The following is a 57,671-nucleotide window of genomic DNA, read 5'->3' on the forward strand; positions in this document are numbered from 1 at the left end:
TGGCAGCCATCTAGCTGCGTCGTCGTTCTTAATAACGCAGGCTGCGCATTTCCGGGCCGCGCAAACTTGCGTATCCTGCCGCGCAGATGAGGGCGGTCAGAGCGAGGCTGGTGTAGGCCACCGTCCAGCCGTAGCCGGTCACCAGGTGGGGGATAAGGAAATTCGCGAGGGTTTCACCGGCCAGGTAGCCCGCCGCCCCCACCACCCCGGTGGCTGCGCCCGCCACATTATCGGGAACCAGGGAGAGGGTGAGCATATTAATACTCACCTGGGGCCCGTAGATGAGGGCGCCGAGCAACAGTGCCCCAGCCACCGAAGAACTGCTAAAAGCCAGGTGGGGCCAGGCTGCGAGCGCCACGGCCAGGGCCAGCATTGATTTCATAGCGGCGGAGGAAGCCCGGTTAGGGTGGCGTGCCGCATAAGCCCCGAAAGCGAAAGAGGCCGGGATTGCGGCCAGCTCCGCGCCCGCGAGCGCGATTTCCCCGGTGCGGCCGGCGGTGTGGGCGGCGGCGAAAATAACCACCCAGTTGATCACGCCGAAGCGGATGCAGTAGAGCAGGGTATTAATGCCCACGAGCGTGAGGATCCAGCGGTTGGTGAGCACTGCCCGCACCACCGTGGGCCAGTAGCCATCCGCGCGGGTGCTCAGTTGCGGGGTGCCGGCCGGGCCGAAAAGCATGGTGAGGGTGGGCAGGCCCTGGCGCCAGGGGCGGTCGGCGCCGGTGCGGTAGGCCCAGATACCCACCGCGATAGTGAGCAGGCCCGGGATAAGGAAAATATGGAAACGGGCCAGGCTCCAGCCGGTGAAGGCCCCGGCGAGCAGCGGGAGGAGAGCGGCCCCGAGGTTCTGGGAAGTATTCCAGATCGCCACTCGCGAACCGCGCGAAGAATTGGGGTACCAGGCACCCAGGAGCACCAGGGCGGCCGGGGCGAGGGCTGATTGCACCAGCCCGTTCGCGAAAGTCAGGGTTGCGATAGCGCGGGCTGAGCTGGGAATACCTGTGAGGATGCACAGGATTCCGGAAATAATAAGCGCACCGCCAAAAAGGCGGCGCAGGGAGACGCGGTCCGCCACCATTCCGAAAATGATTTTCCCGGCACCGTAAGCGAGGGTGAAAGCGCTGAGCACAAAGCCGACCTGGTAGAGGGACCAGCCTTCTTCCTCCACGAAGCGAGCGGAGACCACTTTGAGGTTATTTCGGGTGGTATAGGCAAATACATAGCCGATATAGACAACGAGGAAGACATGGGCGCGCCAGCGGTAGTAATCCGGGGCCGGGGGTGGACCCGGCGGGAACCGCGTGGCGGCCATGATTCCTCCTTCTGGTGCCTCAGCTGGAGGCGAGTTACCCGCGCGGGCGACCTTGCCCACCCGCCGTCACCTTGCTCACGCGATGGCGTAAAATCACAGTGGAAACTGACAGTCAGTTTACCTAGGATAAGGCGAGAGCGGGTACTCACCCGCTCGTGATCCCGCGATGGAAAGGAGCGCTTATGGCTCGTCGGCTTGCCGATGATTTGGCCGACCACCTGCGCGAACGCATCCTTTCCGGAAATATCGCGCCGGGGGAGCGCCTGGCCGAAGCCGCGATTGCGGAGGAGTATTCGGTGGCGCGTTCCACCGCACGCATCGCGGTGGAATCGCTTATCGCGGATGGATTAGTGGAGCGTGAAGCACGCAAGCACCCGCGGGTCGTTACCGTGAGCAGCTCCGAGATTCCGGAGATCGTGGCGCTCCTCGATATTAGTGAGTCCCTCGCGCTGGCGCGGATTATGACCGGTCATCCGGACCTGCGCCCGCTGCGCGCGGTCCGCGGGGAACAGCCCAGCCGGGTGCTCCACACCCTGGTGGAAGTTTGCGGTTCCAAACGCCTGGAATTACTCCACCGCCCACTCACTTTCCACACCATGTTATACGCGGCCAGCTGCGCTGCTGCTAGCCGTGTTGAATCTGAAGGGGGCCGCGCTCAGAGCAGCGGCGCTGCTGCCCATCGCGCAGATGTTAACCACGCGGCGGATACCGCCGTGGCCCAGGCTCAAGATCAGCTGATTGACGCGGTTTTGCTCGGGCAGGAAAGCGCCTGGGAAGCACTGCGTGCTGTGCAACGGGCGCGCCAGGCTCGGCTCCGGGTGGAGGAAGGCGCGGTGCTTTCGCGTACCGGCGGGGTTATCCAGCAAAAGCTAAGGTAGGCTGGCCGGCTACCGGCCCGTCCATCCACCACAGCGCCCCGGCGCCCCGCGAATCATCATTTTCGCGGGAGACGGTCACGAAAACATCCTTGCCGTCCTCCCCGCCCAGGGTTACCGCGGTGGTCCCGGTGACCGGGAGCTGATACTCCTGCACGACCTGGCCGCTCAGATCGAGCACCCGGATGATTCCGGCCCGGTTGAGGGCCACCCACACATTCCCTTCGCTGTCCACGGTCAGCCCGTCCGGACTCGCGCCTTCCACGTGGTGGAAGTCGCTGCGGTGGTGGAGGCCGCCTGCGTCGTCGACCTCAAAAACAGAAATCGCGCGCGTGGACGTGTCGATGTAATAGGCGCGGGTGCAGTCAGGCGAAAAACCGATGCCGTTCGAGGTGGTGACCGTATCCAAAACTATGCTGACCTCGAGAGTGGGTGAAATACGGTAGAGGCGCGCGGTGCCGCGGGTGGTGGCATCGCGGATGTAGGGCATGGAACCGGCGTAGAGGTAGCCCCACGGGTCCGCGGTGCCTTCGTTCATGCGGTAGGCCGGGCTGTTCCACAGCGTTGCGGCCGGGCGCGGGGTGGCCGAGGCGGTATCGGCCAGAGCCAGGCCGCGTTCGGTGGCGACGACGTAACCTCCGCCCGCGCGCGGGCGTACAAATGCCGCGATTTTTGAGCCGGTGGCCAGGCGATCCACCCCGCCATCGCTACGCAGGGTAAGCAGATCGCCGGCGAGCATATCCACGAAACGCAACCCGCCCCAGCTCTCCGACCACACCGGACCTTCGGCGTGGAAAGCAACCACGTCGGTAATTTGTTCAAAAGCCATGCTCTCCAGCGTAGGCCAGCGCACCCAAGCTGGCTAGCCGCAGCGCTCGCGCGTCCGCATTACGCGGTGATGAAGCCCAGCACCCCGCTTGCCGCCAGCACAACGACGAGGGTAAGCACGGCGAGCAAGCCGAGGGAATAGGTAGCGCCGCGGCGCAGCAGCTCCGGTTCGCTGCCCGGGGCACGTACCGCGGTGGCCGCAATCGCGAGGTTTTGCGGGCTAACGATTTTCCCGAGCCCGCCCCCGAGCTGGTTGGCGGCCAGGAGGAGATTCGGGTCAATACCGGCCCCGGCCGCCGCGGTGGCTTGCAGGTTCCCGAAGAGCGCGGCCGAGGACGTGGCCGAGCCGGTCACCGCGGTGCCGATCCAGCCGAGGAACGCGGAGAGCGCCGCGAAAGCGGTGCCGGCCAGGGCAATGAACGCGCCGATGGCCTGGGTTTGACCGGAGAAATTCATGACGTAGGCGAGGGCCATAATGGTGGCAATCGTTCCCACGGTCACGGCCAGGTTCGCCACGGTGGCACCCAGGGTGGCCAGGCCGGTGCGGAAAGAATAGGGGTAACGCCCGCCGGAGGAACACCGTGCGTACACCGCGGTGACCACCATTCCGGTGAGAAAAAGCATCGTCCCCGGGGAGGAGAGCCAGTTGAACGTAAAGGTGGTGGTAGAAAGGGCGTTACCGGCCTGGTCCACCAGGTGCCCGTGCAGGCCGGGCCAACCGAAGCTGATATCGGTTTGGGCCAGGAATTCGATACGGCGCGGGGCGCCGGTGCTGCCGGCACCGCTCGGGCCGGCGGGGTTTGCCGTTCCCGGTACGGTGACCCGCCATAATTTCGTGACCGCGAGGACCACCACAACCAGCAGGTAGGGGAACAGGCCCAGGAAAACCCGGCTGGCGGAGATTTTCTCGCGCGCCGGGGCGCTGGCGAATTTGGCCGGGGTGCGGGCCGGGCGCCAGCGGGTGAGGAGCACGGCGGTAAGTGCGAAGGAGAGGAGGGAGGCGATCACGGCAATGAGTTCGTGAGAAATGAAATTCGAGGCGATTACGTGCCCGGCTACCATGCCGATTCCGGCGGTGAGGGCCACCGGCCAGGTGTCTTTTACGCCGCGTTTGCCGTCCACGATAAAAACGAGGAGGAGGGGAACTCCCACGGCCACCACGGGGATAATACGCCCGGCTACCGCGGCTACGTCCATGGGATCGGCAACCCCTCCCATGCGGGCCACGGTGGTGAGAGGGATGCCCATGGCGCCCAGGGCCACGTTGATGCCGTTGCCTACCATGGTGGCCAACGCGGCCTTGACCGGGGGCAAGCCGATGGCAAGTAGCATGGCGCAGCTAATGGCTACCGGCGCGCCAAAACCGGCCAGCCCTTCAATGAGGCCGCAGAAAATAAAACCGATGAGGATGGTTTGCACTCGCATATCCCCGCGCCCCAGCGCCGCGAAAACCGCTTGGACGTCTTTGCTGCGCCCCGAGCTTTCGGTGAGGTTATACAGCCAGACAGCCATAATGACGATGTAGCAAATGGGGAAGAGCCCGAATGCCGCTCCTTGGAGTGCGGAGAGCCCTGCCAGATCAACTGGCATCCCGAAACCGGTGACGGCAATGATCAATGCCAGGCCGAGGGAAATAAGGGAGCACCAGTGGGTGGAGATGGAGAATACTCCCAGGAGCACGAAGAACACCAGGAGTGGGAGCGCCGCCAGGAGGGCGGAAAGCCACAGCTGCCCGCCGACCGCATCGGGCACGGGCGTGAAGGTGGTGCTGGTGAGGAGCGTGGAATCGGTGAGAACGGCGGAAAGCGGGCTCGGCACGGCGAGCAGCGCGGGGATACAGGGCATTCCTTTATCGTACCGGGGTGGGAGCTGCCTTTATGATGACCTTATGGCTAGCTCGGACGTGAGATTATCCGCCGCGATGCGTGCGGCTCTGGCGCAAGATGCGCGGCTGGCTCTCCCGCATTGCGGGCACGGGGAACCCGCCGCGATGCAGGCGCGCTACGAAGCCGAGCACCGCTGGTGGAATGAGGGCGGCCCGGACATTGCGTGGCGCGCGGCTACGCTCCCAACCCGGCACGGCGCTGTTCCGGTGCGGGTCTATTCGCCCGGTCAGGCTACCTGGCCTGCGGAATGCGGTGCGCTTTCGCCCGTAAAAATAGGTACGACGGCGCAGTTCGCGGCGGGCGCCACCCGGCCCATTATCGTGTATCTACACGGCGGGAGCTATTGCGTGGGCAGCCCGGCCACCCATGACCGCCTCACCCGCGAACTTGCCGCTACCACCGGTTACGCTGTCATGAGCGTGGACTACACTCTGGCGCCCGGAGCGCGTTACCCGCGCATATCTGAGGAATGTGAGGATGCGGTCATAGAGCTGGCGCGGCGATATCCCGAGTGTCCTATCGTGCTGGCGGGGGATTCTTGCGGGGCAACCTTGAGCCTGGGAACCTGGTGGCGGGTAGCGCGGCGGGCGGGCGAGGACGGAGCCGGCGAAAGAACGGATCGCGCGGATACAGTGGGCACGAATACGTCCCGGACCGCGGCCCGGAGGCTGGCGGCTGAGCGAATAGCCGCGCTCGTTTTGTACTACGGTGAATATGGCATGCCCGCGGCCGTCGTGGACACCGCCTCGCCGGATAGCACAAGCACCGCCGATGGGATGAGTCCCGCGGATCGTGCCTACTATGACTCCCTCTACTTTTCTTCGCCCACCGAGCGGGCCACGGCCCCGGATACCGCGCTGCTGCGCACCGAGTTGCACGGGTGCCCGCCCGTTTTTCTTGCGGTGGGGGACTGTGATCCACTGGTGGCCGATACCCAGGCCCTCGCCGCACATCTCAGAACAAGCGGGGTGCCAACGCATCTGGAGGTCGTCCCCGGGGTGATGCACGCTTTTCTCCAGCGGGTGCGGCTCCTTCCCGAAGCTGACCGCGTCATCGCGGATACCGCAGTATTTTTAGCTGAGGTTCTGGATCGCTCCGGTGGCACCTCCGACCCCAGCCACTCCGGTGGCCGCGCTCTCAGCGATAGGTAGGCGGTAGCGGCCTTCGCTTTCCTGGGCGAGGCCGTCCTCGAGGAGGGAGGCGAGGGCGGGAGCGAATCGCTCTTCGCTCAGGTGGCTAGCCCGCAGTAAGTCCGGGCGGGAGCACCCTTCGCGCCGTGCGCGTAAAACCGCCATGATTTTTCCGCGTGCTTCCCGCTGGGTCCCGGTGAATTTCTGGGTGGTGCGCGGGGCGGCATTTTGTGGTTTCCCGGCGGCTACCCAGCGGCATTCCGCGCGCAGCGGGCACCCCGAACAGGCCGGTTCACGCGCCGTACACACCAGCGCACCCAGCTCCATCAGAGCGGCGTTCCAGCGTGCCGCGCTCGGACCATCCGCGGGAACAAGTGCATCGGCTCGGGTACGTTCCCGGATTGTTTGATGGGCGGGTGGCAGAGCAACGCCGTCGTACACTCTCGCGAGCACCCGGCGAATATTCGTATCGAGCACAACTGAGCGCTGCTGGAATGCGAAGGCGAGGAGGGCGTCCGCTGTGTAGGGGCCGATGCCGGGCAGGGCGAGGAGTTCCTCGCGGGTGCGCGGGACCTGGCCGCCGTGCCCTTCCACCAGGGCGATGGCGCATTCACGCAGGCGTAGGGCTCGGCGCGGGTAACCGAGCCGCCCCCACATGATAAGAACATCAGCGGGTGCGGCTGTGGCCAGGTCGGCGGGGGCGGGCCAGCGTTCTAGCCAGGCTCGCCAGGCGGGTTCCACCCGGGAGACGGGGGTTTGTTGGCTCATCACTTCGCATACGAGAATCGCCCACGGGGAGGTGCCGGGCGCGCGCCACGGTAGTGGCCGCGCTGCGCCGTCGTACCACGATAAAAGATTCTTGAGCATTATCTGTAGTGTGCCGGAAACGCGGGGATTATGCACGTTTTGGTACCGTGGATCCGTGAAAGAAACGGGCGGAGAGCGCCGCGCGCAGAAGCGGCCTACGGGTGGTGCGCCGCGGCGTGGCCGCGAGCGGCGCGAGGATCAGGTTGGGCGAGCCGCGCGCATGAAGCGCGGGGAAAGCCAGCTTGAACGCCCGGTTCGCGGAAAAGAGCGCGGTTCGGAGCGGCGCGCAGCACCTTCGGCAGCTTCGGAACGTGGGCAGCGCAGCAACCGGGCGGATCGTCCGCCAGTTCGGCAGCGCGCCGGTGAATCACGTACCGCCCAGGTGCGCGGCGGTCACCAAGGACCAGCGCAGCAGCGTGCCAGCCGAAAGCAACGAAACCCACGGGAGCACGTAAGCCGGGAGCGGGAAATTCGGGAGCGTAGCTCGCGGGAACGTACTCCCCGGGAGCGCACGACCCGGGAACGCGCCGGGCAGAGGCGCGCTGGCCAGCGCACCAGCCGGGAACGTCCGGCACCTACCCGGCGGCGCCGCGCGGCGGTGCCGGCCAGCCCGCGTAAGCAGAGGCAGGCCCGGGAAAAGACGACAATTCTCGTCCGTTTGGAACCGAAGCATTGGCTGTGGATTTTTGCCGCGCTCGCGATAGTGATTGGCGCGGTGGTGACCTTTAAGTTTGCGGCCTCGCGCTCCCAGGAACACGCGGAAGCCCAGGCTGCGGTCCCGACGGCTTTTTATGAGCCGGTGGCCTGCACTCCGGATATGCTGCGGATGCGGGTGACGAATAATGAACGTGGTGCGGGAGCGCCGGTGTCTTTCTCCGTGGAGCTGACGAATAAGTCGACTACGAATCCGTGTTATGTGGATGCTGGGTGGGGCAATCTCAATGTGTCGATTACTTCCGGTGGGCATCAGGTGGCGAATACCGCGGCCTGCCAGGCAGGGCAGGAACACCGGCGCTTGCTGCTGGATCGTGGGATGGATGCCGTGACCACGGTGACGTGGCCGGGCGGGAACGAGGGAGTCGGGTGCGGCAGTTCGGGTTCGCTATCCACGCCGGGAACGTACAAAGCGGAAGCTATTTTTGCCGACGGCGCAGCTTCTCCCGCTACCGCGGTTTTTGAGCTGATTACAGGAGGCGGTGCGCAACCCGCCCGCCCCAATGATGAGGCCGGTGCCGAAGCGAGCCCCGATGCCAGCCCGGCTTCCGGCCCGGATGCTAGTCCCGCTGCGAACGGCGCGGAAGGTGAGAACCAAGAAGCAGTTCCCGCCCCGGAATCTGGCGGTGGAGAAGGAGCGGAGACTCCTGCACCGGAGGGGGAATCTGAAGCGGCGAATTAGCCGGATTCCGCCGCGTATAGACCACCTTCTTCCTGCGCTTACGCCATCTACGCACAGCCTTGTAGGCCTAACCGGTGGGTAGCACCGCCTCCAGAGCCCCTCGAATATCCGCGCAGCGCTGCACCCGAATCCCCTCGGGTAGTTTCGAGCTATCGGTACGTTCGGGAACAATGGCGAGGGTGAAGCCGAGCCGGGCGGCTTCGTTGAGGCGCTGGGGGAGCCCGGTGACCGGGCGAAGCTCCCCGGTGAGGGCAACTTCCCCGATGGCGATCACCCCGGGAGCGAGCGGCAGATCCACGTAGGCCGAGGCCAGCGCTAAAGCAATTGCGGCATCCGCGGCCGGTTCACCGGCCTGAGCCCCACCCACCGTGGATACAAAAATATCTTTTTGATCCAAACTCAAACCCAGGCGTGATTGCAGCACCGCGACCATCATGGCAACCCGGGCAGAAAGCACTCCGGAATTGGTGCGCTGCGGCCGCCCGGAAGAAGGAACCACCAAGCCCTGGACTTCCACCGGCATGGGCCGCCGCCCTTCGAGAGTCATGGATACGCAGGTGCCTGGAACCGTGTGATCCCGGGCGGAGAGGAACAACCCGGACGGATCGGGAAGCCCCACAATCCCGCTTTCGGTGAGCTCAAAACACCCCACCTCATCGGTAGCCCCGTACCGATTCTTCACCGCGCGCACCAAACGCAGCCGCGAGTGTTTATCCCCCTCAAATTGGCAGACCACATCAACCAGGTGTTCCAGAACGCGCGGCCCGGCAATGGAACCATCTTTCGTGACGTGCCCGACCAACACCACAGGCAGGCCGTGCGTTTTGGCCACGCTCACGAGCGCCGCGGTAACGGCCCGCACCTGCGCCGGCCCGCCGGCTGTTCCAGCTACCTCAGCATCGGCTAAGGTCTGCACCGAATCCACAATCAGGAGGGAGGGCCGGGCATTTTCAATATGCCCGAGAGCCCGCCCGATATCGCTTTCCGAGGCGAGGAGCAGATGCTCATCCATCGCACCGATGCGTTCCCCGCGTAAGCGCACTTGGGAGGCCGATTCCTCCCCGGAAATATAGAGAACCGGCGCCCGCCCCGAACGTGCCGCGGCCCGCGCGGCCTTCGCCGCCACATCCAAGAGCAGGGTAGATTTGCCCACCCCCGGTTCCCCGGCAAGCAAAATTACCGCGCCGGGAACTAAACCGCCGCCCAGCACCCGATCCAATTCGGATACCCCGGTGGGAATTTTCCGCGCGGCGGTAGCCGGCACCGAGGTGATGGGTTGCGCCGGTGAGGTGGGCGCTAAAGCGGCCGGAGCCGCGGAGGGCGCGGCCGGACTGTGTTGATCAAGCGTGCCCCACGAGCCGCACCGCGCGCAGCGGCCCATCCATTTGCCGGTGGACCACCCGCACTCGCTGCATTCGTACACGGTTGCCGGTTGTTTTGCCATGCCATCATCCTAGAGGGGGCCTACGACATAAAAATCGTGAACTAAAAGTCGCTACCGAATTGCTACCGAGCCGAACCCGCTACCGCGCCGAACCCACCGCAGGGATCCACCCTTGTCGGTTAGCGAACTCCTCCAGCAACTCGGTATCTCCGGACACAATAATCGTGTCATCTGCCCCGATGAGGGTGTCTTCGGTGGCGTATTCAAAGGGCTGGTTCGGGGCCTTCACTCCGATAATCCGCACCCCGAAACGCTCACGGATACGTGATTTCGCGATGGTGAAACCGCGAATTTCCCGCGGCGGCCGCATTTTCACGATGGAGAAGCCGTCCTCCATCTCGATATAGTCGAGCATTCTGCCCGAGACCATATGGGCTACGCGCGTACCGGCGTCGTACTCCGGATAAATCACGTGGTGAGCGCCGATGCGCCGCAAAATACGGCCGTGCGCACGCGAAACCGCTTTCGCCCAAATCTGCGGAATCCCCAGATCAACCAGGTTTGCGGTCACCAGCACGGAAGCCTCCAGTGAGGTTCCCACGCCCACCACGGCCACGGTGAAATCCCCGGCGCCCACCTGGTCGAGCACCTCCATACTGGTGGCGTCCCCTTCCACCACCCGCAAGCGATGGCTCCACCGCTGCGCGGTATCGGGATTCTTTTCGACGACGAGCACGTCACGCCCCAAATCATCGAGCGTGGTAGCGATGGCGGTCGAAAAACGCCCCAGTCCCACCACGAGGATGGCTTGTTCGTCGCGCGTATCCGGCATAGCCGCCCTTTCTCCGGTCACAATATCTCTGGCTCGTAGTCTAACGCTCCGCGCCAAAATTCATGTCGTAAGCCCGTGCGACCATGGATTCATGCAGAAATCCTGCGTAAACGCACTCAATCGTTATCAAAGAAAGGCAGGTCATCATGGATAGGCTTTCCGTGATACGTGAAAGGTCTCGTCAGCAGGCCCATCGAAGGCGGCAGATGCTGCGGGAGCTCACCGCTATACGCGTGAATAAAGGTCTTACTCAAGAAATTGTGGCGCGGCGAATGTGCCTGGATGAGGAGGCGGTTGCGGAACTGGAGGAGGGCATAACTAATCCAACAATCCATGCGCTCCAGCTTTACGCTGTGGTGATCGGCGCTGGCCTTTTCTATACGGTGAAAGATCTCGATGCTGAGGAGGAGCGTTCGAAGCATGAGCACTCCTGATAGGAGGAGCACTCGTAACAGGCGGGGTGGACGCCTTAGGATAAAGGCAGTCGCCGGTTATCGGCCCGGGTAGGCAGGGGATGGTATGAAGGACTGGCGCGCGCTCGCGGTGGGCGTTATTAAGGCGCTGGTGGTGGCCGCGTTTGGCGGCGGAGTCGCTTTTCTCACGGTGACTCTCCTCAACCATATTTTCCCACCGGCAACCCCGAACGCTATCGCCCCGGCCATCGTGGTTGCGGTACTGTTGTTCCTTTCCTCTTTGCGCAGCATTTTTAGGAACGACGGCGGCTCAGCCGGCACCAAGCGCCGCAGCTCGCGCAGGTAAACCCCGGGATGGGGCACCTGCCCGCTTAGCCGATAATCGGCCGCTCTTCGGGCAGTCGGATGGTGCGGCGTCGTGACCGCAGCGCCAAAGCGGCCGCGAGCGTCATCGTGCCCGTGCGTCCAAAGAACATGAGCAACACCAGCACGAACTTCGCACTGGCCGGCAACGCCCCGGTAATCCCCGTGCTCAAACCACAGGTAGCGAAAGCGGAAATTACCTCAACCAGGATCTCGGAAAAAGTGAAATTCGTCAGCTGAAGCAGTGCCACCGAACCGGTCACCACCATAATCCCGCCGGCGAAAGTCGCCGCAATAGCCAAGCGCAACACCTCGGCAGGGATACGCTTACCGAAAGCCTCGGTATCGCGGTCACCGCGCGCCTCAGCGCGAATGGCCAACAAAAGTACCGCGAAAGTCGTTACCTTAATACCGCCCGCCGCAGAAGCTGAACCCCCACCGATAAACATGAGCGAATCAAGGAGAATCCAGGACGTTTCACCCATGGCACCCACATCAATCGTGGTCAAGCCCGTGGAACGCGCATCCACCGACAGCGTGAGCGCGGCGTTGATCTTATCGGCCACCGCCAAATTACCCAGGGTATTCGGGTTATTCCATTCCAGCACCGCCAGGAAAACCGCGCCGAGCACCGCCAGGCTGATATAGGTCACCAGCGTAATTTTCGTGGTCACTGACCATTTGCGCGGCCGGGCACGATTACGCCACATATCCAAAACCACCGGGAAGCCAATTGCCCCGGCCACAGTCCCCAAAATAATCGGGATTGTCAGCGCCCACTGCCCCACGTACGGGCTCACACCCTCGGGCATAATCACGAAGCCGCCATTATTAAAGATGGAGACCGCCATGAAATAGGAATGCGAAAGAGCGTGAAGTAGAGCCTCGCCATTGCGCAAAAAGAAGGGGAGGAGGGCCAAGAACAAAATGGCCTGCGCCGTCGATGCCACAATAATGACCGCGCGCAGCAGCCTCCCCACTTCGCCCAGGCTCGATTGATTCTCCTCCGCGGTGAGCATGCGTTGGGTGAGCCCTACGTGCCGGGAAACCGCTCGTCCCAGAATCGAGGCGAGTGTCATGACGCCCAAGCCGCCCACAATCAGCCCGAAGGAAATAAAAAGCTGGCCCCACACCGACCAGTACGTCGCGGTATCAACCGTCACCAAACCTGTTACACATACGGAGGACGTCGCGGTAAAGAGCGCATCAATAAAAGGAGCGCTCTTCCCCGTGGTAGTGGCCAAGGGTAAGGACAGCGCGGCGGTGAGAAACAAAATAATAAGCGCGAAGATCAGCAGGGCTAAACGAGCCGGCCGGTCCCGCGCCACCCGGTCCACGCGCCCACTCACGGCTGCTAAACGATCACGCCAGCTCAGGCGTGCGGATGCCACCTCAGGGTGTGCTGACATGGGCGTCCTCCGGGTCCTCGAGCTAGCGGTTGCGGCCAGGGAAAACGCCGCGTACCTGTTCCGTAGTATATTCCCCTGCCTCATACATCACGGAAAAGCGGCACATAACATGCAGAAAATGCTGTGAATGCTGAGAATATGGGATATCCTTGCTGTAGCTGTTGCCGATGTGGCAAAAAATTACTCCAGGATGATGGGATGAACCAGATGCAAATGCCTTCGTCTCCGCAGTTTTACACCGTCGCGGAAGTGGCTGAATTGACGCGTGTCTCGAAGATGACCGTCTATCGCATGGTTCACGCCGGTGATCTGCCGGCCGTACGGGTGGGAAGCTCCTACCGGGTACCCGCCAGTGCTGTCGAAGCACTTCTGTCTGGAAATAGCGTCCCGCAACAGCGCGCGGTCGGGGAATAGTGCCGCCGCACGGCCGATGCGCGTCGTCGCCCGAAACGGTGGCAGGCCCGGAGCGGTTGTGAATTTAACCGTGTTCTGATTCACGCGCTACGCATAGGCGGGCGCGGGCCGGTAAGATACTGTGATGTTCCATCGGGGCGATTCCCCGCGATCTAGTTTTGGAGGTGCCTGTGGGTTCCGTTATTAAGAAGCGCCGCAAGCGTATGTCGAAGAAAAAGCATCGTAAGCTGCTGCGTAAAACTCGCCACCAGCGTCGGAACAAGAAGTAGTTCCCCGCGTGCGGAAGGGCCTGGATGTCCGGGCCTTTTTGTTTTGGTGCGGCGGTGCCGAAAGAAATAGAAAAGTGAAAGTGCTCACATGTATGGCGGGCATTCCCCGGGTAAACCTTGACAATTCGGGCAAAAATACTTATCTATAATACTACTGAAGTAAGGGTATCCTTCCTAAAAAGAGAATGTAACTCTGAGTTATGTTCGTGTAAAGGTATACTTCACCTGATGCTGTGGTTGACGGCGCTTCGCCAGGCACGGGCGTGCCGCGCGCGGTACCGCGAAACAGCACCACTTAGGGCCCCTTCACCCCGGCATCCCAACGTGGGAAAATGAGGAGGAGTGGCGTCGTAGTTCATCCGGTGGGAGCCGGGTGCGTTGCGTCCGGCGCGGGCGCAACGACGTAATGAAGACTCGCACGTCCCGTGTGAGTTGCCGTTAATGTCACGAAGTGACATCGTGCCTGACGAAGGGAAGAATCTCATGGCCGCGGAAGTTCGCTGGCTTTCTGAAGAGGAACAGTTTGCCTGGCGCGCGTATCTGCGCGCGACAGCTATGACCGCAGAGGCGCTCAACCACGCACTCATGGTCAATTACAATCTGTCATTGAACGAATATGACGTTCTCGCCCGTCTCTCTGAGGCGGAAAATCGCTGCATGCGGATGTCGACTCTCGCCGACGTGATGGTACATTCTCGCTCGCGGCTCACCCACACCGTCCGCCGCCTGGAGGCGCGCGGGCTGGTAGCCCGTTCCGCCAACGCGCATGACCGGCGCGGGGTGGATTGCACTCTCACCGACGCTGGTTTCGCACTGCTGGAGAAGGCGGCCGTTACCCACGTCATTTCGGTTCGCGCTCACCTCGTGGACAAACTCGGTCACGATGACTTCCTCAAGATGGGCGAGCTGTGTGCCCGCCTGGTGGGCAACCCCGCCGATATTTGGTAGACGCTCGGGCACGCCGGTCGGAGCGAGCTTCCCAAGGAACCTAGCTTCGTCCGGCCGGCAGCTCCCGGTGCCGTAGACTGGCATCATGATTGACGTAACAGTTGTTCACCTGGTCCGCCACGGAGAGGTGGATAACCCCAGTGGCGAACTTTACGGTCGCCAACCCGGTTTTCACCTCACCGATCTGGGCCGGGAGATGGCCGGCAGTGTTCGGAATTTCTTCCGCGGGCGTGACGTGCGCGCGGTGGTATCCTCTCCGCTAGAACGGGCCATTGAGACTGCCACACCTACCGCGCAGCTCTTCGACCTTGAGGTTGGCACCGATGCCAATCTCATCGAAGCGGGCAATAATTTCGAGGGTATTAACGTCAACCGGAATCGCTGGATCCTAGCCTCTCCGAAATTCTGGCCGTGGTACATCAATCCTTTCCGCCCCTCCTGGGGTGAGCCGTATACGGATATTGCCGCACGTATGACGAATGCGGTACGTAAGGGATTGGCAGTAGCACGCGGCGGTGAAGCGGTCCTTGTTTCCCACCAACTTCCGATTTGGACGCTGCGTTCCTTCGTGGAGGGGCGCTCCCTCGCCCACGACCCGCGCCGGCGCCAGTGCGCACTGTGTTCGGTGACTTCGCTGACGTTCCAGGGCACCAGCCTGGTGGCGGTGGATTATGCTGAACCCGCGGCCGAGCTCCTGGCCCGGGCACGTGATATTACCCCGGGGATCTCCGCGGCTGACGAAAACCGTGGAGACTAGGGATATTAGCCGGGGCCGGCGTGGTAACTACGGCGGCTAGAAGCCCCCGAGGTCACTCGGCTCGCGGTTTTCCGCAGGAAGACTAATTCTGCGCGGGCTGCGTGGGTTGCGTTCCCTCGGAATCATCGGGATTATCCGGGTGCTTTCCGCTTGCTTCGGGGCTGTTTGTTCCGTGTGCTTCACCCGTGGCGGGGGAGTCCGATGCGGCGTCGTTCTCACGCTGTTGCCGTTCCCATTCGCGGAAACGGTTTTCCGCGTCCAAACGGGACAGGAAATCCGGATCGTCGTCGGGTGCAACGGGGCGACGGCGCCGCTGTGACGAGGAACGACCCCGCCCAAAAGAACCGAGCGAGATATTTTGCTGCGGGAATTTGACCGGGAAAGAAAAAGCGATCCACAGCAGCGACCCGAAAACCGGCACCAGAACCGTGAGGGCGAGCCACGCCGGCTTACGCAGCCGGCCCGGCATGCGGGTGGTGTCCGTGCGGATGACGTCAATGATGCCGTAAATCCAGATGCTGACGGCAAAAAGTGCCATAATTACTCGGGCCATACCACCATCTTAGTCGTTCGCACCGGGGGCTACAGCTGCCTAGACCAAGAGCGAACTGGCCCAGAAAGATACCAGGACCGCCAGCGCGAAAGCGAGCTCGGTAATGCCCGTGGTTTTCAGCACCGGGATAAGAGCGCGCCCCTGCGCGCGGGACGGTCCGCGGCTGAGCATCCGCCAGCTATTGCGGAAAGCAATAGCGAAGGCGGGGAGATAGAGAAGGAGGGACGCCTGGTGGGTGCTCGGCGTGAATGCCAGCACGACGCCGCATCCCATGGCCACCGCGAGCATTGCAACATAGAGGCGCCGTGCCCAGGTATCGCCCAAGCGCACCGCGAGAGTATGTTTCCCGGTAACAGCGTCGGTGGGAATATCGCGAATATTATTAGCCATAAGAATAGAGCAGGCGATGAGGCCAACGGCGCTTGCGGCAACCCAGGCTTGCCAGGGCACCGTGCCGCCCTGGATATAGACGGTGCCGCAGGTAGCTACCAAACCGAAGAAAATGAAAACAAAAACTTCGCCCAGTCCCATGTAGCCGTAGGGGTGGCGCCCGCCGGTATAGAACCAGGCAGCCAGCAGTGCTGCCACGCCCACTCCGATAAGCCACCATTTCCCGCACCAGGCGATAATGATGAGACCCACGAGAGCCGCGAGGGCGAAGCAGGTGAGGGCCACCGCGAGTACCACGCCCGGGCGCACTGTTCCGCCACCCGTGAGGCGGGGTGGACCGGTACGGTGATCGTCAGTGCCGCGAATCCCGTCGGAATAGTCGTTCGCAAAATTCACGCCGATCTGCAAGAGCAGAGCGAGAACGAAAGCCAAGGCAAGAATAGGGCCGTATAGCGTCCCCTCCCACAGCGCGATTCCAGCCCCGGCGATCACCGGGGAGACACTTGCGGGAAGGGTGCGAACGCGCGCACCTTCGAGCCAATCAGTAACAGTTGCCACGGCCGCTTATTCTATCGAGAGAAACATCCTGAGCGCATCACCCTAACCGCGAGGGATTACGCGGGATACTCCGGGTGTAAAGCCACGCCGCCCGGGGCTCCGGGCACGGAAGGATGATGTGGGATATCCGAGGCGTGCGGGGTGAGGTACCCCGTCGCCATCGTTTCGGGCGGGAGGGTGCGGAACAATCGCGAGAAAGCTTCCACCACGAGGCCCAGGCCGATCCCGATGAAAATGAGGTACCAGTGCAGGTCGTAACTGGCACTGGCCAGTTCCATTCCCTGCGCGGTCATCTTGGCTGAACCGCGGGCGATACCCCAGATAACCGCGGTGGTTGCCCCGAATCCGAAAGGCATCACCGTCCAGGCAATAGCCCCGAATTCCATGCGCGGATCACGTGAACGGCCCCAGCGGTAGGCCGTCCACACCAGAGCGAGAATCATGGAGATGAGCGCGATGATGGCGGGCACGGTAGCCAGGTGTTCCCAGAGCAGCAGCGTGGTATCACCCTGGGCATTCGGGCCCATTCCCAAGCCGGTGGCATCATACATCGCAGCGAAGGAGGCACCCACCGCCCCGAACATGGTCACAACTCCGGTGGTGAGGAAGAAGGGGAAGGCCACGAGGAGCCACTCGATACTCGCGTCCTGGCGGACCATGAGGTCAATTCCAAAAGCGAGAGCGGAAATGCAGCTCACCAGGATAAAAGCGGTGAAGGCTAGGCGTACCGCGTGCGCGTAGGTGGGAATAGAGGACGCAGCCGTGAGGGTGAAACGGTTACGCGGGGTGGATTTCACCGTGGTCATGCGCCCGAAGCCCGCGGCGAAAAGTCCGAGCGGGAGGCAGGTGAGCGCCGTGAAAAGGGGGCTGGCCTGTAAAGCAAGCGGCGGAATCGGTTGGCCCATGAAGGCACCGCCCGGGCTCAGATCCACCCGCATGAACGCGGCCAGCCCGGCGCCGATTGCCGCCAGTACCCCGGCCGATACCCAGGCCGGAATCCACACCAGCAGGGTGGAATTTCGCTTGCCCCGGCCCACCCACTGGTTGAGGAAGTAGATGATGAGACCGATGAGGAGGGTGAGGGTGAGAGCCGGAACGAAGAAACTCATATCAAAAAGACTCGGTTCCGCCACTACTCGCGCGGTGCCGCCCAGGGCTAGCAGCAAAGTAAGGGCCGCCCACTTCGGGGCGGTGAGTACTTCGGCGAGGTTCACCCCGCCCATATCGAGACCGCTCATGCCGCGCAAGCCGAGCCAGGCGAAGAAAAGCGTGATAAGGAAGGTGACCACCACCGCGATCACGGGGCTCAACAGAGCCACAATCCAGGTACGGGCGCCAAAATCGCGGCGCACATCGGCCAGCAGAGGCGGGGTCATCGCTGGCATGGGCGTGGGCAGGGACATAACGACTCCTCGATTCGTGACTTCTTTTTCAGTCTAGTCCCGACCTGACGGAAAATGGCCGGTTTGAAGTCCCTCGGGGCGTCCGTCGAAGCCGGGTATTTCCCGCGGATGTACACCCGGCCGGGATTCTACTCTTGCCAAATACGCCCAAGCTGGTTGAATAGAGGGCATGTCTGCACGTGCACAACTCAGCAAAGATCCGCGCGCCGTCGCTGGGATGTTCGACCAGGTCGCCCCGCGCTACGACCTGAGCAATGACCTCCTCAGTTTCGGGCAGGTGCGGTTGTGGCGCCGCTACGTCACCGAAGCTCTGCGTATTGAGGAGGGGATGGAGATCCTCGACCTGGCCTGCGGAACCGGTACCTCCACCGAGCATTTTGCCCGGGTGGGGGCGCGTGTGGTGGGCGCCGATTTTTCGGATGGGATGCTCGAGGTTGCGCGCCTGCGCCATCCTGATCTGCGTTTTGTGCAGGCCGATGCCTGCGATCTTCCCTTCGCGGATAATACGTTCGACGCCGTGACTATTTCCTACGGCCTCCGTAATATTCACGATCCCCAGCGCGCCCTTGAAGAAATGGCTCGCGTGACGCGCCCGGGCGGGCACGTGGTTATTGCGGAATTTTCCACGCCGTCCTGCGCGCCTTTCCGCGCCCTCTATCACGGCTATCTGCGCCACGTGCTCCCGCGGGTGGCGGCCCTGGCCTCCTCGGATGGTCCGGCCTATGCCTATCTCATGGAGTCGATTATTGACTGGCCTGATCAACGCACTCTGGCCGGCTGGCTGCACGAAGCCGGGTGGCGCGACGTTGAATACCGTAATATGTGCAACGGGATCGTTGCGCTGCACCGCGCTACCCTGCCGGCGGCGCACTGAGGCACCGGGCCGCGGGCCGGCGCACCATCGGAAAGCTAGGATTGGCTATCGTGAAAGACCTGACTGTCGAAGAGCTACTCACCCGCGTGGGGGAGCGGCTCGGCGTCGTCGAAAAAAAGCTGGACGCGGCCACGCATTTTGGTGACCTGCGCGTGGACCCGATCACCACGTATCTTGCCGAGGCGGGCGGAAAGCGGATGCGGCCGGCCTTGGCGTTGCTCTGCGGGTATCTGGGCCCGGAGCCGGAATCCGAGCGGGTCGAGCACGTGGCGGTGGCAATGGAGCTCACGCATCTGGCCTCGCTTTACCACGATGACGTTATGGATGAAGCTCCGCTGCGGCGCGGGGTTCCGGCCGCGCATCGCAATTACGGTAATTCCGCGGCGATTATGGCCGGAGATATTCTATTTTCGCGCGCTTCGTCCATGATGGCGGACCTGGGAGCGCGGGCGGTTAAGGATTACGCCGAAACCTTCCGGCGCCTGTGCACCGGACAGCTGCTGGAAACCGTGGGGCGCACGCACGGAGTGTCCCCACGGGCGCACTACCTGGAGGTTCTTGCCGGGAAAACCGGGTCGCTTATTGCCGCCTCAGCACGTGAAGGCGTTTTTGCCGCGGCCGGGAACCGGGAGGCCGAGTACGCCCCAGTTGCTGCTCGGGTGCAAGAATTTGGCGAAAACGTGGGGATCGCCTTCCAGATCGCCGATGACTATATCGATGTTGTTTCCGAAGAAACCGGTAAAGAACAGGGCACGGACCTGCGCGAATCGGTGGATACCATGCCCACTATTTTGTTGCGGGAACGCGCCGCCGCGGGGGTATTGGACGACGACGGCCGAGCGATCTTGGCGGAATTGGACCGCGGAGAGCTTGCCGGGCAGCGCCTTGATACCGTGCTCGAAGCTTTGCGGAATCATTCGGTTATGGAAGAAACCCGGGCGCTCGCCGAGGAATGGGCGGCGCGGGCCGTGGCGGCTATCGCTGACCTGGAGAACACGGCGGTACGGGAAGCTCTAACGCAATATGCCCGCTCGGTGGTGGACCGTACGGTCTAGGCGGCCGGCTTTGCCGAGCTGGTGAAAAACTGAGCGTAATGAAGAACGCAAAGCTAATGGTGAAAGAGGTGCGGCGGGGCGCGCTTCTACCCCGTACAATTGCATCCGTATGCCCACGGTAAGGAGCTCGACGAAGTGGCACGCTTGATTGATCGTATCCTTCGCGCCGGCGAAGGCCGCACGCTGAAGAAGCTGAAGAACATCACCGCGCAGGTCAATGCGCTCGAAAGTGATATCTCGGCGATGAGTGATGAGGAGTTGCGCGCGCAAACCGATAGCTTCAAGGAGCGCCTGAAAGAGGGAGAAACCCTCGATGCTATCCTTCCCGAAGCTTTTGCCACGGTGCGTGAAGCGGCGGTGCGGACCATCGGTCAGCGCCCCTATGATGTGCAGGTGATGGGCGGCGCGGCCCTCCACCTGGGCAATATTGCCGAAATGAAAACCGGTGAAGGTAAAACGCTGGTGGCAACCATGCCCGCCTACCTCAACTCGCTCACCGGTGAGGGCGTGCACGTGGTCACGGTTAATGATTACCTGGCTTCCTACCAGTCCGAACTCATGGGGCGCGTCTACCGCTTCCTCGGGGTGACCACCGGGTGTATTCTCACCGGGCAAACTCCCGAACAGCGCCGCGAACAATACAATGCGGATATTACTTACGGAACCAATAATGAATTTGGTTTCGATTACCTGCGTGACAATATGGCGTGGCGGACCAGTGAGCTGGTGCAGCGCGGGCATAATTTCGTTATCGTTGACGAAGTTGATTCCATTCTTATTGACGAAGCGCGTACCCCGCTCATTATTTCCGGGCCGGCGGAAGGCGATGCGAATAAGTGGTATCGCGAATTTGCGCGCTTGGTGCTGCGTATGCGCCGGGATACCGATTACGAAGTGGATGAGAAGAAGCGCACCGTGGGTGTGCTCGAAGCGGGAATTGACAAGGTGGAAGATGCCCTGGGTATCGATAACCTCTACGAATCCCTCAATACTCCACTCATCGGCTACCTGAATAATGCAATTAAGGCCAAGGAGCTTTTCGAGCGGGACCGCGATTACGTGGTGCTCAACGGCGAAGTGCTCATCGTGGACGAACACACCGGGCGCGTGCTGCCCGGGCGGCGCTATAACGAAGGCATGCACCAGGCGATTGAAGCCAAGGAAGGTGTGGAGATCAAGGCGGAGAACCAGACTCTGGCCACGATCACCCTCCAGAACTACTTCCGCTTGTACAACAAGCTCTCCGGCATGACGGGTACGGCGGAAACCGAAGCTGAGGAATTTGCCTCGACGTATAAGCTCGGCGTCGTTCCCATCCCCACGAATAAGCCGATGATCCGCAAGGACGAACAGGATCTTATTTATCCCACCCGCGCCGCCAAGCTGCGCGCGGTTGTGGAAGATATTGTGGAGCGCCACGAAAAGGGCCAGCCGGTGCTGGTGGGTACCGCCTCGGTGGAAGCTTCCGAAGAGCTCTCCGATTTGCTCGCACGTGAAGGCATCGAGCATCAGGTTCTCAACGCGAAGCAGCACGAGCGGGAAGCGCGCGTGGTTGCGGAGGCCGGGCGTAAGGGCGCGGTTACGGTGGCCACCAATATGGCCGGCCGCGGTACTGACATTATGCTGGGCGGCAACCCCGAACATCGCGCGGTGGATGCGCTGGCGGCACGCGGCCTGGACCCGGAAGAAACCCCGGAAGAATACGAAGCGGCCTGGCCCGAAGAGCTGGCGCGCCAGCAGGAAGCCGTCAAGGCCGAACACGAAGAAGTGGCCGAATTGGGCGGTCTGTACGTGCTCGGTTCGGAGCGCCACGAATCCCGGCGTATCGATAACCAGCTGCGCGGGCGTAGCGGCCGCCAGGGTGACCCGGGCGAATCCCGCTTCTACCTCTCGCTGGAAGATGACCTGCTGCGCCTATGGGGCCAGGGCATGGCCGGGCGGATGCTCAGCTACGCCATGGACGACGATGCTCCGATCGAAACCAAGCAGATGTCGAAGAACGTTTCGCGGGCGCAAACCGAAAATGAGGCGCGGAACGCGGAAATGCGGAAGAACGTCCTCAAGTACGACGACGTGATGAACGACCAGCGTACCGTGGTGTACACCGAGCGGCGTTCCATCCTCGAGGGCGAAAATATGGAGTCCATGGTGCAGGGCTTCCTCGACTTCGTGGTGGATGACGTGGTCAGCGCCCACACCGCCGATGATAATGAGGAAGCGTGGGATCTTTCCGCACTGTGGACGGACCTCAAGGGCTACTACACTCCCGGATTCACCGCGGAGGAATACCTTGATGAGATTGGCGGGCCCTCCCAGCTGGATCGCACCGCGCTCAAGCGCGAACTCACCGATGATATTCACGCCCATTACGAGGAGCGCGAAGCGGAAGTCGGCGAGGAAAATATGCGCGAACTGGAACGCCAGATCGTGCTGTCCGTGCTGGACCGCAAGTGGCGCGAGCACCTCTACGAAATGGATTACCTCAAGGAAGGTATTGGCTTGCGCGCCATGGCGCAGCGCGATCCGCTCGTCGAATACAAGGACGAGGGCTACCGCATGTTCCAGGCGATGAACGACAATATCATGTCGGAAACCGTCCGGTACCTCTTCAAGTTCGAGCTTCCTTCCGAACGTGCGGCGCGCCTGGAGGCTGAAGCTCAGGCGACCGGCCCGGTGACCGTGGCGGGGAATACCGCGGCGGGTATGGCCGGCCCCGGAGTGGCGATTCGCACCAGCGGTGCGGGCAGTGCCGAGCAGGTGTCCGCTTCCCAGCAGGCGCTGCGTGCCGCCCAGGAACAGCAGCGTCAGTTGCTGGAGGAAAAGCAACGCCAGGTGCAAGCGGAACAGCAGCGGGCTTTGCAGGCCGCGGTGGGTGAAGGCGCCGAGGGGGCCTCGGGCCAGCGCGTGACCGCGGAATCCCTGGGGATTAAGCAGCCGAAGCGCCAGCAGAATGTTTCGTATTCCTCGGCGGCGAAGGACGGTTCCGGGGAAACGGAAACCACCGGTGCGCGGGGCGGTTCGCGCGGGGGCCGGGGCAGTGCGGGTGGTGCTGGCGGTTCTGGTGGTGGTAACCGGGCGCAGCGCCGGGCCGCGGCCAAGCAGAACAAGAAGCGGCGGCGGTAGGCCTTAGATATATGAGCGTCGGCCGGTCACGTGCGTGATAGTTGCGTGACCGGCCGGCGCTTGTTTTTATTTCGGATGCGTTGCGGCCTAATAGCCCTGCGTGCGCGTTTCGGGATAGTTTTTGTTACCCTTGGGGCCCGTTCACCCAATTTCCAAGGCGACGACGATCCAGCGCCCCGCGAGGAATTCCATGCGCATGGCAACCGCATGGGTTCGCTCGCCCGAATATACGCAGGCGATGACCTCGGCCACGCGCGGGCGTGGATGCGTTATTTTGAGCGTGGAAATCCGCAGGTTTCCCAGCCAGGGTGCTTTCCCTTTAATACGCATAGCCAGGCCGGCCCGGCGCACGAGCGCGGCAAATACCTCCGGGCTGAGATGCGGGCGCACATATCCGGGTGCGCGGTGGCCCAGCAGTACCTCAATGGAGTAGATAATAATTCCGGCGGCGAAACGATGCGGTGGCCGGATCTCGGGCGGGAGTGGATCATCCAGGGTAGCCATCTCCTCACGCCACATATCACGGTAGGGCGCGGCGGATAGCGCGAGCCGGTTCCATTGGTGGAGTTTGGATTCGGTCGGTATGGCTGTGTAGGTATCGGTGCTGTTCTCAGCATTGATGGCGTGGAAGTCACCGGCGGGGTCAACACCATCAGTGAGGTAAACATCATCGATCAGCTCAAAGGCATCGATGGGATCCACGCCTTGGGCGGGTTCCATGCCGTTTGTGAACTCCACGCTGTTTGTGGATTCCGTGCCGTTTGCGGGGGCCGTGTCGTTTGTGGGGTCCGCGTCGGTGCCGGGGCGCTCGCCAATCAGAGCATCGGGTAGCTCCGCGGGCTCACCCGCGAGCTCGCCTGCGGACTCGGCTACGAGCCCACGCGCGGGCGGCGCGTTTTCCGCCACGCAGGTATCTTCCTCGTGGGGTGCCGGCGGGAAGGGAGGGTGGCGGGTGACCGCGCGATATTGGGTGATTTCCGCGAGTTGAACCTGATCCAGAGTGGACACAATTTCATCCATATCCGGCTGCGCAAATACGGGAGGTGGTGCAGGTGGGAGCCGAGAAACCCGAATCATCTCCGGCTCCTCCGCCCCGAGATGGGAACACGAACCCGGCTGGCCCTCCGCGGTGACTTCTTCGGGAGGAGGCAGATCCTGACCCGCAGCGTTGGTTATGGGCTGCGGTTCGGGGTGAGCGGGCGTCGTCGTTTCAGTAGCACCGGGGGTATTTTCGGTATGCGGAGCAGTGGACATGGGATCTCCTTGAGATGCGTGGGGGTAGGGGAACGAGCCTCGATGGCCGAGGCAGGACTGAATATGGGTGGTGGGAGCAGATGCGTGACTCTTACTCCCGCGCTGGCGGAAGAATAAAGTGTTCGCCGGGATAAATGAGGTCGCTATCCTCGATGGTGTTGGCCGCGGCGATGGCGTGGGTATAGCCGAGAATATCCGCATCGCTCGCTCCGGCCCCGAGGTGTGTATCGGCAATATCCCAAAGGGTGTCCCCGAGCTGGACAATATAAATCGGGGGAGGCGCTGCCCACGGCAGCTCCGCGGGCTGCGGATCCGAGTTGAGGAGCGGGGCAGTCAGCTGCGAAATCTCGGTCGGGGAAAGGGCGGGTGTACTGCGCGCGGTGGGGCGTAACGATTCGGCGGGAGCGCTACCCGGGTCACTTGGCTGAGCTGCCAGAGAGGGCTGAGCAGGTTCGGCCGGTTCAGCCGAAGGCGATGCCGCAGGTAGCGCCGGCGGGTGCAAATAGTAGCCACCCGCGTCGTCTCGATACGAGACATCACCGAGCAAGTCATCGGGATTCGCGCGGAACGACCCGGTGGGATCGGGACTGGGCTGGGAAGGCGAGGTGAGAAGAGCGGAATAGTCACCGCCCCAGCCAATATCGACGCCGCTGCCAGAGTTCGGCTCCGCGGCCCATGCCCCGGGCATGGCCACCAGCGTAGTGGCGAGAGTGCTGGTGAGAGCCGTGCGGAAATGGCGCCCGCCGATGCGACGGGCGAGGCGGGTGACGGCGTCGTCCTTCCCGCGCGCGAAGCGTGCAACCGCGCAATAGCAGAGGGTGAGCCGCGCGCATGCCAAGCACGCGACGATGCATACGCCCACGGTGAGAGTCCCGGTGAGCTGGGCGACGCTCCCGGGCGGAGCATGCAAGCGGGCGGTCGCGACCGCGAAAAATGCGGACGCGAGCCCTGCGAGCGCCGATAACAGCGCTTTGATCGTTGCCGACATCGTGAACCTCTTCAGTGGGGTTACCGGTCAGGATCGAAAACCTCGTGCTCTGCTCGTGATGAAGAGCGGGTGGCACGCGGTTCTCACCGTGGTGGTATGACTAAATGTCCCGTGTGGCTCAACTATTAATCAGCCGGGTACACCCGGCCTCATCCCCCTGTGGATAACTCATATAAGAAACGGCAGGGAATGCCCTGGATATCCACAAGCTGTGGATGAGGACTTGGCGAGTTGCGCGCTAGCTGCCACACTGACTCCACGGCGCGAGCGGGCGTGAGCGGAGGCCAAAGTGGTGGTTATTTCTGGTCGTTTCCGGTCACTTCGCATCGCTCCCGGTCGCGAGTTTTCGCGGTCACATGCGTTCGAGTGTGGTCAAGTTCGCTCACATGCGGTCAATCGAAAGGGGAAGCGGATGCGTGAGAAAACGTGGACGCGGTGGAAAGATCCGCGTCTGGCAGGTGGGGTGGCGTTGATTGCTGCCGGCGCGCTCGCGGGCGGGTATGCGCTGCGCGGCCCGGTGACCGTGCCCGTCTATCGGGCAACCGAGGCGGTGGTGCCCGGCACCTCGCTGGATGAGGCGAGTCTGGCCGTGGTGGAAGTACCGGCCGGGCTGGCCGACGCCTATATACCGGCAGGCCAGGCCGGTACGGTTGGGCGCACGATTTACCCGGGTGAGCTGGTCGAAAAGTCGGCGTTGCGCATGTCGGGCGAGCGGGTCGTTACGATGCTGCCGCTCAGCGGTGCGCTTCCCACTGCTCTGGCGCGCGGGGCACCGGCGCAATTGTGGGCGCTTCCCGCCGCGGGCGGCACCGGCGAAAAAGCTCCCGCCCGGCTGATTTCCCGGGAGGTTATCTTCGCGGGAACGGCTAGCGATACGCATTTCGCGGGCGCGGCGGCGATGGAAGTTCATATCCCGCGCGCCGAGCTCGGAGCTGCGCTTGAGGAGCTCGCGGCGGGTGCGTCATTCACGCTGGTAGGTGAGGTGCAGTGAGGTCGAATCCTGAGCGCCGGAAGCATGGCAATGTCTCGAAGCACACGAATCCTGCTGAGCGTCCCCATCCTGACCCCGGTTTCTTGGTGGCCATCTGGGGGAGCGCGGGCGCCCCGGGGCGTTCCACTCTGGCACGCGATCTTGCCTGGGTGTTGAGCGAGCGGCATGCGGTGCTGCTGGTGGACGCGGATACCCGCAACCCGTCCTTGGCGCAGCTCGTGGACCTGGGCGAGGAGCCAGCCGGGCTCATCGGAGTGGCCCGCGCCCTGCATGCTGGCGACGCGCTAGAGACGCAGCTTCCGCGTTACGTGCGGGAACTGCGCACCGGCCCGCGTGGCACTTTACATTTCCTCCCCGGCCTCAATCGCGCTGGCCGCTGGCATGAGCTGATTGGACCCGGTATTGGCGATCTGTGGGATAAGCTCCGACCTTTCGCGCAGGTCACCATCGTTGATTGCGCCGCGGAACTTCCCACTTTTCTCGACGAGGCCAGCGCTCAGGCAGGCGGATTCCTCACTTTGAATCAGCACGATTGGCGCAATCAGCTAGGCCAGCGAGCCCGGAGTAGCGCGGGATGTATCGGGGCGAGCGGGGAGCGTGATAGCTTGACGCTCAGTGCGCTTCTTTCCGCGGATCTCGTGGTGGTGGCCTGCCGCGCCGGACCGGTGGGTTTGCGCCGCGGAGTGGAGGCGTGGTGGCGGGCCCGGGCGCTGGCCCGCGCGGCTTTGCCGGTGGTCACCCGCGCGGGTCTGGAGGATCGCGTTACTTTCGCCTCGCTTCTCGGGGAGAGTGAGATACCCGCCGTGATAGGGGTGGGCGACGACGAAGCTCGCTACGCACGGGCCGAACGAGCCGGCACCAGCGTGGTGGCTGTAGCCCCTCGCAGTAGGGTGAGTCGGGATGTGCGGCGGCTGGCGCGTGCCGTTCTGGACTATCGGGGTGTGGGGCGGTGAGTAGACTGGGCGCATGAGAATTTATCTTCCGGCTACTCCTGCCGATGTTGCGATGTCCGTGCTTTCCGGGCGTGTGGTGCACGCGGCAACGGAGGCCCTGGCGCGTGAAGTGAATGATGAAGATCGTGACTATCTCGAGGCGATTGCTTTCAACGCGGCCGCGGATGATTCTTTGTGTGCCGTTTCGGCGATGTTCGCCGGGAAGGCCGATCCTCAGTTCGGGGTAGTGCTCCCGGAGCGGGGCGGGCTGCGCCCGCGCCGAGTTGTGATTGCCGCTGAGGTAGCACCCGAGAAATGCCGGGATCTTGCCAACCCGGAGGAGTATTTACCCACGGCCCTTGAGCTTTCTGATGAGCTCTCCTGGGCTGAGGTGGTGTCTATCCACGTGGACGGGCCGGAGATGGAACCCTACGTGCTGGCAGGGCCTGATGACGAGGCCGCTTTCAAGGTACTCGCCGAGGAGGACTTGCTCTGGTACGACGTTTCCGAACGCCTTGATCTAGCCCTCGAACTGGGTGCAGCGGCAAGCGTTTAAGGCGCCGACATGGTTATGTGGTCTGGATGTGCATGCTGATCGGATGATGCTGCATGTATAGCCGCTTGTTATGAAAACCGCGCGAATAGTTCTCTCATATCTATGAGACTTATTCTCTCAAAGAGGCTATGTGCAAATTGAATAATGATTCACGAGTCCATGTGCAGGCGGGTGGTTATGTTCCACACACTTTGTGGAAAATAAGTTACATAAAGACTGCAAGATGGGCGGAAAGTCCCCTATCAATTGGGGGGCGTCCAATAAAGCCCCAGGTCAAAGCGGTATATGCATATTTGATGAGGTATTGCTAAATATCAAAGGGGATATTCATGGTTGTGTTACGATTTTGAATGTTTAGGCGATACGGTGCGTTACTGATTGTGTTTTGGTGATACTTGGGTGTATCACTTTCATAATTTTCACATATGTGACGGCGTCCGGCTCCTAAATATCCGTATATCTAACCAATGGAGAAAAGATGTCTCACTACACGGGGTCGCTTAATTCGGCACCCGGCATTTTCGCTCCGGCTGGCAATCGAGCGGGGGGGGGGTATCTCTTCGTAAGAAGCTGTGGGCGGGCCTTACTGCTGCAGCTTTGTGTTTGAGTCTCACCCCGACGTTTAGCGCTCCTTCTGCACAAGCCTATGAGCTACAGCGGTCAGACGGTAATCTCGGTGAAATTAAAGGCTCGGTATATGGCCGAGTTTTCCACGACCGAGGCGGCAGTATCGCTAGTTTTGACAGTAATGATGAGGGCCTGGCTGGCGTCAAAGTGTATGCCCAGTGGGTTGATTTTAAAAACAAAAAGCTGAAGGGTGCTGTCTCGCCGGTCTATTGGACCGAAACTAAAGCCGATGGCAAGTACTCGATCAAGCTCCCTAATTGGACGGACGCACTAGGTATCGAGCATGAGTGGAAAGCTCAGGCAGGGCAAGGCTTGCGTATTTGGTCCGATAACCCCGATAAAACCAAGTACGTCAATTCATTTGTCGAAGCCGACGGCGTATTTGTTAGTAACGGGATGGTGCAGCGTTATGTAGGTACGTGGAATGCATGGCCACAGTCCGCTGCGGAGAACTTCAATATTTCATATCAGGAGCGCCCGCAAATTAGCGAGATGTTCCCGGATGAGAGCACTTGGAAGGAAACCACCAACCAAGAAAACGGTGGCTGGGTTTCGGGTCGTGTTTTCTATGACCAGAGGAATGTGTTTGGTGCACCCAAGGCGGTGCGCATGTTCCAAGACAGCTTTGGTGATGTTGCAGTACCTGGCGTTAAAGTAGTCGGCGCATACGTTCAAGACGGAGTGGCGAAACTCTTCGACGAATGGAAGAAGAACCACAACGGCTATACTCGCGAGCAGTTTAAAGCTGCGCAGCGTGAAATTATGGCGAAGTATGAGCAGGAGACCGGGAAGAGCGCTATCGCCGAGACTTCCTACGCGGTCACGGATGCCAAGGGTAATTATCACATCCAGTTCCAGGGCCTGTGGGGTGACTCTTACAGCTACAAGGGAATTGTGAATGCTGGGCAACACGGCGATCCGGTTCCCGAAGGTGCGAGCGCTTCGTGGCTCAAGGGTAACCTCAAGTCGCGACACGTTAACGTCGAATATATGTACGTTGCTCCCGTTCTTCCTGATGGAGTAGGGGGCGCCCTTGATAACTTCCCGGATAACTTGTATCAATACGGCGCCCAGGTTGTTGACTATGCGACCGACGGCGCTATGAGCAATATTAGGGATCAGGATTTTGCCCTTCGTATGGAGGATCGTGATTTCCAGGTTTTGGAGTACAACCAGACCACTAAGCCTGCGGCTCCTGGCGTGACGGTCGAAACGAAGGCTACTGGTTTTGTTCCCTCGAGCGGTCACGAAATTGTGTGGACGGATTCCGAGGGTAACGAGGTGCATAAGTGCATCTCCACATCTTCAAACCTGGGAGTTGTGAACTCGTGTCCTCTGACCGTTCCGGCTGATCTCGATCATGACGAAATCTACACGGCAACAATCTATCCCGAGGGCTCGCGCGATACTGCGCTAGCCAAGGACGCATTTGCCGCCAAGCCCACTCCGGAGTACAAGCACACCTCGGTTGACCTCGACACGACCGAGACTGTTGCTTCGCCGCTTCACAAGGAAAACGGAACCAAGCCGCGAGATGCCAAGTATGCTCCGCTTGATGACAACACGAAGATTCCGGCGGAACTGCTTGCTGATGTCGACCAGGCCAAGGTGAAGGTTGGCCAGCAGCCCTGGGCGACGGTTAATGAGGATGGGACAATTTCCCTTGCTCCGACCGCTGGAAATGCTGAAGTTGGCGAATACCTCATCCCGGTCAAGATGACTACCCCGACGGGTGAAAAGATTCTTCTTGCTCCGATTACGGTGCGTGATCCGAATTCCGATGGTGATAACGACGGCACTCCGGACCTGAAGGATCAGTGTCCTGCTGTTGCTGGGCCGGCTTCTAATAATGGTTGCCCNGCNTGGGGTGATGGTGATGGTAAGCCCGGCGCTGAAGTGACGCTGGAGAAGGACCCTGCTAATGGCAAGGTTCCGGATACTGCATCATGCGAGGCGACTGGTGGTGCCACCTGCGCCATTGGCCCCGATGGCAACGTCGTCGTCAAGATCCCTGGTGACGCGAAGGATAAGGACGAGATCACTGTCACGATCAAGGATGGTGATAAGACGTTTGATACGTCGAAGGTGACTGTCACTGATCCGGATACTGATGGTGATACTGTTCCTGATTCGTTGGATCAGTGCCCGTCTGTTGCTGGGCCGGCTTCTAATAATGGTTGCCCGGCTTGGGGTGATGGTGATGGTAAGCCTGGCTCGGATGTGACNNTNGNGAAGGATCCGGCTAACGGCGATATCCCGAACACCGCTACTTGTGAAGCCGGTAATGGTGCTAGCTGCACCATTGGCCCGGATGGCAACGTCGTCGTCAAGATTCCGGAAGACGCTGCCCCCGGTACTGAGATTCCGGTGACCATTAAGGATGGTGACACGACCCTGGACACCTCCAAGGTGACCGTTATTCCCGCGAACAACCCGATCTGGAATGACACGACCACCGAGCCGTCCGCACCGGTTAAGCTGCCTAATGAGGGTGGCCCCGTCCCGGCAGGCTCCACGGTTGAGGTGACCGGGCCGGGTACCGCAACCCTGAACGAAGACGGCTCGATCACCGTCACTCCGAACGCGAACGCCAAGGATAAGGACCAGATCGTCGTCAAGGTCAAGGACCCGAACGGTAAGGATCTTGACTCCGCTACCGTGACCATTGCTGACCCCGACACCGACGGCGACAATGTCCCCGATGGCAAGGATCAGTGCCCGACCATCGCTGGGCCGGCTTCCAATAANGGTTGCCCGGCNTGGGGTGATGGTGATGGTAAGCCTGGCTCGGATGTGACGCTTGCGAAGGATCCGGCTAATGGTCCGATCCCGTCCTCGGCCACCTGCGAAGCAACCGGTGGTGCCACCTGCACTATTGGCGGGGATGGCAACGTCGTCGTCAAGATTCCTGGGGATGCTAAGGATAAGGACGAGATCACCGTGACCATCAAGGATGGTGACAAGGTCCTCGACACCTCCAAGGTGACCGTCACCGATCCGGATACCGATGGCGATACCGTCCCGGATGCGCTTGATCAGTGCCCGGATATTGCCGGTCCGGCTTCCAATAACGGTTGCCCTGCGTGGGGTGATGGTGATGGTAAGCCCGGCACTGATGTGACGCTGGAGAAGGATCCTGCTAATGGTCCGATTCCGTCCTCGGCCACATGCGAAGCAACCGGTGGTGCCACCTGCACTATTGGCGGGGATGGCAACGTCGTCGTCAAGGTTCCTGGTGACGCGACCCCTGGCACTGAAATCACAGTAACCATTAAGGACGGCGATAAGACACTCGATACCTCCAAGGTGACGGTTACCGAGCCGGACAAGCCTGTGTGGAACGACGGAAACAGTAAGCCGGGTGTTCCAGTGGACCTTCCTAATACCGGCGGGCCGGTACCCGACGGCACAACGGTGGAAGTGAACGGTCCGGGTACCGCGACCCTCAATCCCGATGGTTCAATCACGGTTACCCCGAATCCGGATGCTAAGGACAAGGACGAAGTTGTCGTCACGGTCAAGGATCGCGATGGCAAGGAACTCGATACCGTAACCGTGACGGTCAATGATCCTGATACTGACGGCGATGGCCTGACCGATTCCGAAGAAGAAAAGATCGGAACCGATCCGAATAACCCGGATACCGACGGCGATGGCATCAATGACGGTGANGANGTCAATGGCACCAAGAANCCGTTCNAGGANGACAAGTCTGANCCGNACGGTAAGCCTGGTAATACCGATCCGCTCAACCCTGATTCGGATGGCGATGGCGTGAATGACGGTGACGAAGTCACTGGCAAGCACAACAANGGNAANCCGACNAACCCGAANAAGGCCGANNCNGATGGTGACGGCGTGACGGATGGGGATGAGAAGAAGGANGGNACCGATCCGAANAACCCGGACACCGACGGTGACGGCGTGAATGACGGTGACGAGAAGAAGGACGGAACTGACCCGAAGAACCCGGACACCGACGGCGATGGCATCAACGACGGGGACGAGAAGAAGGACGGGACCGATCCGAAGAACCCGGACACCGACGGCGACGGTGTGACTGACGGTCGTGAAAAGGACCTGGGCACCGACCCGAAGAATTCTGATACTGATGGTGACGGCCTGACCGATGGTGAGGAAGCCGGCACGGACATTGACGAGAACGGTAAGCCCGCTCGTAATGAGGATGGCACCCCGAAGGTCGATGATTCCAAGGCCACCAAGACCGACCCGAAGAACCCGGATACCGATGGTGACGGTATCAACGACGGCGACGAAGTCAACGGCACCAAGAACCCGTTCAAGGATGACAAGTTCAATAAGGACGGTAAGCCTGGTAATACTGATCCGCTCAACCCTGACACTGATGGTGACGGGGTGAACGACGGTGACGAAGTGACCGGTAAGAATAACGGTGGCAAGCCGACCAACCCGAATAAGGCCGATACCGATGGCGATGGCGTGACCGACGCTGACGAAATCAAGGACGGCACGGACCCGAACAATGCTGACACCGATGGTGACGGCGTGACGGACGGGGACGAAAAGAAGGACGGCACTGATCCGAAGAACCCGGATACTGACGGTGATGGTGTGACTGATGGTCGTGAAAAGGACCTGGGCACCGATCCGAAGAACCCGGATACTGACGGTGATGGCCTGACCGACGGCGAGGAAGTTGGCACGGATATCGACGAGAACGGTAAGCCTGCTCGTAATGAGGATGGCACCCCGAAGGTTGATGACTCCAAGGCCACCAAGACCGACCCGAAGAACCCCGATACTGACGGTGATGGACTCACTGATGGTGAGGAAAAGAAGATCGGTACTGACCCATTGAACCCGGATACCGATGGTGACGGGCTCACCGATGGGGACGAGGTGAACGGCACTAAGAACCCGTTCCAGGACGATAAGTTCAATAAGGGCGGTAAGCCTGGTAACACCGACCCGCTCAACCCGGACACCGATGGTGATGGTCTCACTGATGGTGACGAGGTAACCGGCGCGAAGAACGGTGGCAAGCCGACTAACCCGAATAAGGCCGATACCGATGGTGACGGTATCAACGACGGTGACGAAATTAAGAACGGCACCGACCCGTTGAACCCGAACGATCCGGGCAAGCCTGCACCGAAGACCAAGAAGGTCAAGAAGACTCTTCAGGTCACTGGTGCAACGAGCGTGGGTCTTGCTGGTACGGCGGCATTCTTGCTGCTTGCTGGCGGGCTCGTGGTGACGCGGCGCCGCAAGGCATAAGTGCTGAACTGATCGCGTAACGCAAGAGAGGGGCTGGCAGACGAACCTTCACAAGGACAGTCTGCCAGCCCCTCATCCATGTAGAAATACATTCAATCCACGGCTCTAAACGGTGGATTTACCCAGAAAACTTAGGCAGTCACGCGGATATGCGAGGTGCCGTCGTCCCGCGGGATAACTGAGATGCGTTCGCTAATCATCTGTTTCATTTCCGAGACGTGGGAGACAACACCTACGGTGCGCCCGTTTTTCCCGAGACCATGCAGCACTCCCATGACCTGATCAAGCGCTCCATCCGACAGCGAGCCGAAGCCTTCGTCAATGAGGAGGGTATCGAGGTGAATCCCTCCATTTTCCGCGCGCACTACTTCCGCTAAAGCGAGTGCCAGGGAGATAGATACATAGAATGTTTCCCCACCCGAGAGCGTGCGAACGGAACGTTGGACCGGTTCGGGACCGGCGTGGTCGATAACAGCCAAGCCGAGGCCAGTTTTCGACTGGTGACTGCCCTTCTCCTTTTCGTCTGTCCGGATGAGTTCAAAACGCCCGAGGGAAATATCCGCGAGCTGCTCATTAGCAACATCAACAACCTGCTCGAAACGGTGTTGCAGCACGAAGGTTTCCAAGGGAACCTTCGTTACCGATTCGGGGCCCGCGGTAGCCAGGGAAGCTAAACGCACAACCGCTCCGGAATGCTCACGAACTTCCCGCCATGCCTGGAGATCCCGCTGTGCGGTGCGCAAGCGTTCCCCGCCGGAGCGGGCCTGGTTCTCCGCCCTCGTAGCCTGCGCCCGTGCTTCTTGAGCGGCGTGGCGTGCCAGCGCGCTGGCTTCCTCCGCCCTCGCGACATCAGCCTGAGCATCTTCGGGAAGTTCCGCGAGTTCCGGTTCTGCAAGTTCGCGCTTCACATCGCGGCATTCCTCATCAAAAGCAGTGATGGAATCCTGGAGCTGTGCCTCTTCCACTTTGCTGAGCACGGCAGCATCCACTGCCTGGGCATCCGCGAACTCAGTGCCGGCCAGCGCTGCCGCGAGCTCTTCACCGCGAGCCTGTTCATCTTCGCGCGCAGCGAGCACCCCACTCGCGGCGGTGTTCCAGGCATCCTGGGCTTCGCGTAGTTCATCAAGAGCCGTGCGGCGCGCTGCGATAGAAGAAAAGCCGGCGTACTCCGCACTGAGGCGGGTGAGCTGGGTACTGATCTCACGTGCAAGAGAGGTGTTTTCAGCCTCTAATTGCGCCACTTCGGTGCGCAATTGTTCCAGGGCGGTTTCCCGCGTGCGGGCTTTCTCGGCAAGTTGCGCGAGCCGCTTCTCCAAGTTTGTTACGCGCAAAGCTGCCTGCTGTGCCGCACTCAAATCAGCGCGGGCAGCAGCTAATTCCGTACTGGCCGCTTCCGTGGTGGCATCCCCGGCCACGGCCCGTTGCTCAACAAGCTGGGCTTTTATTTTCTCCACATGAGCTAGGCAGGTGCTGTAGTGCTCGCGGGCGGTGCTGGCAGCCGCCTGGGCGGCCTTCACCTGCGCCGCAGTGGCACGCACAGCTTCCGGCGGGGCGGGCGCCGGGTGGGTACAGGATCCGCACACCGGGCAGGGCTCATTTTCACGTAGCTGCCCTGCTAATTCACCCGCGGTGGACTGCACCCACGCATCGGTGATTTTCCTGGCGGAGCTTTCCTTTTCCTGAACCTGGGCAAGAGCATCTGCAAGCTTGGCACGGGCTTCTGCTTCCGCGTTTTCACTGGTGGCTACCCGATCCAATACCTCAAGGAGCTCCGTGGCGCTGCGCACCCGCTGCCCGGCAGCAGCCTCACCGCTGGCGGTGGCGCGGGCAGTATCGAGCTTGCCCTCCACTTCCTCGCGTTCAGTGGCCGCGGTAGTGGCTTCCTCACGCAGCTCTTCCACCGCGCTCTGGCGCTCGGCGAGCTGTTCGGTGGCGCGGGCAGCTTCCTGTTGTTTGCGCTCGACTTCCTGTTCTGAGCGCTCCAATTCGGTCAAGCGCCCGCTAGCTTCGCTCAGCTCGGTGACCAGACGGCGCCCGGATTCCACCCCGGCAGGGCTGAGATCAGTAACGGGACCGTGTTTGCCTCCGGTGCCCGTGCCGAATTCTGCAAAAACAGCCACGAGGTGGGCTTGGGCTTCTGTGCAGGCGCCGGCACAGTCGCGGCTCTCTTGGCGAGCCCGGTCAAGGGCATGTACATGTGGCAGGAGTGGGGCTGCGGCGCGGTGGGCCGCGAGGCGTGCACGATCCACGGCGATCACGGCTTCGCGTTCCTGGAGCTGGCCGGTCCGGGCGTGCAGAACCCGGCGGCGTTCAATGCGGGCAGCCAAAGCGCGTTGCGCGTTTTCGGCTTCGCGAGCCAGCTCTAATGCGGCCTCGGCTTTTTCAGCTTGGGCGAGTGCATCGCTAGCACACCCAACGGTGGTAGCGAGCGCCTGCTCCAGGCCAGTAACAACCGCTTCGCCTTCAGCTGGTAGATCCACGCCTTGAGCGGCGGCGGTGAGGGACTCACTTTCCTCAGGGGGGAGCTCCAAGGCTGTTGCGGTGTTCGATACGGCCCGCACGAAGGTTTCCTGAGCGTTTGCGATAGCTCCGCGTGCCGTGCGGGCGTGATCCGTGAGCCACTGGGTGACCGAACCAAAAACCCGGGTATCGAAAATCTGGGTGAGCAGCTTGGTGCGCTCCTGGCTTTCCAGCCGCAGAAATTCAGCAAACTTTCCTTGCGGAAGCACGATAGTTTGCAAGAACTGTTCCGCATTGAGGCCGAGGAGGTTGCTGATATACACCCCGACATCGCGGGCTTTGGTAGCAATCGGGGTACCGCCATCTATATCTCCGAGGTCCACCGCAGTTTCGGAAAGCTTCCATAATTTTGCGGTAGCAGCGGTGGGGGAGGAATTGCCCGGTTTGGTGAAGCTAGGGGTGCGACGCACCCGGAATGTGCCCGCTTCGATGGTGAAAATAACGTCCGCGTAGCTGATGGTGGAGGGATCAACATACGTGGAGCGCAGGCGCTCGGTTGAGCTTTCTTTCCCGCCCGCGACCGTACCGAAAAGCCCGAAAACGACGGCGTCAATAATGGTTGATTTGCCAGCTCCGGTGGGCCCTTCCACCAGGAAAAGCCCGGAAGCTCCCAGGGCGTCAAAATCAATAACTTCCCGCCCCGCGAAGGAGCCGATACCTTGAAGTTCTAAGCGGCGCAGCTGCATGAGTCCCTACTCCTTCTCCCCGGTGCGGACGGCTTCCCATGCCGCCACCATGACCTGGTTTTCTTCTTCCGTGAGATCCCGGTGCCCACTTTCCGTCATGAATTGGCGTAGCACGCTCAGGGAATCAAGGCGGCGAGTATCCGCTGTGCTGTGGCGGGTGGCGGCCGGATCCACCACGTGGCGAATTTCCAAAGCGTGCGGGAAAGCGGCCCGCACCCGGGTGGTGAGATCCGCCGGGCGGGCCGGATCGGTTACCAGAATACGCGCGAATTTATCCCGATCGTCACGGTGTGCGGGGCTGAGTACCTCGGCTAGCGGTGCTTCGATGGTGACGATGGGGCGCCATACCGGAGCCGGAATGAGTTCTTCTTCCACCAGGGTCCCGCCTTCAAAGGTGAGAAGAACAGAAGATTTGGGCCGGGTTTCCGAGAAAGAAAAAGCGATAGGCGAACCCGAGTACCGCATAGGCGGCAGCCTGCTAGCTTCAGAAGTACCCGGTTCTGGCGCACCGCCCACCCGCTGTGGGGAATGCAGGTGGCCCAGTGCCACGTAGCTCAGGCCCGCCGTGGCGCTTGCCCCTGCGCTTCCCAGGGCGAAAAGCGCGGCGGGAACAACTTCCACCCCGCCCACCGAAATATCGCGTTCGGATTCGCTGGCCGCCCCGCCGGCAACGAAAGCGTGTGCCATAGCGATACGTGCCACCGGCTTGCCAGCGTGCGGGCCGTGCTGAATATCTGCGGCAATACGCTCCAAAGCTGCGTGCATGACCGCGGTGTGCGAGCGTTCCAACAGCTCTGCGCCATCGTTGCGATCAACGTGATCAGCGTGATCAACGTGATGAACATGATCGACACGATCCGCATTATCCGCACCTTCCAAGTGATCCGCGCCAGCGTGACCAGCATGAGCAGCATCGCCTGCCAGGCGGCGGCGTTCCACATCGGGATCCAAATAGGGAATGGGGTAAACCAGTGCGCCAAGATTACCGGCGCGATCACGCACTTCTACCGGCTGGGCGCAGCGCAGCGGATCGGTGCGAATGACGATATGCTCCTGGAAAAGCTCCGCCCCGAATCCTAGGCGCTGCGGGGAATCATGGTTCCCGGAAATCAAAATGACCGTGGTGAGTTGCGCGAGTCGGCGCAGGGTGCGCGAAAAAAGCTCAACCATGGGAGCGGGTGGGACGCTGCGATCATAGACATCCCCGCTAATCAGAAGGGCATCTACACCGCGTTCCCGCACGGTATCCACCACGTGATCCACCCACATTTCAAAGGCCGGCGTGAGATCCGCCCGGTGCAGGGTGCGCCCGAGGTGCCAATCGGAGGTGTGCAAGATCTTCATGGCTTCAGCCTACTGTGGGGCTACGACAAAAATTTTGGCCCGATGGAGTTCCTGCCCGCGGAACGCACTGCCCCGCGAACGCACTGCCCCGCGAATGTCCGGCGCTCCGCACCCCGCTTTAGGCTTCCGCCTGGCCTCCGTTGACCGGGTCCTTATCCGACCACGGGAAGGCAATCCATGCGTCGGTATGCAAATAGGCGTAATCGGGTTTGAGCACCGAGCGTGACTTTTCGTAGAGGACCGCCACGCGAATCTCGGTGGCGTACTCTTCGCAGAGTTCCTTCACGAAGCGTAAAGTCCGCCCTGAGTCAGCGACGTCGTCGACAATTAAAACCTTTTTGCCGGCCATTCCACGCACGTCACCGGAAGGTTCTACCAGGCGCGGATCCTTGAGCGTGACCCCGATGCCGGTGTAAAACTCGACGTTGAGGACGAGCATGCTTTTGAGGTCTAAAGCGTAGGCAATCGCGCCGGCGGGAAGCAGGCCGCCGCGGGCCACGCTCACGATAATCTCCGGGCGGTAGCCGGAATCCCAGATGTCGCGGGCGAGTTCGCGGGTGACCTCGCCGAAACGGTCCCAGGTGAGGACCTCGCGCGCGGGCGTGTTGGCGGGCGCATGCGTGGGTGCGTTGACCGGCGCGTTTGTGGGCGCACTACCCGGTGTACCAGTGGGCGCACTAGCCGGCGCGCTACCGGGAAGACCCTCGTTCTCGATCAACGGCTCGGCCTTATCACTGCTTCCCACGGCTCCTCCTTCGATTAGTTCCGGCTACCCGGTTGGATCTGTTCCCGGCTGTGCGGGTAAGTCTCGTCCTCGCTAGCCGGTCGGCTAGTCGCGGCTACCCGGCTGGACATGTGTCTCATTAATAATTGCTTGGGCGGCGGCGTGCAACTTTCCGTTGGTGACCAGTGCGCTTCCCCACCACGGCCCCGGCTTGCCCTCCAGCGAGGTGAAGGTTCCCCCGGCCTCTTCCACGATCGGCACCAGCGCCGCCATATCGTAAACATCCAGGCCCGGCTGCGCGGCGATATCAAAGGCACCCTCGGCCAGTAGCATATAGGGCCAGAAAGCCCCGTAGGCGCGGGTGCCCCAGGTGGCGCGGGCGAAAGCGATGAGGGTGGCCATGCGCCCGGTTTCGTCCCAGCTAGATAGGGACGAAAAACCGAAAGCGGCCCGGTCCATCCGGTCAATATCGGAGACGCGCAGGCGCTGGGGCTCGCCCCCGTTTTCACTCAGCCACGCCCCGCCGCCGCGGCTCGCCCACCAGCGCCGCCCGAGCGCGGGCGCGGACGCCATACCGGCCACCATCTGGCCGTTTTCTTCCACACCGATAAGCGTGGCCCACACCGGGTTGTGGCGTACGTAGTTGCGGGTGCCGTCAATCGGGTCAATAATCCAGCGCCGCGGGGCGTGCTCCAGGCTGCCGCCCTCCTCTTCCCCGTACACGGCGTCCCCGGGGAAATCCCGCTCCAGGTACTCGCGGATGAGCCGCTCGGCCGCCCGATCAGCATCGGATACCGGCGAATTATCGGGCTTCGTATCCACGGTGAGGCGGCGGCGCTCATAACGCTCCAGGGTGAGGGCGTCCACGGCATCCGCAACGGTGTGCAGAAAAGCGATAGTGGAGCTGGCATCCATTTATTTCTCCCATTCTTCGAAGCCGCGCGAGGCGAGCACGCGGCGCAATGAACTCACCCGCTCGCGCAGGCGTGGATCGGTGAGGCTATCAAGGGCGCATTCGGGTTCGGTGGCCTCGTGGCTGCACCCGCGCGGGCATTCCAGCGCGGTTTCTTCCAGGTCGGGGAAGCCGCGGAGAATATCGGCGGCGTCCAGATGGGCCAGCCCAAAGCTGCGCACCCCCGGCGTATCAATGAGTTGCCCGCCGCCGGGCAGTGGAAAGGCGATAGCGGAGGTAGAGGTGTGCCGGCCCTTTCCGGTCACCTCGTTGACGTGCCCGGTTTCGCGCGCCGCGGCCGGGACCAGCGCATTGAGCAGGGTGGATTTGCCCACCCCGGAATGCCCCACGAGCACCGTGGTGCGCCCGCGTAGCGCCGCGCGCACGGCCTCCAAGCCCGAGTGCGTGGTTGCGTTCCCGGGTGTGAGAGTCGTGTCCCCAGGCGCGGGCGCCGTGTCAGAATCCGAGTGCGTGGCCGCGTCCCCGGCTGCGGGAGCTGCGCCGTCGTACCCCAAAGCCGTTGCGAGAATCGGGACCCCGAGCGGTTCGTAATACGCACGCAAGGCGTCCGGGCGTGCCAAGTCCGCTTTGGTGAGGATGAGGAGCGGATCCATACCGGCATCGCGCGCGGCCACCAGGCAGCGGTCAATCATGCCGCGCCGCGGTTCGGGTTGCGCGAGTGCCGCCACAATCGCCATCTGGTCCGCGTTCGCCACGATGGTGCGCTCGCGTTCGTTGCCTTCGTCCGTGGAACGCGTGAGTTGCGAGCTGCGGTCCTCGATAAAAACGATGCGGGCCAGGGTGTCCTTGCGCCCGGAAAGGTCACCGGTCAGGCGTACTTTATCTCCAACAACGACGGCGCCCCGGCCCAATTCCCGCGCTTTGACCGCAATCACGCGGGTGCCTTCGTTCATGAGCACGGTGTAGCGCCCGCGATCGATGGTGATGACCTGGCCGAGGGGCCGGTCGGAGTAATCGGGCCGAATCTTCGTGCGCGGCCGCGAGCCCTTTCCGGGCCGCACTCGCACGCGGGGATCGTCGGTGCCGATATCCCTCATCGGCCCACCAGGTCTGTCCACATCTGGGCGAAACGCGGCATGGTTTTCCCGGTGGTCGCAATATTTTCCACCCGCAGCCCGGGGATGCGCAGGCCGAGGATCGCCCCGAAGGTTGCCATGCGGTGGTCTTCGTAGCTGCGGATAACCGGGTTGTTTGGCGCGGGCGCCGCGGGCTGTGCGCTTGCCGACGTGCCGCCCGCCGCCGCGCCCTGCCCAGCCGGCGGGGTGATGATAATGTCATCGCCTTCTTCGCGGGCGGGGATCCCCACGCCGCTCAGCTCCGCGGTGATCGCGGCCAGGCGGTTGGTTTCATGCCCGCGCAGCTGCCCGATATTGCGCAGCGCGCTCGGGCCGGTGGCGAAGGCCGCCACCGCGGCAATCGTGGGCGTGAGCTCCCCAACATCGCTGAGATCGGCATCGAGGGGGGCAATATCCTGCGGCCCGGTCAGCTCAAGGACGCCGTCGCCACGCAGCTGGGCGCGCGCTCCCATGGCCGTAAAAATATCGACGATTTGCGCGCCGGGCTGGGTGGTGTGTGCCGGCCATCGCGGAATTTCCACGGTCCCGCCCGTCACCATAGCGGCGGCCAGGAAAGGTGAAGCATTGGAAAGATCCGGTTCCAGCACCACTGTTCCCAGCTGCGGGGTGCCCGGATGCACATGCCATTCCACCGCCGGGTGTTCGCGATCCGCGGGCGCCCCGCCGGCCGCGAATTCTTCCACCTGAATACCGGCCCGGCGCAGCACGTCCACCGTCATGGCCAGGTGGAAAGCGGAAGGAACCTTCGGCCCCACCGAACGCAGCACCAGCCCGCCCTCGCAGCGCGGGCCGGCCAGCAGCAGCGCGGAAATGAATTGCGAGGAGGCGGAGGAGTCAATGTTCACGGTTCCTCCGGCCAGGCGCCCCTGGCCGTGCACCCGCACCGGGAGGACCGCCCGCCCGGCGCTATCGCTGGCGGCATCAACCTCCACTCCCAGATCACGAAGAGCCCGCACCACCGGGTCCATGGGGCGCACGCGGGCGGCGTCGTCGCCATCAATAACAACCTCACCACGCGCGAACGCGGCCACGGGCGGGACGAAACGCATGACCGTTCCCGCGAGCCCCGCGTCAATGGTGGCGCCGTGGAGCGGGGCGGGGGAAATATCGAGGACGTCCTCAGCTTCGGTGGTGCCGCGCTGCCAGGCGACCCCCACGCCCATGCTCGCGAGGGCGCGGGCCATGAGCTCGGTATCGCGGGCGCGCAGGGGCGCGAGGATTCGGCCCGTGGTGCCGGGCCCGCCCAGCGCGGCGGTGATGAGGAAGCGTGCCATGAGTGATTTGGACCCGGGAACGGCCACGCTGCCGCGCACGGGGGAGGGGTGGAACGGTGCTGGCCACAGGTCAGTCATTTAGGAACGCTTCGCCTCTCTGATTTGTTCGCGTGCTTGAGCGCGCACATCCGCGAGCTCATTGCGCTGATCGCGCCATTCGGACACACGGTACCCCAGGGAAGGCTTGCCTTTGCGATCCGTCCATGCCAGGGCGGCGCCGCCGGCCAGCCCGAGCGCGCCGAGCAGCCCGCCCAGCACCTCGCGTCGCTCGCTCTTCTCCGCCGCCCAGACCGGGTGATTGGCCAGGGCCACCGGGATTTGGGTGAGGGCGAGAGCCGCGCCGGACAGGCGCTGGAATTTGCCGATGGAAAGGAATGCCCCGCCGATGAGCTGGACGGCGCCCAGCGCGCGGGTGAGAGTGGTGGTGTCAACGGATTCGAGATCAACCCCGGCCATTCCGGCCAGGCCGGCGATGTTCTCAGCCCGTTCCTGGTGGTCCTCGGGGTGGCGTACCGCGGATAACCCCTGTGCAATAAAGGGCGCGGCAAGCAGGGGCCGCGCGAGGAATCGAATCATACCCATACCTATATTGTTACACTAAATCGGGGAATATACCCGCGTTTTCCGGGCGTTATACCCATGTCAGTCCAGCAGACGGACTAGGCTAGACCATGATGAGCACAGACCTAATGAGAAGCGCCCCCGATGAAACCGCAGCCGAACGCGCCGCGCGGTTCGAACGGGATGCTCTTCCGTATCTCGACCAGTTATACGGGGCCGCGATGCGCCTCACGCGCAATCCCACCGACGCCGAAGATTTGGTTCAGGAGGCCTACGCCAAAGCCTTTTCGGCCTTCCACCAGTACCGGCCGGGCACGAATTTGAAGGCGTGGCTCTACCGCATCCTCAATAACACCTTTATTTCTAATTACCGCAAGGCGCAGCGCCAGCCCAAGCAGGCTGACTCCTCGGAGGTGGAGGATTGGCAGGAGTATCGGGCGGCTTCGCATGCTTCCTCGGGGATGATGTCCGCGGAAGCGGAGGCCCTGGAGAATCTGCCGCAATCGGAAATTCGCGATGCTTTGAGCGCGCTGCCGGAAGACCGCCGCATGGCTGTGTATCTGGCGGATATTGAAGGCTTCTCCTACCAGGAGATCGCGGACATCATGGAAACGCCGATCGGAACGGTGATGTCCCGTCTGCATCGCGGGCGTAAACAGCTGCGGGAATTGCTCGCGGATTACGCGCGTGAACTCGGCTATGGGAAGAAGGAGAAGAAGTGAGCGGTGAGGATAGGTTGCAGCGCGGGGTAGAAGACTCGTTCCGGAACCGCGGGATTGAATTGGATAGCGCCGCGGGCGAGTGTTCCTGCCGGGATATTACTGATTATCTTTTCGAGTATCTGGATCACCAGCTTTCCGCGGTGCAAAGCGAGCGTTTGCAGGCCCATATTTCGGGGTGCTCGCGGTGTACGGAACGGGCGGAAGCGGAAACCCACGTGCGTGATATTTTGCGAGCCTCGTGCCGGGAGGTCGCGCCGGCGACGCTGCGGGTGCGGATCGCCCAGCAGATTTCGGTGTATCGGCGCACCACTCGCGATTTCGGGTAGTTTCGCCACATTGTGCCGGTTTTATTTACCTGACCGGTCGCCCTTGGTAAGCTAATGTGGTTGCTCGTTTACGAGCTGAGAAAACGTGACGTGAGGAGAGAACATGAGCCAGCGTGGTCGTAAGCGCAAGGATCGCCGCAAGAAGAAGGCGAACCACGGCAAGCGCCCCAATTCCTAAAGTGGTGCGCTCGCTGTTGCGAGAAGCGTAGAGGGTCCGGTTTTCCGGGCCCTTTATTTTTTACGACGACGCCGCCAGCTGGCGGGATGGGATTTGGCAGGGTATGCCGCTGCTTCCGCGCCTGAGCTAAGTGACATGCATAGTGACAAAAATGTCACTATGCATGTCACTATGCAAGCTGGAACGACGTTTTTGGCTGGTCTTAGGGAGCTGTTAGTTTTGGAGAAATGGCTTGTTAGCTGGTGAAATAGTGTATCGGTACCAGAGTTTCCATAGTGACATTCCATAGTGACAAAAATGTCACTATGCAGAGAGTATGCGATAATATCGGGGTGAAGGGAGGGGTTGTTAGTGGTGAATCTTGGTAATGAATCGGAAACTCTAGAGTTCAAAAAGACTACGTCTGAGCTTAAGGAAGCCTGCGTGTCGATTGCTGCCATGTTGAATAAACATGGGCTGGGTACGGTCTTGTTTGGCATCAAACCCGACGGTACGGCTATTGGTCAAGATGTATCCGAAGCCACCTTGCGTAGTATCTCTCGCACGATTGCCGAATCTATTAAACCGCAGGTGTATCCCACAATTACTACAGAAGTGCTTGACGGTGTTTCGGTGGTGAAGGTTGAAGTTAACGGCAACGACATCCCCTACTCGGCGCGGGGTAGGTATTACCTGCGTACCGCCGATGAAGACCGTCCTGTTACGCCAGCGGCTTTGCGTGATTTTTTCGTGAAGGCAAGCAGCGTTGTTTCGTGGGAGGCTGCCGATTCTGGAGTGTCGGTAGATCGACTCGACAAAGAGGTCTTTCGCCAATTCGTTCGGGATGGACTTAAGGCTGGTAGATTGCCAGAATCTGACGAGCCTAGTGAACGGGTACTTGACCGTCTGGGCTTGACGGTGAATGGGAATTTGAATAATGCTGGAAATCTGCTTTTTGGTAGCGGTTCGCCGGTCTCGCTGAAGATGGCAGTTTTCGCTACTCCAGAAAAGCTCACGTTCCTTGATATCAAGCATGCGGACTCTAACATCTATCGACTGCTTGAAACTGCAGAAAAATATGTACTCGCCAATATCCGTTGGCGCAGTGAGATCTTTAGTGGTTCACGAGAAGAAGTTCCTGAAATTCCCGCACCCGCAGTTCGCGAGATCATCGCGAACAGTTTTGCTCATGCCGACTATCGCGCCCGCGGAGTATGTCACGAAGTCTGTGTCTATTCGGATCGGATTACGGTATTCAGTCCGGGCAGCTTTGCAAATCAGCATTCTCCCGAAGGTTATATTGACGGGGTTTTACCTTCGTTACCTCGCAATCCGCTGATCGCAAAAACTCTTTATCTTGGGCGTAAAATTGAACAATTTGGCAGTGGGCTGAAGCGTGTTGCAAGCCTGTGCGATGATGCGGATGTGCCTTATGAATTCACTAATCTTGATGTCGGTTTTACGGTAGCGCTCATGCGTGGAACTGATGATCGTATTGGTACAGGTGTTGCGATAGACGTGACTCTGAACTCCACAGAGATGGCGGTGTTGGCACTCCTTACGCAAAGCCCCCAGCAGACGCGACAGGAGTTGGCTGAGAAGATATCCAAGACTGCACGCACGGTTCAACGCGCACTTAATACGCTTGCGATGAAAGGGTACATACGTCGCGAGGGTAGCAAGGCGAACCCGGAGTGGAGAGTTCTTTAGTACTGACAACTGTTCCTCTAGTGCTCAACGTCTTATGGCCGAGTTACCGGCTAGCGTGGTGCTCTCTGCTGGTGGTACATGCTGCCTTGCAATCCTTTGTTGTTTAGTCGGACCGCGAGCGGGTGCGTAGCGACAAAAATGTCACTATGCATGTCACTATGCAGAAGGGGAGAGCGTTCGTGATGGGCTATTGTGGGATGTGGGCTCCGGAAAACACGCTGGTTACCTGGTGAAACTGTGTGTGGGCGTCAGGCAGCGGGCGGCTGTATTCCATAGTGACAAAAATGTCACTATGCATGTCACTATGCAAGTCGGAACTGCGTTTGTGGCCGGTCATAGGGGGCTGTTGGTTTTGGAGAAATGGCTTGTTAGCTGGCGAAATAGCGGGAGCTGCGTCGTCGTATCCACGATGACATTCCGCGGTGACAAAAATGTCACTATGCAGATAGTATGCAGGCGGAGAGGGTGCGATTCACGCGGCGATCTGCGAGCGGAAGCCGGGTCTGCGGGGTGGGATCAGCCACCTCTGCCGAGAACGCCTGGCCGGTCATCTATATTTTCCTTATGGGGAAACGTGTATTGGAAACTAGTGGCGACCACGGCGTGCAGGGATCTTTGCATCGATATGGTTCTGGCCGGCACAGTGTCGCGTTTCCGGGCTACCGCATCTTCGACGAGGGGCAAACCGGCGTTACCTTCGATTTGCTATTTGCTTCCTATCTGCGGGGATGTACGGATGTCGAATTACATGACCCATTCATCAGCTATTCCTATCAGGGGCGCAACCTCGTTGAGTTCATGGCGGTTGTGGCTCTGGTGAAAAATCCTGAAAAGCGATGCCGCTTTCGGTTGTTCACACTCAGGGCGAAGAAGAATGAGCATCACGAAATTCAGGTTCGGATGCTCGATAAGATCACGGAAAATGCCGCTGAGCAGGGCATTGACCTCGATGTGATTTTCGATTCGCGTGCACACGACCGCTGGTTGCGTGCCGATACGGGATGGCTCATCTTCTTGGGCCGCGGCCTCGATATCTACCACAACTTCGAGGGTGGCCACTACGCCTTCCCTACCTCGCGTCAAGAATTCCGAAAGGTTCGGGGTTTTAGCATCGCCTATTCCCTGGATAAGAAGTAAGGGAATCCGTGGGAGAGCGGGCGGAAACTGGGGCTAGCCCCCGACTCCGCCGTGGATAGAGGATCAGCCCACACCGAGGAACCTCGGGCGGGCTGAACTATTGGCTCAATAGTAGCAGAGAAACTAGATTTCTCATATCCTGAAAACTCACCGCGCTACTGTGCTATCCTTACTACTATGTGATGCATACAAGCGGTGTGAACGTACCCGCACGGCACCTGCACCGCGGTGACTGAAAGGGGGAGTGGTGGCTGATTCCCAGCTTCGTAAAGGCGTGCTTGAACTCATCGTGCTCGCCTCGCTTTCCAGGGCGCCGGCCTACGGCGGGGCATTGCTCCAGCGCCTGGAAAATGCGGGTATGGCGGTATCGGCCGGCACCCTCTACCCGCTTCTCAACCGTCTCAAAAAGGCTGGCCACCTGGCCATTCATTGGGAGGAATCCCCGGCCGGGCCCCCGCGCAAGATCTACACGATCACCGCGGCTGGCCGCAGCTACGGGGAACGACTCGCTGGCGAATGGCGCAATCTTGCCGCCGTCGTCACATCCCATCTCACCGCCCTCACAACCGACCGAGGTGATAACAATGCCGGAGCCTAGCTCGCCTACAACCCCCACGATTTTCGGAATCCCCGCTTCTCTGGAAGCCCTGCGCTCCCGTGAAGCTCGCTCGCGCTGGTTCGAACCGGAAAATCCCCGGGTTTTTGTGCCGCGCAACTTCGGGATCGGCTGGGATATTAATATGGGCGCGCTCGCGGTGCGGCTAGGAATGATCCGCCCGGATGATTCCCTCCCGGACTTGGAAGACTATATTTCTCCCCGCACCCGCCACGCTCTCAGCATCGCGCCCGCACTTGGCGGAGCTCTTGCCGTGGGAGCAGCCGCCCTGGTGGCCCGCCGCCACCGGCTCCTTCCCTCCGGTTTTCGTGCCAACCTGCGCCCGCGCGGCATAGTTCCGGCGGCGCGGGCCGTAGCGCCCGCCGCGCTCCTCGGAGCTGCCGGCACGGCGCTCGCGGCCTGGGGTAATCGCGAACGCGTGGATGTTCCGGCTACCGCGCTCGCCGCCGGATTACAGGCCACGGCCCTACTCTCGCTTGCGGCACAGGACCGCTACGCCAGCCACCGCCAAGCCGCGGCATCCCTCCTGGCTGGATGTACCGCGGTGGCACTTCCTGTGGTGGCAGCTGGCGTCGTCGTCGCTACTACGCGCGGAGCGCTACGGAATCTGGGCCGTTTGCTCAAACGCAAGCACTCGGAAAACTCGGCCGCATCCGCAGTCGCCGCCGATGCCGCGCACGGCACCACAACCTCACCCGATACGAAAGAAACTGAATAACCATGGAAGATTTTCTTGCTTTGCCCGCGGCGGCGCAGATCGCCCTGGGAATCGTGGCCCTGATCCAACTCGCCCTGCTCATCACGAGCCTGGTGCTGCTGTCGCGGTGGCCGGAGCGGCAGCTCGCCGGGGTGCCGCGCCTGGGGTGGGTGGTGATTGTTCTGCTCGGCTCGCTGGTGGGGACTTTGCTGTTCCTCTTTATGTACGCGCGGGCGCGTAAGGCATTGGCGCAGCGGCGGGCCTGGGAAGAACGGCGGGCCGGCGGCGCTACCGGGGTAACCGGTGCCGGCACGCAAGCGCTCGGAACCCGCGCCGCCGCGGCGCAAGCGCCCGCAACCCAAGCCGCCAACGCGAGCGAAACGGTGCGTGAGCTCTATGGATAAGACGTACGCGGTTCGCACCGAAAATCTCAGTAAGAATTTCGCGGGGCTCGCCGCCCTCACGGATGTCAATCTGCACGTGCCCGAGGGCTCGGTGTACGGGCTGATCGGCGGGAACGGCGCCGGGAAAACTACCACAATTAAAATTCTGCTGGGGCTTATCGCCGCCAGTTCCGGCACGGCGCGGGTGCTCGGGTATGAGCGGGGCACGCTGCCGGCTGCGCCGGTGCCCGGTGTTGCCTACCTGCCGGATGTGCCCAGCCTGCCGGGGTGGATGAGCGCGCCGCAGGCCCTCGAGTTTTTCGGCGAGGTGTCCGGGGTGGAACGCGCGGTGGCTCGCCGCCGGGCCGCAAATCTGCTCGAGCTGGTGGGCCTGACCCGCGCCCCGGGGAATATCGGCGGGTTTTCCCGCGGCATGACGCAGCGCCTGGGAATTGCCCTGGCGCTGGTGGGTGCCCCGCGGCTCCTGGTGCTGGACGAACCGACGAGCGCCCTCGATCCGCTCGGCCGCGCCGATGTGCTGAATATTATTCGCGAGCTGGCCGGGCGTACCACGGTGCTTCTCACCTCGCATCTGCTCGCGGATGTGCAGCAGGTATGCGACCACGTGGGGATGCTGCACGAGGGCACGCTCCTGGCCGAAGGGCCCCTCGATGAGGTGCTCGCGCTCTACCGGCCCGAACGCGCCACGGTGCAGGTCAGCGTGGCGCGCGCGGATACCGAGGCGGCGCGTAGCGCCATCGCGGCGGCGTGCGGGGCGGCGGGCGTGGAGGCGCAGCTCGATGTTGCTCCGCCCTCGCTCCAGCATGTATACGAATACCTCTCGCGCGGAAAGGTAAGCCAATGAGTTCTGCTGATACTCGCGTTACGGGCAGTCGCGCTACGGATCGCCCCGCTGCGCGCACTCACGCGACGCACATCCGCACCGGCAACCGTGCGGTGCTGCGCTACGACCTGCGCCGCCTGCTGCGGGTGCCCAGCACCTGGGTGGTGCTCGGCCTGGCGCTGCTGCTCGCGGTGGTTTCCCCGCTCACGGCGCTCTACGCCCCCGATATTATTGCCGCGCTGGCCGGGCCGGATACCGCGGCGGCGCTCGGCGCGGTCATGGCCGAGCCCACCTGGATCCAGGCGCACGCGCAATGGGTGACAAACCTCCACCAGATTTTCGGGATGCTTTTCGTGATGCTCGGCGCCTACCAGATCGTCACCGGGATGCTCGGCGGCCCGGTGGTGTTGATCGTGACGCGCTCGGTGAGCCGCACGGCCGTTTTCGCCGGGAAAATGCTGAGCACGGTGCTCTTGGTGGCAGCGGTGGCTTTCGGCGGCAGCACAGTGGCCGGCATCCTCACCCGCATTCTTTTCGACGACGGCGCCGTGCTCGCGCTCCTGGGAGCCGCGGCACTCTGGCTGCTCGCGATTATTTTCTTGCTTTCCGTGGTGGTTCTGGCCGCGGTGGCAACGGGAAATATGCTGGCCAGCGCGGGTATCGGTTTCGTTGCCTACCTCGTGTTGGCGTTCGGTGGCATGTGGGAAGCGGGCGCGCGCTACACTCCGCTCGGTTTGAACGATGCTGTGGGCGCCGTGGCGGGTGGTGCCGAGGTTCCGGGCCTGTGGTGGATAGGTACGACGACGGCGCTCACTGCCTTTGCGCTCCTCTGGCTCGCATTGCGCCTCTACCAGCGCCGCCCGCTCGGGTAATTGGGAGGGGAGTACCTCTAGAGAGTTCGTACGGAATGGCGTACGCTACTGGTATGAACGTTATAACTACGACCGCGGCTAGAGCGAATCTGTATCGTCTTATTGATGACGTAAACGAGGAAAGCACGCCGGTTACCATTTCGGGGCAACGCCATAACGCTGTCCTGGTTGGGGAAGATGACTGGCGTGCTATTCAAGAAACCTTGTACTTGTCGAACATTCCCGGTTTCGTTGAGTCGGTAAAGGAGGCTCGGCGTGAGGGTGGCACGAGTGAGGCTCTCGATTGGTAGAGGCATGGTCGTTAGAATTCTCTCGTCAGGCTCGAAAAGACGCGAAACTTCTCTCTCAAAGCGGCCTTAAAATCAAGGCCGCCCAGTTGCTCGAAATCTTAACGCGCAATACCTTTGAGACACCGCCGCGATACGAGAAGCTTATTGGTGAACTTTCGGGATGCTTTTCGCGAAGGATCAATATTCAGCATCGCCTTGTTTACGAAGTGGATGAAGAACGTAGGTGTGTCACGATTCTAAGGATGTGGACGCACTACGAGTAAATCTGGCAAGCCTTAGCGGCACTCTGGCTGCTCGCCATTGTTTTCTTGCTTTCCGTGGTGGTTCTGGCCGCGGGCCTGTGGGGTGGATAGTAACGACGACGGCGCTCGCTGCCTGCGCGCTCCTCTGGCTCGCACTGCGCCTCTACCAGCGCCGCCCGCTCGGGTAAGCCGGCAAGGCCGGGGTAATCCCGGTTTCGCTGAATCCGTTAAGGCGGCCCGCTACGAGGGCGGCACAAGCGATCCGCTTGAATGGTAGAAAATAAGCGGCTCCCGCATTATGCTCAGTGCGGGAGCCGCTTTGCTGCCGGCTAGTCCCGGTGCTCGTTACCGTACAAAAGCACCGCTTCGCTCACCCGAGCTTGGGAATCCGGGCTGAGCCGCAAGAGGCTGAATTCTTTGAGAATACGGCGCACGAAATCCTCATCAGGGTATTCGCCCCACTGGTATTCTTCCGGATACTTGTCAACCAATACGCGCGCCATATTATAGATTTCGCGCAACGGAATCTCGTTGATGCCTCGGCCGGGATAGGGCCGGTAATAATGCCAATTCTCCGGGTAAACATCCTCAGGCCATACAAATTCTTGGCCATCGGAATCATCAACGAAAATCTGATCCTGAGGGATGAACGTATCGAGGATTTTGTTGACCTTTTCGGAGGTCCGTTGCCGTCCAAACCTCTTAACAATCGCTACCCGCAAGGACTGCAAAGGAAGCGGTGCACTCTCTTCGATCATCTCCCGCACGGCTTCGCGAACTTCGGCTGTGCGCGCGGTAGACATGGGGAACTCCAGCTCCTCGCGGCTCCCCAAGGGCGACGTGTCCGGGAGAGTTAACGGTGCTGGGCATGGCGGAATATCGGTACCCCAGTCATCAACGCTCTCGCTTATGCGACGAACGGATTCTCCGGGTTTCGTGCCGTGTTTTTCCCAGGCTTCCCCAAAACGCCAGCGTCCCTCAGATGTGTCAGTGGGATTTTCCGGGGTGGCTGGCTTGAGAGCGACCCGAATTGTACTTCGCTTCGGATGCGGAGCAGATTGCGGGGTTGGCTGCGGATCCTCCGGGGTTCCGTGCTGCGCTGGTTCGGCCGCACGTTTTGCTTTCGTGTGCGTGTTGCGATGCGCCGAGGGGACTTCACGCCAGGTGAGAGCCGATTCGGCATCCGGGTCCTGATGGGTGCTTTCCGGTTCGCGGCGAGCGAGTTTGGCTTTGCGGCCGGCCAGCTTTTTCGCGGCCCGCTCCTGGCGTTTCTCGGCCTTCCGTTCCTCTGCCGCATACCGTTCCTTGGCTTCCCGTGCCGAAGCATCAATGCGGTCAATGACCCCAGCCGGATCGCGCCGCAGCTCCGGAAGCCACACCCGTTCCACCGCGAGCCACCCCATCATGGAGGTCAGCAGCTGCGGAGTAATATCACGATCGGTCACCGTGGGGAGCGAACTCCATTTTTCGTCATCGAACATGACAGCCAGAAGCCACACCTTGCTACCCGGCTCGCGCACCACGATATCGAGGGTGTAACTAGAGAGGCCGTAATCGCCCTGCACTTCCCAGCCACGCTCGCGCAGCTCACGCATAAGTCGGTCACGCACCGGGTTGTCATTAATGCTCAGGGCGCGGGGAAGTGCAGAACTGGCTTCCGCAGCCGAATCGGCCGGTGCGGGAGCTGCGCCGTCGTTCTGAGTACGCGCGCGGGCCCGCAACATATATTCACGTAAGTCCTGCATTCCGCGCGAGCGGGTGCGATTGAGGTCGATGTCCTCCGGATCGAAGGAGGTGACCACCAGCACCTCGCTGCGGGCGCGGGTAATGGCGACGTTGAAGCGGCGTTCACCGCCCTCGCGGCTGAGCGGCCCGAAATTGAGGGGAAGGGGGCCACCGGGTTCGCGCGGTGAAAATGCGGTGGAGAAAATAATGACATCGCGTTCGTCACCCTGGACGTTTTCGAGATTCTTGACGAAAAGCGGATCCTTTTCCTGTTCCATCGCGGCGCGGATGAGGGGATCGCGCGAGTCTTCCAGCAGGTCAAGGATGAGGTTGCGCTGCTGGATATTGAAGGTGACAACACCGATTGATTGGTGCGCTAATGCCGGCGAATTAAGGCGCCGGTGAATATCGCGCACGATTTCTTCGGCTTCCACCCGATTCGTGCGGAAGGTGGCCCCGCGGCTGCGGTCGAACGTTCCGGAAACGCGCCGCATACTCACGCCCGCACCGCCGAAAAGCGCCGCGTTACCCGGCGAGGGGAAACTGGAGAGTTTACCTTCGTAATAGGCTTCGTTGGAGAAGGCAATGAGGGATTCATCCCGGGAACGGTAGTGCCAGGAGAGCCACAGGCGCGGCAGGCCCGATTCGACCGCCTCGGAAAGAATCGACTCCAGATCGCTGACCACCGTCTCCACGAGCGGGCGATCCGGATCGTCAAGATCCTCATCATCACCGCTGAACGGGCCAGTTTTCCCGAACCGCGTAGGCGGCATCTGCCGGCTATCCCCGGAAATGATCACCGCTTTGGCGCGGCCGATGGCACCCATCGCCTGATCAACGGTAATCTGGCTCGCCTCGTCAAAAATGACGACGTCGAAAACTACGGCAGTGGGATCTACGAATGTGGCAAGCGATGCCGGGCTAGCGAAGAAACAGGGTGTGGCTTCCAGGATCTCCTCGGTGAATTCTTCCAGCAAGGAGCGGAAACTGCGTGCCCCGCGTTTGCGATCCAGGTTGCGCCGCAGGGTTCCCACTTTTCCGTGGAGCTCCCCGGGGCGGAAGGACCGCCGCGCCATAAGGGTGGCCGGTAGCGCCTGGGTGGCTTCACCCTGAATGGTGGCGAAAGCTTCCTGGAGGCGGGTGAGATCCGAACTATTTTGTTCCGAGAGGGAAATATGGCCGCTGAAGGCGCGCATGCGTTCTTCCGCGCTGGTGGAGGCCACCCCGCGGCGGAAGGCGAGGGAGATATCACGGTCGGGCACCTCACCCCTTTCGATTTGGTGCTGGAATTCTTCCAGGCCGTTCTTGCGCAAGATCGCGGTGGCGCGGTGCCATTCGACCGCGGCAGCCAGGGAATCGCGCCCGGCTGCTGACCAGCGCGGATACCATTCTTGGAAAACGCTCATCCACCGGTTTTCCGAGGGGAGTTGCAGATCGGCGGCGCTCACCCAGGCGTCCCAGGTGGAGCTAATGATGTCGAGCGCGGCGCGAGCATCATCCAGGCTGTCGGCGCGGCGGGTGAGCTCCACCAGGGCGGGGAAGCGGGTGGAAAGCTCCAAAGAACGCTGGAGAGAATCCGCGGCCTCCGCGAGCGCTGCCGGAGCGCTCGGGTCGCTGAGAGCCACACTCACGCGCTGGCGAGCTCCCGGGATGTTTTCTAGTTCTGTTTCCAGATCAGCTAGGGCGCGGCGCATATAGCTCAGCCGGCCGAGAGCGGCCCGGACTGTATCAGGGGAGTGCTCGCCCTCAATATCCGGTTCCCGCCCGGCGGGTAGCGCCGGAATAAGGGCCGAACGGTACGCTGCCACGCGCTTCTTCTTCCCGAAGAAGCCGCCCTCCGCGAGTTCATCGAGCGCGCGGCTGAGTGCGGAGGTATCGCCGTACGCGAAGAATGCGGGAGAGAAAATATCGGTGAAAAACTCAAGTTCGGGAGTGAGCCGGGAGAGCTTATCGGCGACCGTCGCGATTTTCCAGGTGGAGGAGGCCAGCTGCCGGGCCTCATCCGGATCCAGTAGCGGTGAGGTTCCATCGAGTGCCTTGCGTACGTCCGCAAGCGGAACGCTCCCCAGGGTATCGACCAGCTCCGGGTATTTCTCGCATTGCGCGGCCATGGCCGCGAGCCCGTCGAAAGCATGGATGAGTTCGGGGAGCGGGGCGTGATACGGGCCCACCAGCTGCCAGGCGGACATGGCGGCCAGATCGGTACTGCGTGCACGCACCGCGATATTGGGCAGCGCTTCATCGATAGTGGCGATAGTTGCGCGAGCATTCGGATCGGTGACGAAGCGTTGTGGAACTACCGCGACCGCTCCCTCGCCAAGATCGAGAGACGCGGTGACGGCCGACCAGAGCGAATGCCCGGCCGCATTCATTCCGTGCACAAGCGCCGGGTAGGCCGCGAGGGGTTCGAGGCGGGAACGCAGCAGTGCCCGCGCATTATCCCAGCGGTGCATATCGTAATGAACGCTCGCGTCAATCGCGCCGCGCAATTGATCCCGAATAGCCTGGGGGCGTTGCTCCCCGCCGTGTAAATCGAGAATAAAAGGTGCCAGGCCAATGCGTTCCATGCGTGTTTTGACGACGTCGAGCGCGGCCTGCTTCTCCGCCACGAAGAGTACCCGTTTCCCCTGTTCCAGGAGGTGGGCCAGGATATTTGTGATAGTTTGGGATTTTCCGGTTCCCGGAGGTCCTTCCACCACGAAGCTATATCCCTGACCGGCCGCGGATACCACTCGCATCTGCGCGCCATCGGCGGGAATAGGAAGATTAAGTTCCGCCTCATTCGGGGTAATCTGCTCAATCGGTGGGAGGTCACTCGGCTCCACGAAGCTTTCCCCGGGGCGCAGCGTCAGGTGTTCGAATACCGGAGATTCCATGAAAATATCCCAGTGATCGCGCAGATCCCGCCACATTCCGAATGTGGAGAATTTTGCGATACCCAGGTAGACATCCCGAGTCACCGTAAAGGGAAGATTCTCGCGCACCAGCGCGGCGGAAATCTCACGGAGCGCGTAGTCAATATCGAGACCGGAAGCATCAAGTTTCGGTTCGGAAAGCGCGGTGATATGCACGCCGTGTTCCTGGTGGAGCCATTCCACCAGAGAGTGGTTGGGGGTGGCCTCAGCGCTGTTATCGGCTTGGATTGTGAAACGGGAACGGCCCGAACCGCCCCCTAGCCGTACCGGGAGGAGGAAAAGCGGTGCGCTGGCATCTTTCCCGTTTTTGCTGGTGTAGCGCATCGTTCCGAGCATGAGATAAAGATTGGCTGATCCGGTTTCCTCCGCCAGCGTTTTCGTGGTGCGAGCCAAGTTCTTGAAGAACTCGGCGTAGCGGTACTCGGTTACGTGCCCGAAGAGGATGCCGCGCTCGCTCAGTTCATCGCTCACCTCAGCATCGGATAAATCACTCACATCCGTGGTTCCGCGCAGGAAACGGTTATCGGAAAGATCATCCTGGGCGCGCATCGTAATGCGATCCCCGCGGGAAATGCGATCATCAATATCCGCCAGCATTCCGGCTCGAACTTCGAATTCCAGGACTTCCTTGGCCGGTTTGATATTGAGGAGGCGGTTGCGCAAAGTGAGGTCGAGGAGTTCGCGCTTCCAGCGCTGCACCCGGGCCGGCGCCGCATCGCTGGTATCCAAAGTGAGATAGTCCGCGGAATCCTCTCCGGCCAACTGCCGCGCCAGTTTCCCGGCAGCGCGAATAGCCGCCGCGGGGGAGTGCGCATGAGGCGCGGACGCGGCGGCCTCGGCTGGAGCTGAGGCCGAAGCATCCGGTAGGGCGGCAGCCGGAGGGGCTTGAGTGGGAAGCGGGCGCAATCCATCTCTATGCGATTCCGCCAATCCAATAAGGGCAAGAACAGTACCGTCTGTCAGCTTCGCCTTGGTGCGATTGAGGTTATCTGGGAAGCTGAGCGCGGCGTCGTAAAAAGCAGCATCCAAGGCAAGAACTGCACCGGAACGTAAATAATTATTGATGGAGGCCGGTTCGGTAATAACCGGTTCGCGCAGGCCATCCTCCGTGCTCGCAATACCAACGAGGGCGTGCCCCGGCACCAAAATAATCACCGGGAGCAGCCCGCAGGACTGCGCCAGGGCCGCGTAGGTCAGGACCAGGTCGATGCAGGTGCCGGCTTTCGCGGTAAGAACTTCCTCCGTGGTGCGGATGCGCTGGCCGGTATTTTCGAAAGAAGCGGGTGGGGTGACGTAACGGATATCCTCCGCGGCTAAAACCGCGTAGGCAGCCGACATGATTTGAAGCACCCGTTCGATACCGGCCTGGTAGCCCTGCACTGAGGCATCGCCGGTGGCTTCCTTGAGTAAATCGGAGACCTTGCGCACCAGCGCGGGAATCTGCGGGGCGTTGGGCTGCGCAAAAGCCGCCAGCGACTCAAAATATGCCGGAGCGTGGAACCACTCATTCGGAGCGAGGATACGTATATCGGCTCGGGCATACCCGGCCGCGGAACTCCCCTCGGTGCGCAGATGTGCTTCCAGGGTTCCGGGTTGGGATTCGGTTGCCTGTAATAGGGGATTATTCGGGTCGAGGCGGGTGTGCGCGAGGAAACGCGGTGCTACCGGGGCGGCTTTTCCGGGCCGGAGTTCAGGAAGGGGAACCGTGAGGTCGAAAAGTGAATCCGCGCCAATGCGAGCGCTCAGTTCCAGATGCGCCTGTTCACTCGCCTCACTATCCGACGTATTGGTCGCGAGGATATTTTTGATAACTGGAACCTGGTTATGGGCAAGTGCCCAGCCGGTTTTCCCTGCATAGGAGATCTCAACGCGGAGGATTCCGGATTCCACAACAAGAACGTCGATTCCCTCAGATCCCACTCCGCTCATTCCCGCTAGTGCCCTTCCGTAGGTGTGTGCCTTGCCGTGTCCTCATTGGCAATCGGCGATATTTTCGACAATCCACCCGATATGTTACTCCGTATCTCCCCCGGACAGGCGGGTATTTTAGTCCGCGGAACGATGCGCGCGCGTCCAATATGTGAACATTTCGTCTCAGAATCTGGAATTTACATTAGTCTCCAGAGTGCGCGGTTTCCCGGCGCGGCACGCGCCGGGCGGCGTCGTACTAGAAACGACCACCGCGCGTACGTTTCTCGAGGAAACGGAACCACCCACGGTAGAAGAGAAGGAGGCCCGCGTGGCTGAAGGATATGTGCACTGGAATGGCGAACTGAATACGGAAGCCACCC

50 protein-coding genes (1 of these 50 running past the window's edge) are annotated in these 57,671 nt (G+C 61.4%); 30 read left to right on the forward strand and 20 right to left on the reverse strand.

What is annotated here, in order from left to right:
* Positions 1-28 precede the first annotated feature (28 nt).
* Entirely contained in the window at positions 29-1,312 is a 1,284-nt protein-coding gene (locus AC5RK6_RS07775; protein WP_320757609.1) for an MFS transporter, read from the reverse strand.
* 182 nt (positions 1,313-1,494) lie between these two features.
* On the opposite strand from AC5RK6_RS07775, the gene AC5RK6_RS07780 reads away from it, so the two are divergent.
* Entirely contained in the window at positions 1,495-2,190 is a 696-nt protein-coding gene (locus tag AC5RK6_RS07780) for a GntR family transcriptional regulator (RefSeq protein WP_320757608.1), read from the forward strand.
* Here AC5RK6_RS07780 and AC5RK6_RS07785 read toward each other — a convergent pair.
* Together AC5RK6_RS07785 and AC5RK6_RS07790 are read right to left on the reverse strand one after the other, a co-directional pair.
* Positions 2,168-3,016: an SMP-30/gluconolactonase/LRE family protein gene (locus AC5RK6_RS07785; protein ID WP_320757607.1), complete on the reverse strand. Its 849-nt coding sequence runs from the start codon at positions 3,014-3,016 to the stop codon at positions 2,168-2,170. The genes AC5RK6_RS07780 and AC5RK6_RS07785 overlap by 23 nt on opposite strands.
* 59 nt (positions 3,017-3,075) lie before the next feature.
* Positions 3,076-4,860, reverse strand: a complete 1,785-nt coding sequence (locus AC5RK6_RS07790; protein ID WP_320757606.1) for an L-lactate permease — start codon at positions 4,858-4,860, stop codon at positions 3,076-3,078.
* A gap of 43 nt (positions 4,861-4,903) precedes the next feature.
* On the opposite strand from AC5RK6_RS07790, the gene AC5RK6_RS07795 reads away from it, so the two are divergent.
* Positions 4,904-6,052 (forward strand): alpha/beta hydrolase fold domain-containing protein, encoded by a 1,149-nt coding sequence (locus tag AC5RK6_RS07795; RefSeq protein ID WP_320757605.1) that lies wholly within the window; start codon positions 4,904-4,906, stop codon positions 6,050-6,052.
* Here AC5RK6_RS07795 and AC5RK6_RS07800 read toward each other — a convergent pair.
* Positions 5,975-6,898 (reverse strand): HhH-GPD family protein, encoded by a 924-nt coding sequence (locus AC5RK6_RS07800; RefSeq protein ID WP_320757604.1) that lies wholly within the window; start codon positions 6,896-6,898, stop codon positions 5,975-5,977. The genes AC5RK6_RS07795 and AC5RK6_RS07800 overlap by 78 nt on opposite strands.
* A 55-nt stretch (positions 6,899-6,953) precedes the next feature.
* On the opposite strand from AC5RK6_RS07800, the gene AC5RK6_RS07805 reads away from it, so the two are divergent.
* Complete coding sequence (locus AC5RK6_RS07805; protein ID WP_320757603.1) at positions 6,954-8,234, forward strand: hypothetical protein; 1,281 nt, start codon at positions 6,954-6,956, stop codon at positions 8,232-8,234.
* 67 nt (positions 8,235-8,301) lie between these two features.
* On the opposite strand, the gene radA is transcribed toward AC5RK6_RS07805, so the two are convergent.
* Both radA and AC5RK6_RS07815 read right to left on the reverse strand, forming a co-directional pair.
* The gene (gene radA, locus AC5RK6_RS07810) at positions 8,302-9,678 is read right to left on the reverse strand and encodes a DNA repair protein RadA (protein ID WP_435730753.1); all 1,377 of its coding nucleotides are present in this window, start codon (positions 9,676-9,678) and stop codon (positions 8,302-8,304) included.
* Positions 9,679-9,757: 79 nt separating this feature from the next.
* A complete protein-coding gene (locus AC5RK6_RS07815) occupies positions 9,758-10,450 on the reverse strand; it encodes a potassium channel family protein (protein WP_016441787.1) in 693 nt (230 codons plus the stop codon).
* A gap of 146 nt (positions 10,451-10,596) precedes the next feature.
* On the opposite strand from AC5RK6_RS07815, the gene AC5RK6_RS07820 reads away from it, so the two are divergent.
* Positions 10,597-10,884 (forward strand): helix-turn-helix domain-containing protein, encoded by a 288-nt coding sequence (locus tag AC5RK6_RS07820; protein ID WP_435730754.1) that lies wholly within the window; start codon positions 10,597-10,599, stop codon positions 10,882-10,884.
* A gap of 85 nt (positions 10,885-10,969) precedes the next feature.
* A complete protein-coding gene (locus AC5RK6_RS07825; RefSeq protein WP_435730755.1) occupies positions 10,970-11,209 on the forward strand; it encodes a hypothetical protein in 240 nt (79 codons plus the stop codon).
* A 25-nt stretch (positions 11,210-11,234) separates the two neighbouring features.
* On the opposite strand, the gene AC5RK6_RS07830 is transcribed toward AC5RK6_RS07825, so the two are convergent.
* Entirely contained in the window at positions 11,235-12,635 is a 1,401-nt protein-coding gene (locus AC5RK6_RS07830) for a TrkH family potassium uptake protein (protein WP_435730756.1), read from the reverse strand.
* Between the two features lie 207 nt (positions 12,636-12,842).
* Between AC5RK6_RS07830 and AC5RK6_RS07835 the strand changes: the two genes are divergently transcribed.
* The 4 genes from AC5RK6_RS07835 to AC5RK6_RS07850 all read left to right on the forward strand — a co-directional run bounded on the left by AC5RK6_RS07835 (position 12,843) and on the right by AC5RK6_RS07850 (position 15,023).
* Positions 12,843-13,049 (forward strand): helix-turn-helix domain-containing protein, encoded by a 207-nt coding sequence (locus AC5RK6_RS07835; RefSeq protein WP_394532901.1) that lies wholly within the window; start codon positions 12,843-12,845, stop codon positions 13,047-13,049.
* Between the two features lie 170 nt (positions 13,050-13,219).
* Entirely contained in the window at positions 13,220-13,318 is a 99-nt protein-coding gene (locus tag AC5RK6_RS07840; RefSeq protein WP_005504750.1) for a 30S ribosomal protein bS22, read from the forward strand.
* A 441-nt stretch (positions 13,319-13,759) separates the two neighbouring features.
* Positions 13,760-14,266 carry a MarR family winged helix-turn-helix transcriptional regulator gene (locus AC5RK6_RS07845; protein WP_394532847.1) on the forward strand — a complete coding sequence of 169 codons (507 nt, stop codon included), beginning with the start codon at positions 13,760-13,762 and terminating at the stop codon, positions 14,264-14,266.
* Between the two features lie 85 nt (positions 14,267-14,351).
* A complete protein-coding gene (locus AC5RK6_RS07850; RefSeq protein WP_394532850.1) occupies positions 14,352-15,023 on the forward strand; it encodes a histidine phosphatase family protein in 672 nt (223 codons plus the stop codon).
* Positions 15,024-15,105: 82 nt separating this feature from the next.
* Here AC5RK6_RS07850 and AC5RK6_RS07855 read toward each other — a convergent pair whose 3' ends face one another.
* Genes AC5RK6_RS07855 through AC5RK6_RS07865 form a run of 3 tightly spaced genes read right to left on the reverse strand, consistent with a single transcriptional unit; the run spans position 15,106 to position 17,927 of the window.
* The gene (locus AC5RK6_RS07855) at positions 15,106-15,576 is read right to left on the reverse strand and encodes a PLD nuclease N-terminal domain-containing protein (RefSeq protein WP_394532852.1); all 471 of its coding nucleotides are present in this window, start codon (positions 15,574-15,576) and stop codon (positions 15,106-15,108) included.
* 39 nt (positions 15,577-15,615) lie between these two features.
* Complete coding sequence (locus AC5RK6_RS07860; protein WP_394532854.1) at positions 15,616-16,524, reverse strand: 1,4-dihydroxy-2-naphthoate polyprenyltransferase; 909 nt, start codon at positions 16,522-16,524, stop codon at positions 15,616-15,618.
* 56 nt (positions 16,525-16,580) lie between these two features.
* Positions 16,581-17,927, reverse strand: a complete 1,347-nt coding sequence (locus AC5RK6_RS07865; RefSeq protein ID WP_394532856.1) for a hypothetical protein — start codon at positions 17,925-17,927, stop codon at positions 16,581-16,583.
* Positions 17,928-18,096: 169 nt separating this feature from the next.
* Here AC5RK6_RS07865 and ubiE point away from each other — a divergent pair, with 169 nt between their 5' ends.
* From ubiE to secA, 3 genes are all read left to right on the forward strand, one after another.
* Positions 18,097-18,801: a bifunctional demethylmenaquinone methyltransferase/2-methoxy-6-polyprenyl-1,4-benzoquinol methylase UbiE gene (gene ubiE / locus AC5RK6_RS07870; protein WP_394532857.1), complete on the forward strand. Its 705-nt coding sequence runs from the start codon at positions 18,097-18,099 to the stop codon at positions 18,799-18,801.
* Positions 18,802-18,851: 50 nt separating this feature from the next.
* Positions 18,852-19,856 carry a polyprenyl synthetase family protein gene (locus tag AC5RK6_RS07875; protein WP_394532859.1) on the forward strand — a complete coding sequence of 335 codons (1,005 nt, stop codon included), beginning with the start codon at positions 18,852-18,854 and terminating at the stop codon, positions 19,854-19,856.
* Positions 19,857-19,991: 135 nt separating this feature from the next.
* Positions 19,992-22,979 carry a preprotein translocase subunit SecA gene (secA, locus tag AC5RK6_RS07880; RefSeq protein ID WP_087069914.1) on the forward strand — a complete coding sequence of 996 codons (2,988 nt, stop codon included), beginning with the start codon at positions 19,992-19,994 and terminating at the stop codon, positions 22,977-22,979.
* A 141-nt stretch (positions 22,980-23,120) separates the two neighbouring features.
* Here secA and AC5RK6_RS07885 read toward each other — a convergent pair whose 3' ends face one another.
* Positions 23,121-24,233 carry an Rv3235 family protein gene (locus AC5RK6_RS07885; protein WP_087069913.1) on the reverse strand — a complete coding sequence of 371 codons (1,113 nt, stop codon included), beginning with the start codon at positions 24,231-24,233 and terminating at the stop codon, positions 23,121-23,123.
* Between the two features lie 91 nt (positions 24,234-24,324).
* Complete coding sequence (locus AC5RK6_RS07890; RefSeq protein WP_101595302.1) at positions 24,325-25,221, reverse strand: LysM peptidoglycan-binding domain-containing protein; 897 nt, start codon at positions 25,219-25,221, stop codon at positions 24,325-24,327.
* A gap of 412 nt (positions 25,222-25,633) precedes the next feature.
* Here AC5RK6_RS07890 and AC5RK6_RS07895 point away from each other — a divergent pair, with 412 nt between their 5' ends.
* From AC5RK6_RS07895 to AC5RK6_RS07910, 4 genes are all read left to right on the forward strand, one after another.
* A complete protein-coding gene (locus tag AC5RK6_RS07895) occupies positions 25,634-26,212 on the forward strand; it encodes a hypothetical protein (RefSeq protein ID WP_087069911.1) in 579 nt (192 codons plus the stop codon).
* A complete protein-coding gene (locus AC5RK6_RS07900; protein ID WP_145989737.1) occupies positions 26,209-27,165 on the forward strand; it encodes a CpaE/TadZ family protein in 957 nt (318 codons plus the stop codon). The genes AC5RK6_RS07895 and AC5RK6_RS07900 overlap by 4 nt, the downstream gene beginning before the upstream one ends.
* A 13-nt stretch (positions 27,166-27,178) precedes the next feature.
* On the forward strand, positions 27,179-27,700 hold the full coding sequence (locus tag AC5RK6_RS07905) for a DUF6912 family protein (protein WP_087069908.1): 522 nt from the start codon (positions 27,179-27,181) through the stop codon (positions 27,698-27,700).
* Between the two features lie 2,343 nt (positions 27,701-30,043).
* Complete coding sequence (locus AC5RK6_RS07910) at positions 30,044-33,586, forward strand: Ig-like domain-containing protein (protein WP_493926427.1); 3,543 nt, start codon at positions 30,044-30,046, stop codon at positions 33,584-33,586.
* A gap of 131 nt (positions 33,587-33,717) precedes the next feature.
* Here AC5RK6_RS07910 and AC5RK6_RS07915 read toward each other — a convergent pair whose 3' ends face one another.
* From AC5RK6_RS07915 to AC5RK6_RS07945, 7 genes are all read right to left on the reverse strand, one after another.
* On the reverse strand, positions 33,718-36,792 hold the full coding sequence (locus AC5RK6_RS07915; protein WP_087069906.1) for an AAA family ATPase: 3,075 nt from the start codon (positions 36,790-36,792) through the stop codon (positions 33,718-33,720).
* Between the two features lie 6 nt (positions 36,793-36,798).
* Positions 36,799-38,136: an exonuclease SbcCD subunit D gene (locus AC5RK6_RS07920; protein WP_101595309.1), complete on the reverse strand. Its 1,338-nt coding sequence runs from the start codon at positions 38,134-38,136 to the stop codon at positions 36,799-36,801.
* Between the two features lie 118 nt (positions 38,137-38,254).
* Entirely contained in the window at positions 38,255-38,881 is a 627-nt protein-coding gene (locus AC5RK6_RS07925) for a phosphoribosyltransferase family protein (protein WP_087069903.1), read from the reverse strand.
* 84 nt (positions 38,882-38,965) lie between these two features.
* Entirely contained in the window at positions 38,966-39,775 is an 810-nt protein-coding gene (locus AC5RK6_RS07930; RefSeq protein ID WP_087069902.1) for an inositol monophosphatase family protein, read from the reverse strand.
* Positions 39,776-40,870 carry a ribosome small subunit-dependent GTPase A gene (gene rsgA / locus AC5RK6_RS07935; protein ID WP_087069901.1) on the reverse strand — a complete coding sequence of 365 codons (1,095 nt, stop codon included), beginning with the start codon at positions 40,868-40,870 and terminating at the stop codon, positions 39,776-39,778.
* Complete coding sequence (aroA, locus tag AC5RK6_RS07940) at positions 40,867-42,261, reverse strand: 3-phosphoshikimate 1-carboxyvinyltransferase (RefSeq protein ID WP_087069900.1); 1,395 nt, start codon at positions 42,259-42,261, stop codon at positions 40,867-40,869. The genes rsgA and aroA overlap by 4 nt, the downstream gene beginning before the upstream one ends.
* Positions 42,262-42,765 carry a DoxX family protein gene (locus tag AC5RK6_RS07945; protein WP_234984407.1) on the reverse strand — a complete coding sequence of 168 codons (504 nt, stop codon included), beginning with the start codon at positions 42,763-42,765 and terminating at the stop codon, positions 42,262-42,264.
* A gap of 107 nt (positions 42,766-42,872) precedes the next feature.
* Between AC5RK6_RS07945 and AC5RK6_RS07950 the strand changes: the two genes are divergently transcribed.
* The 13 genes from AC5RK6_RS07950 to AC5RK6_RS08010 all read left to right on the forward strand — a co-directional run bounded on the left by AC5RK6_RS07950 (position 42,873) and on the right by AC5RK6_RS08010 (position 50,928).
* A complete protein-coding gene (locus AC5RK6_RS07950) occupies positions 42,873-43,466 on the forward strand; it encodes a sigma-70 family RNA polymerase sigma factor (RefSeq protein WP_307886242.1) in 594 nt (197 codons plus the stop codon).
* Entirely contained in the window at positions 43,463-43,792 is a 330-nt protein-coding gene (gene rsrA, locus AC5RK6_RS07955; RefSeq protein ID WP_026429087.1) for a mycothiol system anti-sigma-R factor, read from the forward strand. Before AC5RK6_RS07950 ends, rsrA begins: the two co-directional genes overlap by 4 nt.
* 103 nt (positions 43,793-43,895) lie before the next feature.
* Positions 43,896-43,970 carry a 50S ribosomal protein bL37 gene (locus AC5RK6_RS07960; protein ID WP_096334972.1) on the forward strand — a complete coding sequence of 25 codons (75 nt, stop codon included), beginning with the start codon at positions 43,896-43,898 and terminating at the stop codon, positions 43,968-43,970.
* Between the two features lie 351 nt (positions 43,971-44,321).
* On the forward strand, positions 44,322-45,659 hold the full coding sequence (locus AC5RK6_RS07965) for an RNA-binding domain-containing protein (RefSeq protein ID WP_159454968.1): 1,338 nt from the start codon (positions 44,322-44,324) through the stop codon (positions 45,657-45,659).
* Between the two features lie 564 nt (positions 45,660-46,223).
* A complete protein-coding gene (locus tag AC5RK6_RS07970) occupies positions 46,224-46,796 on the forward strand; it encodes an MIT C-terminal domain-containing protein (protein ID WP_159454967.1) in 573 nt (190 codons plus the stop codon).
* Positions 46,797-47,043: 247 nt separating this feature from the next.
* Complete coding sequence (locus AC5RK6_RS07975; RefSeq protein ID WP_016441758.1) at positions 47,044-47,394, forward strand: PadR family transcriptional regulator; 351 nt, start codon at positions 47,044-47,046, stop codon at positions 47,392-47,394.
* Positions 47,381-48,130 carry a DUF5808 domain-containing protein gene (locus AC5RK6_RS07980; RefSeq protein WP_435706282.1) on the forward strand — a complete coding sequence of 250 codons (750 nt, stop codon included), beginning with the start codon at positions 47,381-47,383 and terminating at the stop codon, positions 48,128-48,130. The genes AC5RK6_RS07975 and AC5RK6_RS07980 overlap by 14 nt, the downstream gene beginning before the upstream one ends.
* Positions 48,131-48,132: 2 nt before the next feature.
* Positions 48,133-48,513 (forward strand): hypothetical protein, encoded by a 381-nt coding sequence (locus AC5RK6_RS07985; RefSeq protein WP_087069895.1) that lies wholly within the window; start codon positions 48,133-48,135, stop codon positions 48,511-48,513.
* Positions 48,506-49,357, forward strand: a complete 852-nt coding sequence (locus AC5RK6_RS07990) for an ABC transporter ATP-binding protein (RefSeq protein WP_087069894.1) — start codon at positions 48,506-48,508, stop codon at positions 49,355-49,357. The genes AC5RK6_RS07985 and AC5RK6_RS07990 overlap by 8 nt, the downstream gene beginning before the upstream one ends.
* A complete protein-coding gene (locus tag AC5RK6_RS07995) occupies positions 49,354-50,208 on the forward strand; it encodes an ABC transporter permease family protein (RefSeq protein WP_435730758.1) in 855 nt (284 codons plus the stop codon). The genes AC5RK6_RS07990 and AC5RK6_RS07995 overlap by 4 nt, the downstream gene beginning before the upstream one ends.
* Positions 50,209-50,261: 53 nt before the next feature.
* A complete protein-coding gene (locus AC5RK6_RS08000) occupies positions 50,262-50,498 on the forward strand; it encodes a type II toxin-antitoxin system Phd/YefM family antitoxin (protein WP_087069892.1) in 237 nt (78 codons plus the stop codon).
* A complete protein-coding gene (locus AC5RK6_RS08005; RefSeq protein ID WP_435730759.1) occupies positions 50,492-50,761 on the forward strand; it encodes a Txe/YoeB family addiction module toxin in 270 nt (89 codons plus the stop codon). The genes AC5RK6_RS08000 and AC5RK6_RS08005 overlap by 7 nt, the downstream gene beginning before the upstream one ends.
* On the forward strand, positions 50,743-50,928 hold the full coding sequence (locus AC5RK6_RS08010) for a hypothetical protein (RefSeq protein WP_284883767.1): 186 nt from the start codon (positions 50,743-50,745) through the stop codon (positions 50,926-50,928). The genes AC5RK6_RS08005 and AC5RK6_RS08010 overlap by 19 nt, the downstream gene beginning before the upstream one ends.
* A gap of 141 nt (positions 50,929-51,069) precedes the next feature.
* Here AC5RK6_RS08010 and AC5RK6_RS08015 read toward each other — a convergent pair whose 3' ends face one another.
* Complete coding sequence (locus AC5RK6_RS08015) at positions 51,070-57,300, reverse strand: DUF4011 domain-containing protein (protein ID WP_159454966.1); 6,231 nt, start codon at positions 57,298-57,300, stop codon at positions 51,070-51,072.
* Positions 57,301-57,619: 319 nt separating this feature from the next.
* Here AC5RK6_RS08015 and AC5RK6_RS08020 point away from each other — a divergent pair, with 319 nt between their 5' ends.
* A protein-coding gene (locus AC5RK6_RS08020; protein ID WP_435730760.1) for an L-threonylcarbamoyladenylate synthase crosses the window boundary here: on the forward strand, positions 57,620-57,671 show its start. Its footprint extends 734 nt past the window's final position; 52 of the gene's 786 nt are visible here — the first part of the coding sequence; the start codon lies at positions 57,620-57,622; the stop codon falls past the right edge of the window.

It is taken from the genome of Actinotignum sp. usb-actsch-213, assembly GCF_059085665.1.

Bases quoted from the DNA above. Each gene is read 5' to 3' on its own strand.
- AC5RK6_RS07775 (WP_320757609.1), bottom strand. From the start codon at position 1,312: ATGGCCGCCACGCGGTTCCCGCCGGGTCCACCCCCGGCCCCGGATTAC.
- AC5RK6_RS07885 (WP_087069913.1), bottom strand. From the start codon at position 24,233: ATGTCCACTGCTCCGCATACCGAAAATACCCCCGGTGCTACTGAAACG.
- AC5RK6_RS07890 (WP_101595302.1), bottom strand. From the start codon at position 25,221: ATGTCGGCAACGATCAAAGCGCTGTTATCGGCGCTCGCAGGGCTCGCG.
- radA (WP_435730753.1), bottom strand. From the start codon at position 9,678: ATGGCAAAACAACCGGCAACCGTGTACGAATGCAGCGAGTGCGGGTGG.
- AC5RK6_RS07820 (WP_435730754.1), top strand. From the start codon at position 10,597: ATGGATAGGCTTTCCGTGATACGTGAAAGGTCTCGTCAGCAGGCCCAT.
- AC5RK6_RS07930 (WP_087069902.1), bottom strand. From the start codon at position 39,775: ATGGATGCCAGCTCCACTATCGCTTTTCTGCACACCGTTGCGGATGCC.
- aroA (WP_087069900.1), bottom strand. From the start codon at position 42,261: ATGACTGACCTGTGGCCAGCACCGTTCCACCCCTCCCCCGTGCGCGGC.
- AC5RK6_RS07845 (WP_394532847.1), top strand. From the start codon at position 13,760: ATGTCACGAAGTGACATCGTGCCTGACGAAGGGAAGAATCTCATGGCC.
- AC5RK6_RS07815 (WP_016441787.1), bottom strand. From the start codon at position 10,450: ATGCCGGATACGCGCGACGAACAAGCCATCCTCGTGGTGGGACTGGGG.
- AC5RK6_RS07855 (WP_394532852.1), bottom strand. From the start codon at position 15,576: ATGGCCCGAGTAATTATGGCACTTTTTGCCGTCAGCATCTGGATTTAC.
- AC5RK6_RS07915 (WP_087069906.1), bottom strand. From the start codon at position 36,792: ATGCAGCTGCGCCGCTTAGAACTTCAAGGTATCGGCTCCTTCGCGGGG.
- AC5RK6_RS07905 (WP_087069908.1), top strand. From the start codon at position 27,179: ATGAGAATTTATCTTCCGGCTACTCCTGCCGATGTTGCGATGTCCGTG.
- AC5RK6_RS07945 (WP_234984407.1), bottom strand. From the start codon at position 42,765: ATGGGTATGATTCGATTCCTCGCGCGGCCCCTGCTTGCCGCGCCCTTT.
- AC5RK6_RS07980 (WP_435706282.1), top strand. From the start codon at position 47,381: ATGCCGGAGCCTAGCTCGCCTACAACCCCCACGATTTTCGGAATCCCC.
- AC5RK6_RS07950 (WP_307886242.1), top strand. From the start codon at position 42,873: ATGAGAAGCGCCCCCGATGAAACCGCAGCCGAACGCGCCGCGCGGTTC.
- AC5RK6_RS08000 (WP_087069892.1), top strand. From the start codon at position 50,262: ATGAACGTTATAACTACGACCGCGGCTAGAGCGAATCTGTATCGTCTT.
- AC5RK6_RS07990 (WP_087069894.1), top strand. From the start codon at position 48,506: ATGGATAAGACGTACGCGGTTCGCACCGAAAATCTCAGTAAGAATTTC.
- AC5RK6_RS07785 (WP_320757607.1), bottom strand. From the start codon at position 3,016: ATGGCTTTTGAACAAATTACCGACGTGGTTGCTTTCCACGCCGAAGGT.
- AC5RK6_RS07850 (WP_394532850.1), top strand. From the start codon at position 14,352: ATGATTGACGTAACAGTTGTTCACCTGGTCCGCCACGGAGAGGTGGAT.
- ubiE (WP_394532857.1), top strand. From the start codon at position 18,097: ATGTCTGCACGTGCACAACTCAGCAAAGATCCGCGCGCCGTCGCTGGG.
- AC5RK6_RS07780 (WP_320757608.1), top strand. From the start codon at position 1,495: ATGGCTCGTCGGCTTGCCGATGATTTGGCCGACCACCTGCGCGAACGC.
- AC5RK6_RS07830 (WP_435730756.1), bottom strand. From the start codon at position 12,635: ATGTCAGCACACCCTGAGGTGGCATCCGCACGCCTGAGCTGGCGTGAT.
- AC5RK6_RS07985 (WP_087069895.1), top strand. From the start codon at position 48,133: ATGGAAGATTTTCTTGCTTTGCCCGCGGCGGCGCAGATCGCCCTGGGA.
- AC5RK6_RS07920 (WP_101595309.1), bottom strand. From the start codon at position 38,136: ATGAAGATCTTGCACACCTCCGATTGGCACCTCGGGCGCACCCTGCAC.
- AC5RK6_RS07790 (WP_320757606.1), bottom strand. From the start codon at position 4,860: ATGCCCTGTATCCCCGCGCTGCTCGCCGTGCCGAGCCCGCTTTCCGCC.
- rsgA (WP_087069901.1), bottom strand. From the start codon at position 40,870: ATGAGGGATATCGGCACCGACGATCCCCGCGTGCGAGTGCGGCCCGGA.
- AC5RK6_RS07800 (WP_320757604.1), bottom strand. From the start codon at position 6,898: ATGCTCAAGAATCTTTTATCGTGGTACGACGGCGCAGCGCGGCCACTA.
- AC5RK6_RS07825 (WP_435730755.1), top strand. From the start codon at position 10,970: ATGAAGGACTGGCGCGCGCTCGCGGTGGGCGTTATTAAGGCGCTGGTG.
- AC5RK6_RS07895 (WP_087069911.1), top strand. From the start codon at position 25,634: ATGCGTGAGAAAACGTGGACGCGGTGGAAAGATCCGCGTCTGGCAGGT.
- AC5RK6_RS07970 (WP_159454967.1), top strand. From the start codon at position 46,224: ATGGGGAAACGTGTATTGGAAACTAGTGGCGACCACGGCGTGCAGGGA.
- AC5RK6_RS07795 (WP_320757605.1), top strand. From the start codon at position 4,904: ATGGCTAGCTCGGACGTGAGATTATCCGCCGCGATGCGTGCGGCTCTG.
- AC5RK6_RS07865 (WP_394532856.1), bottom strand. From the start codon at position 17,927: ATGTCCCTGCCCACGCCCATGCCAGCGATGACCCCGCCTCTGCTGGCC.
- AC5RK6_RS07835 (WP_394532901.1), top strand. From the start codon at position 12,843: ATGCAAATGCCTTCGTCTCCGCAGTTTTACACCGTCGCGGAAGTGGCT.
- AC5RK6_RS07995 (WP_435730758.1), top strand. From the start codon at position 49,354: ATGAGTTCTGCTGATACTCGCGTTACGGGCAGTCGCGCTACGGATCGC.